Genomic DNA, 49784 nt, shown 5'->3' with positions numbered 1-49784 from the left:
ATGTTTTACCAAGATTCATTTGATGTCATTGTTGTCGGCGGTGGTCATGCCGGCACAGAAGCCGCAATGGCAGCTGCCCGTATGGGTCAACAGACTCTTCTGTTAACTCACAACATCGATACATTGGGCCAAATGTCCTGTAACCCGGCTATTGGTGGCATAGGAAAAGGCCATCTGGTGAAGGAAGTGGATGCGTTGGGTGGCTTAATGGCAACTGCCATCGACAAAGGCGGGATCCAATTTCGAACCCTCAATGCCTCGAAAGGTCCAGCAGTGCGTGCCACGCGCGCGCAAGCTGATCGTCTTCTCTACAAATCGGCGGTTCGTGAAGCACTAGAAAATCAACCCAACTTGATGCTATTTCAACAATCCGTTGACGATATTATCGTCGACAATGATCAAGTAACCGGTGTTGTCACTGAAATGGGACTTAAGTTTCATGCCAAAACGGTCGTATTAACCGTAGGTACGTTCTTGGGTGGCCGTATTCATATTGGCATGGAAAACTACAAAGGCGGACGAGCAGGGGATCCACCATCGATCGCCCTTGCCGATCGACTACGTGAGTTACCTTTCCGTGTTGATCGACTAAAAACAGGTACACCACCGCGTATTGATGCCCGGACTGTTGATTTTTCTCAGCTAGAAGTACAACACGGTGATAATCCAACACCAGTATTCTCCTTCATGGGCAGTCGTGCTGACCATCCACGCCAAGTACCTTGCTACATTACGCACACGAATGAAAAAACCCATGATGTGATTCGTAATAACCTCGATCGTAGCCCGATGTATGCGGGAGTGATTGAAGGAGTTGGCCCGCGATACTGTCCTTCAATTGAAGACAAAGTCATGCGTTTTGCTGACAAAAACAGCCATCAAATTTTCATTGAGCCAGAAGGGTTAACGACGCATGAGTTGTACCCGAATGGCATATCAACAAGTTTGCCGTTTGACGTACAAATGAAGATCGTTCAATCCATGAAAGGATTTGAAGACGCACGCATTATTCGCCCTGGCTATGCGATTGAGTATGATTTCTTTGATCCTCGTGATTTGAAGTCGACGTTTGAAACCAAATTTATCGCTGGCCTATTCTTTGCGGGGCAGATTAATGGCACGACCGGATACGAAGAAGCAGCAGCGCAAGGACTCTTAGCCGGCATGAACGCAGCACTTCAAGCTCAAGGTCTTGATGGTTGGTGTCCTCGTCGTGATCAAGCTTATATGGGTGTGCTCATTGACGATCTCTCGACTATGGGAACTAAAGAACCATACCGTATGTTTACTTCGCGTGCGGAGTATCGCCTGTTACTGCGTGAAGATAATGCCGACATTCGTTTGACGGAAAAAGGACGCGAGCTTGGTTTGGTTGATGATGCGCGATGGGCTCGTTTCAATGAAAAAATGGATAACATCGAAGAAGAGCGTCAGCGTTTGCGTGGCCTTTGGGCTGCCCCGACATCGACGAGCGTCGATGCGGTGAATGCGATTTTGAAATCGCCTTTGACGCGTGAAGCGAATGGCGAAGATCTCTTGCGTCGTCCTGAAGTTACTTATGATCAACTGACGGCACTTGATGCATTTGCGCCTCCCATCGAAGATCTTCAAGCGCGTGAGCAGATCGAGATCCAAGTAAAATATCAAGGTTACATCGATCGTCAGCAAGATGAAGTTGAAAAGTCATTGCGCCATGAAAAAACGAAGTTACCCCTTGATTTAGACTACAGTGTGGTGAAAGGGCTATCGAATGAAGTGGTTGTGAAACTCAATGATGCTCGTCCCGAAACTATTGGTATGGCGTCACGTATTTCCGGTATCACACCAGCAGCGATTTCTCTGCTTTTGGTATACCTCAAAAAGCAAGGCATGTTGAAAAAAGGCGCGTAAGTGAAACAACGTTTACAACAATTAGTCGACCAGGCTGGCCTGGTCGTCACTGAGCAGCAGTTAGAGCAGTTGACCGGCTATGTCGCTCTACTGCACAAATGGAACAAGGCATACAACCTCACATCGGTGCGCGATCCGAATGACATGTTAGTTAAACACATCATGGATAGTATCGTTGTTGCGCCACAACTGGATGGTCAGCAGTACATCGATGTCGGCACTGGGCCGGGACTTCCTGGGATCCCGCTTGCGATTATGTGCCCTGAAAAGTCATTTGTCTTGCTTGACAGCTTAGGCAAGCGTATAAGATTTATTCGTCAGGTCGCGCATGAACTTGGCATTAAAAATGTCACGCCAGTGCAAAGCCGTGTTGAAGAGTTCCAACCAGATCAAGGGTTTGACGGCGTATTGAGCCGAGCCTTTGCCTCGGTTTCCGACATGGTAAACTGGTGTAAACACCTTCCTGCAGAAACGCATGGACGATTTTTAGCATTAAAAGGACAGCTTAACCAAGATGAGTTAAGCGAACTGCCCGAATGGTGTCAGGTAGAAACTGTACATAGCTTAAACGTCCCTGAGTTGGAAGGAGAGCGCCATCTGGTGATACTGAAAAAATAACGGAGAGGTCTGTTTGTGGCAAAGATTATTGCAGTTGCAAACCAAAAAGGTGGTGTTGGTAAAACGACAACTACGGTTAATTTAGCGGCATCACTCGCCGCAACGAAACGGCGTGTCATGGTTATCGACCTTGATCCGCAAGGCAATGCCACAATGGCCAGTGGTGTCGATAAATATCAAGTTGATGCGACTGCCTATGACCTCTTAGTAGAAGAAACCCCGCCTGAACAGGTAGTGATTACCCAGACGGAAGGCGGGTACCACCTCATTGCTGCCAATGGCGATGTGACTGCCGCTGAAATCAAATTGATGGAAGTTTTCGCTCGGGAAGTGAGGCTGCGCAACGCCCTCGCGCCAATCCGCGATAACTATGATTTCATCTTTATTGATTGTCCTCCTGCGCTCAACCTTCTTACAATCAATGCGATGACTGCTGCCGATTCCGTACTGGTACCGATGCAATGTGAGTACTTTGCATTGGAAGGGTTAACGGCGTTAATGGACACCATCAGCAAGCTCACTGCCGTAGTTAACGCGGATCTGAAAATCGAAGGTTTGTTACGCACTATGTATGATCCGCGTAATCGACTGGCGAATGAAGTGTCGGAACAGCTTAAGAAGCATTTTGGTGACAAAGTGTTCCGCACCGTGATTCCGCGCAATGTCCGTCTTGCTGAAGCGCCAAGCCATGGCCAACCTGCAATGTATTACGACAAATACAGCAGCGGGGCAAAAGCCTATCTGGCTCTCGCTGGCGAAATGCTGCGACGCAACGATATAACCCAACCTGTACACGCTTAAGGTCTCGACATGAACAAAGTTAACCGCGGACTCGGCCGCGGTCTTGATGCGCTGCTTGCAACGAGCGCTCAGGCTCAATCCAAGCAACAGTCACCAGCCAGTGATGCTAACGCGACGCTCGCAAATAATGAAGCACTGCGAGAGATCGCGATTACGGATCTCGAGCCTGGTGAGTATCAGCCACGAAAAGATATGTCTGAAGAGGCATTGGCTGAGTTAGCAGACTCTATTCGGGCGCAAGGCGTGATTCAACCCATAGTGGTGCGTCCTGTTGGGCAGGGCCGATTTGAAATCATTGCCGGTGAACGCCGCTGGCGTGCATCGAAACTAGCAGGGTTGGCCAAAGTGCCTTGCTTAGTGAAAGAGGTGCATGACCGAGCTGCCGTGGCTATTGCGTTGATTGAGAACATTCAACGTGAGGACTTAAACGCCATTGAAGAGGCGCAAGCGTTAGAGCGATTGCAAAATGAGTTTAGTTTAACGCATCAGCAAGTCGCCGAAGCATTAGGCAAGTCTCGCACAGCGGTAAGCAATTTATTGCGCTTAAATCAGCTGGACGAAACCGTGAAGCAGTATGTCATTCAAAAGCAATTGGACATGGGGCACGCTCGAGCTCTGCTTGCTTTACCCGAAGATTTACAACCCGACACCGCACAGCAAGTGGTGGCTAAAGGCCTCACGGTGCGAGATACCGAAAAGTTGGTACGTAAGCTTCAACAGCCACCTAAACCGGCTGCAGTAAAAGCAGTAGATCAAGAAGTTGAACAATGGCAAGACAATCTGAGTGATAAGTTAGGCACTCAGGTTGCTATTAGTCGACAAAAAAACGGACGTGGCAAAATTGTTATCAATTTTGATGAGAGCGAAAAATTTAAGCAAATTCTTGCAATACTAAACGCAAATTAGTGATTTGTATCACTTCATTTTTGCATTCTTAGTTTGCATGGCGTGATCAAGTTATTGTGTTGTAAAATCATTGCCATTTTTTTGCTGCCAAATCATTGCATTCAACCCTGTTCATCGTATAATTTCGGTGTTTTCCCCACATAGTGTTTATGTGCAGTGGAATGGAATCGAGGAACAGATTACATGGAATCGACGCTAGCCCAACCCGGACGCCGTTTGGCGAAACGGTTATTGCTCTTGCAATCAGGCGTCGTGCTAGCAGCGGCACTACTGGCAACGGTAGCCGTCAGTGTTGATTGGGGAATCTCCGCATTGATTGGTGGTGGCATCTGCGTGATAGCCAACGCTGCGTTTGCAGCATGCGCATTCCTTTTTAGTGGGGCTCGTAAGGCTAAGCTGGTCATGGCTTCGTTCTACAGCGGTGAAGTTCTTAAGATCCTACTAACTGTCTTCCTGTTTGCCCTTGCATATCTGTATGTTGGGGTTGAACTCCTTCCCCTCAAACTAACCTATTTGCTGGCGCTCGGAGTGAATCTCTTTGCCCCAGTTTTATTTATCAACAACAACAAATAGGAAGCGTTATGGCTGCGTCAGGTGAAGCGCTAACACCGTCCGGTTATATCGATCACCACTTAACTCACTTATCGACGTATAAGCTGGGTCTAACTGGTGACGGTTTCTGGAACTTTCATATCGATAGTCTGGTTTTTGCTGTATTGACAGGGATGATATTCATTTGGGTATTTCGTTCTGTCGCTAAAAAAGCAACATCAGGCGTGCCAGGGAAATTACAGTGTTTTGTGGAACTGCTGGTTGAATTCGTTGATACCAACGTTAAGGATACCTTTCATGGCCGCAATCCGCTCATAGCTCCTTTGGCGCTTACCATCTTCTGTTGGATATTCTTGATGAACTTGATGGACCTTGTGCCTATCGATTTTATTCCTTATCCAGCGGAGCATTGGCTTGGTATCCCTTATCTGAAGATCGTACCAACAGCCGATGTCAACATCACCATGGCAATGTCACTGGGTGTGTTTTTCTTGATGATCTACTACAGCATTAAGATCAAAGGCACAGGTGGTTTTGTTAAAGAGCTGGCTCTTCATCCGTTCAATCATTGGTCTATGATACCGTTTAACCTCATGCTTGAAATTGTTTCGCTACTTGCGAAGCCTATCTCTCTTGGCATGCGTCTATTCGGTAACATGTTCGCCGGTGAGGTGGTGTTTATCTTGATCGCGGCACTAATGCCGTGGTGGGCACAGTGGTTGGGTTCCGTTCCTTGGGCCATCTTCCACATTCTGGTTATTACCATTCAAGCGTTTGTATTCATGATGCTGACAATCGTATATCTGTCTCAAGCACATGAAGACGCGGATCATTAATTTTTTCTGGCAACGAAGCCGACAACTATAAACTGGAGATAGTGATGGAAACTTTACTCAGCTTTTCTGCAATTGCCGTAGGTATTATCGTTGGATTAGCGTCACTGGGTACCGCGATCGGTTTTGCCCTGCTTGGCGGTAAATTCCTTGAAGGTGCTGCTCGTCAACCTGAAATGGCACCAATGCTACAGGTGAAAATGTTCATCATCGCAGGTCTGCTTGATGCGGTACCAATGATCGGTATCGTAATTGCACTACTGTTCACCTTTGCGAACCCATTTGTTGGACAACTCGGCTAAGCCGAAAACGGATCCCAGTTGTAAGTTTTTGAAGGAGATGCCGTTGTGAATATGAATGCAACCCTATTGGGTCAGGCGATTGCCTTCGCTCTGTTCGTAATCTTTTGTATGAAGTACGTTTGGCCACCACTCATGGAAGCCATTGAAGAACGTCAACAGAAGATTGCTGACGGTTTAGCGGCCGCAGATCGTGCCTCGAAAGACCTTGACCTAGCGAAAGCAAGCGCTTCTGAGTCGTTAAAAGAAGCTAAACAAGCTGCTGCTGAAATCATTGAACAGGCGAATAAGCGAAAAGCACTCATTTTAGAAGAAGCACGCGTCGAAGCAGATGCCGAGCGTGAGCGTATTCTTGCCCAAGGGCAAACTGAAATTGAAGCTGATCGTATTCGAGCCCGTGATGAGCTAAGAAAGCAAGTAGCGACATTAGCCGTGGCTGGTGCTGAGAAAATCCTTGAGCGTTCGATTGATAAAGACGCGCACAAAGATCTTCTTGATAAAGTCACTGCTGAATTGTAACGGGAGGGGCAGATTATGTCCGCCATGACAACCATCGCCCGCCCTTACGCCAAAGCTGCTTTTGATATTGCAGTAGAAAATCAGAGTTTGGCCGAGTGGGAAACCATGCTGGTCTTTGCGGCGGAGGTGGCAAAAAATGACACCATCGCCGAGCTATTGACCGGCGCTATGGCGCCAGACCAACTAGCAGAATTGATGATTTCTGTGTGTGGAGAGCAGCTTGATCAATATGGCCAGAATCTGGTCAGTGTGATGGCTGAAAATAAGCGACTTCAGGCCCTGCCTGACGTACTTACCCAATTCTTGATGTTGAAAGCACTTCATGAACAGACCATTGAAGCGCAAGTCATCTCTGCAGTCGAATTGGACGAAGCGCAATTATCAGAAATCAGCGCGAAGTTAGAGCAGCGTTTAGCGCGTAAAGTGAAGCTGAACTGTAGTGTAGACCCAAGTTTGATCGCAGGCGTTGTGATCCGTGCGGGCGATATGGTTATCGATAATTCTGCGCGAGGCCGCCTAGCGCGCCTTAACGATACATTACAGTCTTAATTGGGGAATTGGAGCATGCAACTTAATTCCACGGAAATTAGCGAACTGATCCGACAGCGAATAGAAAAATTCCACGTTGTCAGTGAAGCGCAAAACGAAGGTACTATCATCTCTGTGAGTGACGGTATTATTCGTATCCATGGCCTTGCTGAAATTATGCAAGGGGAAATGATTGAACTACCAGGTAATCGCTATGCATTGGCGTTGAACTTGGAGCGTGATTCTGTCGGTGCCGTTGTAATGGGCCCTTATGCTGATCTACAGGAAGGCATGAAGGTTAAAGGTACTGGTCGTATTCTAGAAGTACCTGTCGGTCCTGAACTGTTGGGCCGTGTTGTCAACACTCTTGGTGAGCCAATCGATGGTAAAGGGCCAATCAACTCTTCTGTTTCTTCTCCTGTAGAAGTGATTGCGCCGGGTGTTATCGATCGTAAATCGGTTGATGAGCCAGTACAAACGGGCTACAAAGCGGTTGACTCAATGATTCCGATCGGCCGTGGTCAGCGTGAGTTGATCATCGGTGACCGTCAAACCGGTAAAACGGCTCTGGCGATCGATGCCATCATTAACCAGAAAGATTCTGGTATCTATTCAATCTATGTCGCTATCGGCCAAAAAGCGTCAACTATCGCTAACGTAGTACGTAAGCTGGAAGAGCACGACGCATTAAAGAACACCATCGTTGTTGTAGCGTCGGCATCTGAATCTGCGGCATTGCAGTACCTTGCGCCTTATGCAGGTTGTGCAATGGGTGAATACTTCCGTGATCGCGGCGAAGATGCACTGATTGTTTATGATGACCTGTCTAAGCAGGCTGTTGCTTATCGTCAAATCTCACTATTGCTTCGTCGTCCGCCGGGCCGTGAAGCGTTCCCAGGTGATGTTTTCTATCTCCACTCTCGTTTGCTAGAGCGTGCAGCACGTGTCAGTGAAGAGTACGTAGAGCGTTTCACTGACGGTGCGGTGAAAGGCAAAACAGGTTCTTTGACTGCGCTACCTATCATTGAAACTCAAGCGGGTGACGTTTCTGCCTTCGTACCGACTAACGTAATCTCGATTACGGATGGTCAAATCTTCCTACAAACTGAGTTATTCAACGCCGGTATCCGTCCAGCCGTTGACCCAGGCATTTCTGTCTCTCGTGTAGGTGGTGCGGCGCAAACTAAGATCATCAAGAAGCTTTCTGGTGGTATCCGTACCGCGCTTGCACAGTATCGTGAGCTAGCAGCATTTGCACAGTTTGCCTCTGATCTTGATGAAGCAACCAAGAAGCAGCTTGATCATGGTCAGAAAGTGACTGAGTTGATGAAGCAGAAGCAATATGCACCGATGTCTGTATTCGATCAGGCTTTGGTCATCTTTGCGGCTGAGAAAGGCTACCTAAGCGATGTTGAAATCGCGGTACTAGGCAGCTTTGAGTCAGCACTGCTCTCTTATGCCAAGCTAAATCACGCGCCTTTGGTTAGCGAGATTAACGAAACGGGTAACTACAACGATGATGTAGAAGCACAGCTTCATAAGATCGTTGAAGACTTTAAGAAGACCCAAACTTGGTAATGGCGGGTGGCGGCAGCGCCACCTGAATTAATGGAGAGTAATGATGGCCGGCGCGAAAGAGATTCGTAATAAGATCGGAAGCGTTAAAAACACGCAAAAGATCACTAAAGCGATGGAAATGGTCGCGGCATCTAAAATGCGTCGCTCGCAAGATGCTATGGCCTCATCACGTCCTTATGCCGAAACAATGCGCAAAGTGATTGGTCACATCGCGATGGGGAACTTGGAATATCGTCATCCCTATCTCGAAGAGCGCGAAGCTAAGCGAGTTGGTTATATCATCGTCTCAACTGACCGCGGTCTATGTGGTGGTTTGAACATCAATATGTTTAAAGCTGCTATCAATGACATGCAGGAGTGGCGAGATAAAGGTGCTGAGATTGATTTAGCCCTGATCGGCGCGAAGGCGACAGCTTTCTTCCATAGCTACGGCGGTAATGTTATTGCACAAGCTTCAGGCCTTGGGGATAACCCTGAGTTGACCGAACTGATCGGTACTGTTGGTGCAATGCTTGAGCTGTACGACGAAGGTAAGTTGGACCGTCTTTACTTGGTGTACAACAAGTTTGTCAACACCATGTCGCAAGAACCAATTATTGACCAACTACTACCGCTACCAAAATCTGATGAAGAAGAGATGAAACGAAGCCATGCTTGGGATTATATCTACGAGCCTGAGCCGCAAGTGTTACTTGATACACTGCTCATTCGTTACATCGAGTCACAGGTTTACCAAGGCGTAGTGGAAAATCTGGCCTCAGAGCAGGCTGCTCGAATGGTTGCGATGAAAGCCGCAACTGACAATGCAGGTGATCTGATAGATGAACTGCAGCTGGTTTACAACAAAGCACGTCAAGCAGCGATCACCCAAGAACTATCTGAGATAGTTTCTGGTGCGGCGGCAGTATAAGCCAGATTGTTTAGGCATAGATAACAGAATAGAGGATTAACGATGGCTACAGGTAAGATCGTACAGATCATCGGTGCGGTAGTCGACGTAGAGTTTTCACAGGAAGCAGTGCCACAAGTTTATGATGCGCTGAACGTGAAACGTGAAGGAGATCGTCTGGTGCTGGAAGTTCAGCAGCAGCTTGGTGGTGGCATTGTACGTGCTATCGCAATGGGTTCTTCTGATGGTCTGCGTCGTGGTCTAGAAGTTGAAAATACAGGTCGTCCAATCACTGTACCTGTTGGTAATGCGACGTTGGGTCGTATTATGAACGTACTGGGTGACCCAATTGATGAGTGTGGTGAAATTGGCGAGGAAGATCGTTACGAAATTCACCGCGAAGCACCAAGCTATGAAGAGCAGTCGAATGCGACCGAGCTCTTAGAAACAGGTGTTAAGGTTATCGACCTTATCTGTCCGTTTGCTAAGGGTGGTAAGATCGGCTTGTTCGGTGGTGCGGGTGTTGGTAAGACCGTCAACATGATGGAGCTTATTAACAACATCGCCCTAAAACATTCAGGTCTTTCGGTATTTGCTGGTGTTGGTGAGCGTACTCGTGAGGGTAACGACTTCTACCATGAAATGCAGGAAGCCGGCGTTGTAAACTTAGAGAACCCTGAAGAGTCTAAGGTTGCGATGGTTTATGGCCAGATGAATGAGCCACCAGGAAACCGTCTACGTGTTGCCTTGACTGGCTTGACGATGGCTGAGCGTTTCCGTGACGAAGGCCGTGATGTACTGCTGTTCATCGATAACATCTACCGTTATACCCTAGCAGGTACTGAAGTATCAGCACTACTGGGTCGTATGCCTTCTGCGGTAGGTTACCAGCCAACATTGGCTGAAGAGATGGGTGTACTTCAAGAGCGTATTACTTCAACGAAGAAAGGCTCTATCACATCGGTTCAGGCGGTATACGTACCTGCGGATGACTTAACTGACCCATCGCCAGCAACCACGTTTGCGCACTTGGATGCAACGGTCGTACTTTCGCGTCAAATCGCGTCACTGGGTCTTTACCCAGCGATTGACCCGCTTGATTCAACCTCTCGTCAACTTGACCCATTAGTGGTTGGTCAAGAGCACTATGACATTGCCCGTGGTGTGCAGTCTGTTCTGCAACGCTACAAAGAGTTGAAAGATATCATTGCGATTCTTGGTATGGACGAGCTATCTGAAGAAGACAAGCAAACTGTCGCCCGTGCACGTAAGATTGAGCGTTTCTTGACGCAGCCTTACCACGTAGCAGAAGTCTTTACAGGTGACCCGGGTATCTACGTCACGCTTGCTGATACATTGCGTAGCTTTAAAGGCTTATTGTCGGGTGAATATGATGATATCCCTGAGCAGGCCTTCATGTACTGTGGTGCAATTGAAGAAGTTCTCGAAAAAGCGAAGAACTTTTAATTGACCTGAGGAGGACGCGATATGGCAGCGATAACCTTTAAACTTGATGTGGTAAGTGCAGAGAAACAGCTTTTTTCTGGCCTTGCAGAATCTGTTCAAGTGACAGGAAGCGAAGGTGAACTGGGTATTTTTGCAGGTCACACTCCGCTGCTGACGTCGATCATTCCTGGTATGGTTCGCATTGTGAAACAGCATGGCCATGAAGAGATTATTTATCTCTCAGGCGGTATGCTAGAAGTTCAACCTGGATCAGTCACTGTACTGGCTGATACAGCGATACGTGGTGAAGAGCTGGATAGTGCAAAAGCAGAAGATGCGAAGCGTCAAGCTGAAGAGCATATTCAGAACCCTCATGGTGATATCGACTTCGCACAAGCGGCGAGTGATCTGGCGAAAGCGATTGCCCAGCTGCGTGTTATTGAGTTGGTTAAACAGTCTCAGTAATTCGTATAGTGATGAAAAAGCGACCTACGGGTCGCTTTTTTTTTGAGGGTTACTTCACCGGCCCCCCTTACGAAGACTTTTGTTTAAACCGGAAATAAGGCTGATGAAAATTACCTAAGATCGCGTTTTTTAGGGTTAATCCGTCACTTAATTGCGAAAAACTGCCGTTTTGCGGTTACTTTTATATTAGTGAGCCGTTAATATTTGCGGATAAAGAGAAATTGTTAAAGTTTCGTCGTTTAGAAATTGCTAGGTAAATAAGGACGTCATTCATGGCATTTAGTGCAGTGATTCTTGCTGCGGGTAAAGGTACCCGCATGTACTCCAATATGCCCAAGGTACTACATACTTTGGCAGGTAAGCCGATGGCAAAGCATGTGATTGATACATGCCAAAGCTTGGGTGCTGAGAACATTCATTTGGTTTATGGCCACGGTGGCGATCAAATGCAGCAAACACTGGCAGAAGAACCGGTTAACTGGGTACTTCAAGCTGAGCAGCTTGGTACAGGTCATGCGGTAAACAGTGCTGCAGCCGATTTTCGAGATGACGAGCAGATTCTTGTGCTTTACGGTGATGTACCGCTAATCAGTGAAGAAACGTTAGAGAATTTATTAGACGCACAGCCTACCGGTGGTATTGCGCTTCTGACCGTGGTGCTTGATGACCCATCAGGCTATGGTCGTATTATTCGCCGCAATGGACCCGTAGTTGCGATTGTGGAGCAGAAAGATGCGACTGAGCAGCAGCAATTAATCAAAGAGATTAATACCGGTGTGCTTGTGGCGAATGGCGGCGATTTAAAGCGTTGGTTATCAATGCTGAAAAACGACAACGCGCAGCAGGAGTATTACCTTACCGATATTATTTCGATTGCGCATGGTGAAGGTCGTGCGGTTGAAGCTGTGCACCCAGTTCGTCCTATCGAAGTTGAAGGGGTGAATAACCGTATTCAACTTGCGCGCCTTGAGCGAGCCTATCAAGCTCAGCAAGCCGAACGTTTGTTAGAACAAGGTGTCATGCTTCGCGACCCCGCGCGTTTTGATTTACGTGGCGAACTACAATGTGGCACTGATGTAGAAATTGATGTCAATGTTGTTATCGAAGGGCAAGTGACCTTAGGGGATAACGTAATAATTGGCACTGGTGCAGTACTGATCGATTGTGAAATCGATGATAACACCGTGATCCGCCCGTATTCGATCATTGAAGGTGCAACCATCGGTGAAGATTGTACCGTGGGGCCATTCTCACGCCTTCGCCCAGAAGCAGAGTTGGTGGGGGATTCCCATGTAGGTAACTTTGTTGAAGTGAAGAAAACCCGTTTAGGCCGTGGCTCTAAAGCTAATCATCTGACCTATCTCGGTGACGCGCAAGTGGGTGATCGCGTTAATATCGGCGCAGGAACCATTACGTGTAATTATGATGGGGCGAATAAGTTTAAAACGGAAATTGCAGATGATGTTTTTGTCGGCTCTGATACTCAGCTCATTGCGCCAGTAAAAGTGGGGCAAGGAGCGACGATTGGCGCTGGCGCGACGATCAATAAAGATGTGGGTGAAGATGAACTTGTCATCACCCGAGCACCGGCAAGAACGATCCAAGGTTGGAAGCGACCTGTGAAAAAATCGTAATTTATTCCCAAAACGCATTAAAGAGGCACCTTAGGTGCCTCTTTTTTTATGCGCAATTTGCAATAAACATATTTGCAAATTGCATTTAGGGTATGAATTATTTGCAATAAACACAGGCAAGTTGTGGGTAATTTGTGATCCAAATCAGGCAGCAAGTATTCAAGTTGCTGATAGATTGTTACTTTTTTCTTGTTCGAAAAGTTGGCTCATCTTGTGCTACTTATCCGTCAATCGCACATGACATTGTTTGAGGAGTCAATGATGGCGGATATGAAGAAGAGCATTGCGGCACGAATCAAAGAAGCGCGTGAATGGAAAGGGTTAACGCAAGTTTATATGGCGAAAACACTGAATGTTGCTCGCCAGACTTACTTGGATCTCGAGACAGGAAAAACCGAACCTAAGGTGCGATTACTCTCTGAAATCGCCACGCTGACGGAACGCCCTCTCACTTGGTTTATCTATGGAGATCAAGGACTAGAGATCATCGAAAGTGAATATAAGCCAGAAATCGAGACATTACTCCGCCATTTTAGTCGTTTGCCTAATGTAGCAAGATCTGCAATATTGGAACAAAGCATACAAATGGCTGAGTTTATGGCTGATTACACATACACGCTAACCAAGAAGAACTAGTTAAGTTAACAGTACGTATTATTGCAGCGTTACATGTTGCATATCAGTGGAATGTACGTCACTTTATACACTTTTCATATTTTGTGTCTTTATAGTTTGCCAATTAATAATAGATATCACAAATTGTATCTGTTAACGATGCACTGTCCATATAAGTGGGCATAATCATGGCTTGAGCGAGATGCATAACCTATGCTGACATTATTGACTGATGTATTGATAGAGGTGATAAGGATATGGAAGTAACGCGCGCTGAAGTTGCCGCACGTATTCGTGATGCACGAGAGTGGCAAAATATTACACAAGTTGCTATGGCTAAAAGTTTGGATGTGGCGCGCCAAACCTACCTGGACCTGGAAACAGGTAAAACAGAGCCTCGAATTTCGGTGTTATTAAAGATCGCTGAATTGACACAGCGTCCGATATCGTGGTTCTTGTATGGAGACAATGAGCAAGGGTTAGATCAGGTAGAACGAGATGATATCCAGCGTATGCTGCAGCTACTCTCAGAGTTGCCTCGTGATATGCGTCAGACTTTGTTAAAGCAGAACATCCAGTTGTTCAACTACTTGAATGAGTACAATGAAGCGCGTCTTCCAACGCCTTTGTTTGAACATCAAAAGCTGGCTTAACTGATAGCAATTGAATTAAAAAGCGCCCAGTGGGCGCTTTTTTTGTTGGATTGGCAAGCTTATCAGTGGGCTAGGAAGAACTGGAAAGCTTGGTTGTCGGTCTCATCTTTCCAGTGGTATCCCAACTCTCTTAAGTGGCTGGTAAAGGACAATAAGTCATGATCATCCAGTTCGAAGCCACACAGTACGCGACCATAGTCGGCTCCATGGTTGCGGTAGTTGAACAAACTGATGTTCCAATGAGTGCCAAGCGTGTTGAGGAACTTGAGAAGCGCGCCTGGGTATTCCGGGAACTCGAAACTATAAAGACGTTCCTTCATTGCTTTAGAGGGGCGTCCACCGACCATATAACGAATATGTTGTTTGGCCATTTCGTCTTCACTCAGATCAACCACAGGGTAGCCTCCTTGTCGCAGCTCCTGAATAATCGCATCGAGATCCGATTGTCCCTGTTGCAGGCGAACACCAACGAAGATGTTGGCGAGAGAGTCATCACTATAGCGATAGTTAAACTCTGTGACGGCTCGGCCACCGATAAGTGTGCAGAAATCGAGGAAGGCACCAGGGCGTTCTGGAATGGTGACAGCTAGCAAACCCTCCCGCTTTTCACCTAGTTCACAGCGTTCTGAGACATAACGAAGACCGTGAAAGTTGAAATTTGCGCCTGAAAGAATAGCTGCGAGCTGTTTGTCTCGCAGTTGATGTTGCTCCGCGAATTTCTTTAATCCCGCCAACGACAATGCGCCAGAGGGCTCTGCGATGGCTCGGGTGTCCTCAAAAATATCTTTGACGGCCGCACATATCTCATCGCTACTGACCGTGATGGAGTCATCAAGGTACTGTTGGCAGACGCGGAAGGTTTCATCGCCAATGCGTTTCACCGCCACGCCGTCGGCAAACATGCCGACCTGACTGAGAGAGACGGGCTCACCAGCATCGAGTGCGGCTCGTAAACACGCCGAATCTTCAGCTTCAACGCCAATCACCTTGATATGTGGCATTAACTGTTTGATGAGGACGGCTACGCCAGCGGCCAAGCCACCACCACCCACAGGCAAGAATACATAGTCGAGATGACCATTTTGTTGGAGAAGCTCCATCCCTAAGGTTCCCTGACCTGCAATCACACTTGGGTGGTCGAAAGGAGGAACAAACATATAGTCATGCTGAGTCGCAAGTTGCTCTGCGTGGGCCTTGGCTTCATCAAAGTTATTACCATGCAGGATCACTTGACCACCAAACCCCTTCACGGCTTCGACCTTGATGGCTGGGGTAATTTTGGGCATGACAATCGTCGCTTTGACACCCAGCTTGGTGCCGGCTAGCGCAAGTCCTTGCGCATGGTTGCCCGCAGAGGCCGTGATAACGCCGACTTGCTTTTGCTCCGCAGTGAGTTGCGCCATCATGTTGTAGGCACCACGTAGCTTAAAGGAGTGCACAGGCTGGCGATCTTCGCGCTTTAATTGAACTTGATTGCCGATGCGTTGCGTGAGGCGATCCATTTCTTGCAGCGGAGAGACGACGGCCACTTCATAGACGGGTGCGCGAAGGATATCGCGCAGATAATCAGCCCCGCTGAGCGGGGCCTCTGTTGTTGGTTGGGCTTGGGACATAGTTACTCCTCAAGCAAGCGCTTATCACGAACGGCGCCCTTATCAGCACTCGTCGCCATGCTAGCGTAGGCTTTTAAGGCAAAAGAGACTTCACGTTGACGGTTCTTTGGTTTCCAGCCACGTGCTTCAGCAGCTGCGCGTCGGTCAGCAAGAGACTGCTCATCAACTTGCAGATCAATCGTACGTTCTGGAATGTCGATACAGATGATATCGCCGTCTTCGACTAAGCCAATCGTACCGCCATTGGCGGCTTCAGGTGATGCATGACCAATGGAAAGCCCTGACGTCCCGCCAGAGAAGCGGCCATCAGTTAATAAGGCACACTCTTTACCTAGGCCCATCGACTTGAGGTAGGTCGTTGGGTAGAGCATTTCTTGCATACCTGGACCACCTTTCGGGCCTTCGTAGCGAATAATAACCACATCGCCTGCTTTAACTTTGCCACCCAAGATGCCCTCTACGGCATCTTCTTGGCTTTCAAACACAACCGCAGGCCCAGTGAACTTCAGAATGCTCTCATCGACACCGGCTGTTTTAACGATACAGCCATCCAGCGCAATGTTGCCCGTTAGCACTGCAAGGCCACCATCCTGACTAAAGGCATTTTCTTTAGTGCGAATACAGCCATCGACGCGATCATCATCGAGGCGATCCCAACGGCAATCTTGCGAGAAGGCTTGGGTTGTTCGAATACCAGCAGGGCCTGCACGGTAAAACGTCAACACGTCAGCGTCTTCTGTTTGCATGATGTCGTATTGGGCAAGTTGCTCTTTCATTGAAAGGCCGAGGACGGTACGTGCGTCGTTGTGCAGCAAACCTGCACGGTCGAGTTCACCCAAAATCGCCATTACACCACCAGCACGGTGAACATCTTCCATATGGTACTTCTGGGTAGAGGGCGCGACTTTACAAAGATGCGGTACTTGACGGGAAAGACGGTCGATGTCTTCCATATCAAAGTCGACTTCACCTTCTTGCGCAGCAGCCAGTAGGTGGAGAATAGTGTTGGTTGAGCCGCCCATCGCGATATCGAGTGCCATCGCATTTTCAAATGCGTTGAACGTTGCGATATTGCGAGGCAGTGCGGATTCATCATCTTGCTCATAATAACGACGAGTCAACTCAACGATACGCTTACCAGCGTTGATAAATAGCGCTTCACGATCAGCATGGGTTGCCAGCATCGAGCCATTACCCGGCTGAGAGAGTCCAAGGGCTTCTGTTAGGCAGTTCATCGAGTTTGCAGTAAACATCCCCGAGCAGGATCCACATGTTGGGCAGGCACTGCGCTCAATTTGCTGGCTCTGCTCATCAGAAACTTTCGGATCAGCCCCTTGGATCATGGCGTCGACTAAATCGAGCTTAATGATCTGATCGGAGAGTTTTGTTTTCCCCGCTTCCATCGGGCCGCCAGAAACGAAGATCACCGGAATGTTTAGACGCATAGACGCCATCAGCATGCCCGGGGTGATTTTGTCGCAGTTTGAGATGCAGACCATGGCATCCGCGCAGTGAGCGTTAACCATATACTCGACAGAATCGGCGATCAGCTCTCTTGATGGGAGGGAATAGAGCATGCCACCATGCCCCATTGCAATGCCATCATCGACAGCGATGGTGTTAAACTCTTTCGCGATACCGCCGGCTTTCTCGATTTCACGCGCGACAAGTTGACCCATATCCTTGAGGTGGACGTGACCCGGAACGAATTGGGTAAAGGAGTTTACGACAGCAATAATAGGTTTGCCGAAATCTTCTTCTTTAACACCCGTTGCACGCCATAGCGCGCGGGCACCGGCCATATTACGGCCATGAGTCGTGGTTGCTGATCTATATTTTGGCATCTGAGTACTTCCTTATTTCGCCGCGTCTGCTGGGTACACGTAGTCTAACCAGCCCCACTTATCTTCTGTCGTACCATTGAACAGGCCAAAGTACGCTGCTTGCAGTTCCTTAGTGATAGGGCCACGTTTGCCTTCGCCCACTTCTATTTTGTCGATGGTGGCCACAGGAACAACCTCCGCCGCCGTACCTGTCATAAAGACTTCGTCAGCGAGGTAGAGAGCTTCACGGGCAATATTGGCTTCACGTACTTCATAGCCCTTATCGCGAGCAATGGTCATGATGGAGTCGCGGGTGATGCCCGGTAGGATGGCACTGGTTGCTGGTGGGGTCGTAATAACGCCATCTTTAATCACAAAGATATTCTCACCGGCACCTTCTGAAAGGTAGCCGTCAACGCTTAAAGCGATGCCTTCATCATAACCATGGCGACGTGCTTCACCGCCAACAAGGAGTGATGACAGGTAGTTACCGCCCGCTTTTGCCGCTGTCGGTATGGTATTGGGTGCTGCTCGATTCCAACTAGAAATCATCGCATCCACCCCTTTTTCAAGTGCTTCTTCACCTAAGTAAGAACCCCATGGGAATGCAGCGATGATGAGGTCCATTTCCGTATCGGCTGGTGGGCAAACCCCTAGGCCAACATTGCCAACGAACCCAAGCGGACGGATGTAAGCATTGTCCAGCTTGTTTTGGCGAAGCGTTTCACGCGTCGCTTCCATGATCTCTTCGACAGAGTATGGGATAGGAAAACGGTAAATTTTTGCAGAATCTTTCAATCGCTGCGCATGTTCGTGGTGGCGGAAGACAATCGGGCCCTTAGGCGTGTTGTAACAGCGGACACCTTCAAAGACTGAGGTACCATAGTGCATTGCGTGCGTAAGCACGTGAACGTTGGCGTCAGCCCAAGGTACCATTTCACCATTGAACCAGATGTAGTCTGCGGTTTTCGTTGCCATTATTGCCTTCCTTATGCGCAAATTTTTTGTTGTAGGTTGTTGTTGGGGAGCGAATCGCTGTCGATTTGCGTTACCTCAACTGTCCGTACGTCCCATAATTTTTCAATTTGATTGGTGAGAAATGAAATGGGACGATCACTATCGACGATGATTTCAACACTCGCAATTTTACTTTCATGATTTTGCGTACCAGCGACTTGTTTGATGACAAAGCCTCGGTGGCGAACAACTCGAAGAACACGCTCTAGTAAAACAGGCTTATCATCTGCCTTAATGTCGATTAAATATCTTTGCATCTTAGGTGTTCTCCAGCATTTCGTTATTCGAAGCACCCGGTGGTACGAGTGGCCATACATTTTCTTCTTCGTCGATTAACACATGAAGTAGATATGCCGTTTTACTGGCTAGCATCTCTTTTAAAGCGGGTTCTACTTCTTCTTTTTTTGTGATGGTTTTACCCGGGATATCAAATGCTTTCGCTAGCATGACAAAGTCAGGGTTGTCATCCAAAATCGTTTCGCTGTGGCGGCCATCAAAGAACAGTGACTGCCATTGGCGAACCATTCCTAGGCGTTGGTTATTCAGCAAGACCATCTTGACCGGAATTTGACGACGTTTTAACGTTCCCAGCTCTTGAATGTTCATCATAAATGACCCATCGCCTGTGATTAGGATAGATTGGTCATCCGGTCTTGCAACCGCCGCACCCATCGCAGCCGGTAAACCAAAGCCCATGGTGCCGAGGCCTGCGGAGGTGATGAAATTTTGAGGTTCACGGGGTTGGATATGCTGGGCGGCCCACATCTGGTGCTGTCCCACATCCGTTGAAACCATACTGGTGTCTGGCATCATGTCAGAGAGCTGTTTCAAGAGGCCCGGAGCATAAATTAACTCGCCCGGATGGTCATAGCGCCACTTAAAGCTGCTGCGCAGTGTTTCGCTGTGTGTCACCCATTCACTAATATCTTGGCTCAACTCAAGCTGAGACAGTGCGGCGGGAATTTCACTTCGGACAGGGGCATTCGCCGTGCGCAGTTTGTGGATTTCTGCCGCATCGATATCGATATGAATCACTTTGGCATTGGGTGCAAAGGTATCGAGCTTACCGGTGACGCGATCGTCAAATCGTGCACCCACAGCGATCAATAGGTCGCACTCTTGAACAATTAAGTTGGCCGCTTTCGTGCCGTGCATTCCCAGCATGCCCAAATAGTGAGGATCATGGCGCTCAATGGAACCAAGGCCTTTGAGTGTGCTGACAGAAGGCATTGGATTAAGGCGTAAAAACGTGCGAACGGCATTGGTTGCATGCCCCAACTGGACACCACCACCTACATACAGCACAGGTCGGCTGCTTGCGGATAACAGGGCTTGTGCTTTTGCGATCTCTTCAGCGCTGGCGACAGGCGAAGCTGGTGGAGTGAAGGGAGGTGCTAAATGAACAGGTGCTTGCGCAAGCTGAACATCCTTTGCGATATCCACAACAACAGGGCCAGGGCGGCCAGATTTTGCGACTTCAAAGGCTTCTGAGAGCGTTGGAGCTAACTCATTGATGTCAGTGACTAGGTAGCTATGCTTGGTACAAGAGAGTGACATGCCAATCACGTCCATCTCTTGGAAGGCATCGGTGCCAATGTGAGAGCTGGCCACCTGACCTGTAATGGCAACCAGCGGGATGGAGTCTAGGAATGCATCGGCAAGTCCAGTCACTAGGTTAGTTGCACCGGGACCGGAAGTCGCCATACAGACCGCAACGTCTTGTGTTGCGCGAGCCATCCCGATCGCTGCCATCGCCGCGCCTTGCTCATGACGGCATAAAATATGTTCAACGCCACCATCGTAGAGAGCATCATATATGGGCATGATTGCACCGCCTGGGTAGCCGAAAACTCTGCTAATCCCTTTTTTATGCAGTGTCTGTACCACCAACTCTGCGCCTGTCATGATTTTCTCCTTGCCTGTCCTAGTGTGTTATATCCGCATTTTAGTGAATAATTATTCTAAAAGTGTGTTGCGTTCTGATGATGTAAAAAAGCCCCCGGACTTTTCAGTGCGGGGGCTTTGCGTTTGCTGTGTCTGCCTTATTTTGCGCCTGCTCGCCCCCGTTGCGGTGATAGAATCACCACAATAATGTCGATAATGAGGACGAGAACGTTGGCAGTAAAGTGCATTGACTGTCTATCCAATAAATTTGGTTAAAAACGCTATTTTTATGTAGTTGTGTTGCTTGTCTTTAGGAGTAACACAGACATAGGTCACATGACAAGTAAAAAGTGAAAAAAACTTGTGCAGCTTGCTACTCAAAATCGTTAACTGTGTGTGTTCGAATTGTAGGATTCAGGGAGTGAATGACAGGATGTCATTAGCCATTGTGCATAGCCGCGCGAGTGTGGGAGTCAGTGCGCCTGCCGTGACGGTTGAAGTGCATATCAGTAATGGTATGCCTGCTTTTCAACTTGTTGGATTGCCTGAGACGACGGTGAAAGAAGCGAAAGATCGCGTACGCAGTGCGATCATTAACGCGAACTTTGAGTTTCCCTCAAGGCGAATCACGGTCAATCTCGCCCCTGCGGACCTCCCCAAAGAGGGAGGGCGTTTTGATCTTCCTATCGCACTTGGTATTCTCGCTGCATCGGCACAAATCCCAGATACGCTATTGGCAGAATGTGAATTTGTCGGTGAGTTGGCACTCTCTGGAGAGTTGCGTGGTGTGAAAGGCGTATTACCTGCTGCGGTCGCGGTGAAACAAGCGAAGCGCACCTTGGTTGTTCCCCATTGCAATGCAGGGCAAGCGGCGTTAGTCGGTAGTGAGTTCCATAAGTCGGCAGTGAGTTTGCTTGAAGTGTGTGGCTACCTGTCGGGACAACAGGCGCTGACGCTGCAGTCACCAGTGATTGAGCAGGCGCAAGCCGCAGCATCAGGGCGCGACTTACAGGATATTATTGGTCAGCAACAAGGTAAGCGCAGTTTAGAAATTGCCGCGGCTGGTGGCCATAATTTACTGTTTATGGGGCCGCCCGGCACAGGTAAAACGATGCTGGCCTCACGCCTTTGCGATTTATTGCCCACCATGACCATTGAGGAAGCGATGGAGACGGCGTCCGTCGCGTCTTTGACCCAACAAGATATCCATGAAGGCAACTGGCGGAATCGACCTTTTCGAGCCCCTCATCACTCCTCGTCGATGGCAGCACTGGTGGGAGGGGGTTCGACACCTCGCCCCGGAGAAATTTCATTGGCGCATAACGGTGTGCTTTTTTTAGACGAAATGCCCGAATTTGAACGGAAAGTGTTGGATTCATTACGTGAGCCGCTGGAATCTGGCGAGATCGTGATCTCTCGGGCGACGCAAAAAACCACCTTTCCAGCACGCTTTCAACTCCTTGGTGCCCTCAATCCAAGTCCGACAGGCTACTATGAAGGCAGTCAAACCCGTACTAATCCACAGGTGATCTTACGTTATTTGAGTCGCCTCTCAGGGCCCTTACTCGATCGCTTTGATATGTCATTAGAAATACCGCTATTACCACAAGGAACATTAGCGAATGGCGGCGACCGCGGCGAGCCGACTCAGGTCGTGAAAGCGCGTGTGTATCGTGCCCGAGAGATCATGCTGGCACGTGCGGGGAAAGTGAATGCGTTGTTGTCAAATCGCGAGCTTGACCGAGATTGTGCCTTACAAGCCGGTGATGCAGCCTTTCTTGAGAGCGCGCTGCATCAGTTAGGGTTATCAATTCGCGCCTATCACCGTATTATTAAAGTGGCGCGCACGATTGCCGATTTACAAGGTGAGGCAGAGATTCATCGCAGTCATCTCGCTGAAGCACTCGGCTATCGAGCCATGGACAGATTGCTCAAACAGCTCACCGCGCAGGCCGTGTGAATTTCATGTACAATGCGCGACTATTCAAACAGTAAGGAGAGGCAGTTCGCGTGTTGAGATGGGCAATCTTAGTGCTGAATGTGGCGTTAGTTTTGATTAATTCAGCGTTGGCGTCGACCACTATTTGTTTTCTCGCGTTGATCAAACTTCTCATTCCCTTTCCCGCTGCTAAATTGGCAATAACGCATAGCGCACACGCTGTGATGAAAGTGTGGAGCGCGGTGAACGCCGGCTTACTTAGCCTTATGAATCCGCAACTGGTATGGCAGATCGAAGGAATGGACAACGTACGGTCGGGTACGTGGTCACTGATGATATCGAATCATATTAGTTGGGCGGATATCGTCGTGTTGTTTTCTGTTTTCCGTCGTACCATGCCTATCCCAAAGTTTTTCTTGAAGAAAGAGTTGCTGTACGTGCCTTTTATCGGGGTGGCCTGTTGGGCGGTCGATATGCCCTTTATGAAACGCTACTCGCCCGCGTATTTGCTTAAACACCCAGAAAAACGCGGCAGTGATTTAGAAGCAACGCGCCGCAGTTGTGAAAAGTTTCGCGCCACGCCGACGACGGTTGTCAATTTTGTCGAAGGGACGCGTTTTACCGTCGATAAGCAGGCGAAAACAAAAAGCCCTTACCGGCATTTATTGCCACCTAAGCCCGCAGGCATAGCGTTTGCGTTGCAAGCGATGCAATCTCAAATGAAACAAGTGGTCGATGTTACCTTGTGCTATCCCGATAATGCGGAGAAGCCTTTTCGCGATCTGTTGCAGGGCAAGATGCAGCGCATCGTGGTCAACATTGAATGCATTACCATTGATGAAACGCTGCAAGGGGATTACTTCAACGATCCTGTTTATAAACGTCGTTTTCAACGTTGGTTGCAGGATCGTTGGTTACATAAAGATGCCTATCTTGACTCGATGACGGAGACAGCATCAGCCAAAGCATCTAACTCCTGATCTGAAAAGACTTGAATCCCGGCTTCTAGCAAGGCTTGCGTTGTCATGCCTTGTCCTGCCACTTTGACACCAGAGAAGGTGCCGTCATAGATTTGATGGCGGCCACAAGACGGGCTGTTTTCTTTTAGTACTGCAAAACGAATGTTGTGTTGTTTACACAGCATGAGCGCATGAAGTGCACCTCGATTGAAGGCTGCGCTGACATCTTCCCCTTCAATGGTAATGATATGGCCATCTTGCTGAAGCTCTGCGGGTGGTCTTGGGGTCGGTAAACCACCGCTGACTTCTGGGCAAACGGGCACCCAACGATCACGCCATGTGGTGATAAGGGGATGCGGGATTAAGTTGTCATTGCCGTCATACCTGACTTGCTCACCGAGTAGGCAACGGCTTATTAGAATTTTTTCCATGTTAATTATTGTTTTCCATGATATTTATACCTAGCAAAAAGGCCCTGTAGGGCCTTTTCAAATATCATTATGGAGCGGATTTTTTACTTTGTCAGTAGGTAATTGACGACATCGATAAAGTCTTGGTTAGACTGCAGTTCTTGGGTCAACACCTGGTACTGGTTGTTAACGACAATCGTTGGCACACCGCGTAGACCGCTATCTTGGAATGCTTTGTTGTAACGACGGGTCATTGAGTTGACCGCAAAGCCGTTATACGCACCATCAAACTTCGCCGCATCGACCCCTTCGTCGATGAAGATTTGACGCAGCTCTTCTTCGTTACGAGGCGCTTTGTCTTTGACATGAATACGGTCGAACAAGATAGGGACAATGGTGTCTTTAACGTTAAGTACAATGGCAGTGGCAAAGGCCTTACTCATTGGTTCACCCATGTTTCCACCCATAAAGCTGACATGGTATTTCTGGAACTTAGCGTTTTCAGGCAAACTCTCTTCCACTTGCTTCATCAAGGGCTCGAAACGAAAACAGTGTGGGCAGTAGAAAGAGAAAAATTCGGTGACAACCGGCGAAGAAGATTTATCGAGCTGCGATAGCACAGCGTAGTGCTTCCCTTCTTCAAATTTGGCAGCATGCACCGAAAGTGACATCAGTGTCGCTGCGGCAAATGCCAGTAGTTTCTTCAACATATAAGCTCCTTTTGAATGCGCTTTTATTCGTTTTAAAATTGTTATTACCACTGTGGTGACAAGCTCAAAGGTGGCTCTCGCAGCGCTGCGATTTGCTCTTTGAATGCTAGAACTTGCCCTTCCCAGTATTTTGCATCAGCAAACCACGGAAAGGCGAGTGGAAATGCAGGATCTTGCCAGCGTTTTGCCAACCAAGCCATAAAATACACCATACGTAGACCGCGCAATGGCTCAATTAGTTGCAACTGTTTTTTATCAAATTGGCAAAACTCTTCATACCCTTCCAAGATGGTATCGAGTTGAACAAGCTTTTCTTGTTTGTCACCGCTTAGCAGCATCCACAAGTCTTGGACGGCTGGTCCATTCCGCGCATCGTCTAAATCGACAAACAGGGGCTCATCGCGCCAAAGAATGTTACCGGGATGGCAGTCGCCATGAAGACGAATGGCTTGCCAATCGTTATGCCACTGTTGACTGATTTCAGCAATGAGGAGGTTGAGATCAGAGAAAAACGCTTTGCGAATATGCACTGGAATGAAGTCGCTGCCTTCGAGCAGTTGACGAGGCTGATGCAAGTACTCTTCCAAGCCGATAGTTGGTCTCGCTTGGAAAGGGGCTTGCTGGCCGACCTGATGAATGCGGCCCATATAGCGGCCAACCCACTCAAGCTGGTCGAGGTTATCGACTTCAAATTGACGTCCACCGACACTTGGGAAAAGCGTAAAACGCGCCTCATTGAAATGATGCAGAGTCTGTCCATCGATGGTCAGGGGCGCAACCAAAGGAATCTCATGTTCGGCTAATTGTTGCGCGAAGGCGTGTTCCTCGAGGATCTGTGCGTCACTCCAGCGTTCTGGGCGGTAGAACTTGACGACATAGCGCTTGCCATTTTCGGCACCAAATTGATAAACCCGGTTCTCATAACTGTTGAGCGCGAGGAGGCCAGTTTCAGCGCGAATGCCGATGCTGTCGAGTGCATCGAGTTGGCGGTCAGGGGTAAGCTCGGAAAAGCTAAAGGAAGACATAACAGAATCCAGTAAGGAATGATGGTCATATCTTAACGAGGTTCTCGCCAAGACTAAACTCTGAAGTGCTTTAGATGCATACCATTGGCTTTAAGAGCAGGCTTCAGAAATGAGTTAGAATGTGCGTGCAGAGTAAAGATGTTGGGCCTTTGGCGCGATAGCGCACCCAAGACCCTAGTCCGCGTTACATTTTGCTAATGAAACGACTCTCTGTTTCGATTGGAGTAATATCTGGCTGATCGAGATTCTCTATTTTGAAGCGGATGAACTGAATCGGTGTTGAAAGGTGTACTTCATCCACACCAAGACTAACAGGCACACTTTCAATCCCTCCCGGTGGTACCGTAATGGTTTGCTCGCCATACCAAACCACATCCGCGATGCCTTCTACACTGAGCGAGTAGCGCTGTGTCTGTTGGGTCTTATTGAGCACCTTTAAGGTATAGGTGTTTTCGGTCAAGCCAGCACTGTTGGTTTTAAACAGTTGGTTTCGGTCACGAATGACGTCTAACCCCATCGTTTGAACCGTGGTAAGGCTGAAGATAAACAGGCCGACCATCGCAAGCATAACCACCCCATAGCCGACGAGCTTAGGCCTGAGGATGTCCGTTTTGTGCCCTTGCAGTTTATGCTCCGTGGTATAGCTGATTAAGCCTTTTTCATATCCCATTCGCGACATGGTTTGGTCACAGGCATCGATACAAGCACCGCAGTTAATACATTCGTACTGCAACCCATCGCGGATATCGATGCCAGTGGGACAGACTTGGACACAGAGATCGCAATCTATGCAATCCCCTAGGCCCAATTGCGCCGGATCGGCTTTGCGGCTTCTGGGACCTCGTGTTTCACCCCGCTCATCATCGTAGCCGACGATAAAGGTATCTTTATCAAACATCGCCGATTGAAAACGGGCATAAGGGCACATGTGCAGGCAGACAATGGAGCGCATCCAGCCCGCATTGCCATAGGTGCAAAGCGTGAAAAAGAGTACCCAAAAGGTCACCGCAAAGCTGGTTTGGAAGGTGAAAAAATCAATGAGCAATAGGTGGATGGGAACAAAGTAGCCAACAAATGAAAGCGCGGTGAAGAGAGACACCGTCAGCCATGCGCTGTGCTTCAGTGTTTTACGCACTCGCAATTTGTGAGTTAGCGGCATACTGTCTTGCTTACGACGTTTATTGGCATTGCCTTCGAGCTTCTCTTCAAACCAGACGAAGATATAGGTCCAGACGGTTTGAGGGCAGAGATAGCCACACCAGACACGCCCAAAAAAAGTGGTCGCAAAGAAGAGTGCAAAGGCAGCGATCATGAAAACAAGTGCCAGTAGGGTGAGATCTTGAGGCCAGAGAGTGGTGCCGAAAAAGTGAAATTGTTGGCCTGCGATATCCAATAAAATGGCTTGGCGATCGCCATAGGGAATCCATGGTATGCCGATAAACAGCAGCATAAAAAACCAGCCCATGCGGTTTCTAAGACGTTGATATACGCCCTGCATGGCTCTGACATAAATGCGTTGTGAAGGATTGAATCTATCTTTGTTGGCTGACTTGTGGGCGCGCGGATTGAAGGTTTGCACCTCAATCGGCTTCGCCTCGTGTTTCTCTTTGCTCATGTTGCTCCCATGCTCAATGTGAGCTTATTGTTTTATTTTTATACTATTGGCTGGGTGGATTATACCCACACAAAGAGTATCAAAATGATAACAAATGCATAAAAATGAGCGAGCGCAACGATAAGTTAATCTTTGTGTACAGAGTTTTCGTGCGATGTCGATAAAGGCGTACAAAAAGGAAGGGTATAGCGTAGACAAGAAAAAGGCCAACGTGAGGATGCTGGCCTGAGGGTATTAGATAACACCGCGTGCTTTGAGGATGGCGGTTTTGAAGTCATCTTCACAATCTTTGGCCAGTCCCGGAATCATCTCTTCTTTCTGGCTGTTGCGCATTTTCAGGTGGTAGATGAGGACATCATCAGTAAGATCTTCCAGTTTTCCTTCATAACCGGCTTCTTCAGCTAGCTTGACTAAAAACTGTAATAGATTGAGTTCGCTATCTTTTTGCCATTCAGGATGAATGAGTTCGATCAATTCGTTAACGCGATGACACTTCATAATTTCTCTCTCAAAGTCTGACTTTAGGGCGCGTGGGCTTGCTTTTTAGCAGAGTAAAACGACTCGCACACGCGTGTTATTGTCGTAGTTTTAATGTGGTTAAAGTAGCAAACTTGGATGTTAAAGGTAATAGCCAGAAAGAAAAAAGCAGTGCTGAAGTGCACTGCTGAATAGGGTGTCATCGTATTACTGCGCTTTTGCTGGTTTTGGTGCCTCAAAACGAGGAGCAAAACTGCTAGGACGCGTGCGCGATGGACTGCGCGGGGTCGGCATATACCGAGCTGGCGTTGCGTGCATGGCTGTTGGGATCTCTACAGCGTGCAATCCTTGGCAAAGTGAGTAAAAACTGAACAAAATCTGTTTCTGGAACATACCTTCCGATCTGTTCAGTTGTGATACGGCGCGCAATTTATCAACAAATACAGATAAGATCGACAACTTTTGGTCAAATTTTTTTGTCATTTTGAATTCACAAATTTCAGCTAACACTTGTTCGCTGAGTTGTGTCATACTGATTTGACTATTTACTCTATCCGTAGGTGTTGTGGTGGTTGAAAAGAACAAGCGTGATTACTCGATACGTGAAGAGATAGCGAACAGTATTACCCATGGTGTTGGGATCATTTTTGGCATTGTGGCACTTGTGTTGCTGCTGTGGAAAGGGGTTGCGGCTGAGGGGGATGCGCTGACGATCACCAGCTTTGCGATTTACGGTGGCAGCATGATCTTGTTGTATCTTGCTTCGACACTCTACCATGCCATTCCCTTTGCTCGCGCAAAGCGCCTCCTTAAGACATTTGATCATTGTGCGATTTATCTGCTCATTGCGGGTACCTACACGCCATTTATGTTGATCAGTTTACGGACACCGCTATCTATCACCTTGATGGTGGTGATCTGGCTCATTGCCGTGGCGGGGGTCATCTTCAAAGTGGCGTTTGTGAACAAATTTAAGAAGCTGTCGTTAGCCACCTATCTCTTTATGGGCTGGCTCTCTCTCGTGGCGATTTACCCTTTAAGCCAATCTTTGTCGCTGGGTGGGATGGTCATGTTAGCTGCGGGTGGTTTAGCCTACTCTTTAGGGGTCATCTTCTACGTGACTAAGCGCATTCCTTTTAACCACGCCATTTGGCATGTTTTTGTATTGGCGGGAACGGTATGTCACTTTGTCGCGATTTACGGCTATGTTGAGGTGGTTTAATTGCGCCAGTATGCGGGGTAAAACAGTACCAGCACCGTAATGATTTCTAGCCTGCCCATTAGCATGGCAAGGCTAAGTATCCATTTCGCCATAGCGGGCAGAGATGCAAAGTTTCCACTAGGGCCGATGATATTGCCCATGCCCGGCCCGACGTTAGCGACGGCGGTAATGGCTCCCGATAAGCTGGTTGTTGCATCAAGCCCCAGCAGTGCGAGCAGTAAGGCTGTGACGATGACCGTCACAAAGAAGACTAGCGCGAATGCGATCACAGAGCGCACTATGCCTTCAGTCACTTTTTCACCGTTGTATCGCTGAATAAAAACGCCAGATGGATGAATGAGCTGCATCATGTGGCGATTGAAGAGGGCAGTGGCAATTTGAAAGCGGAATAGTTTGATCCCTCCCGAGGTAGAGCCTGAACAGGCGCCTGCCATCATTAGAAAAGCAAAAACGACACTCATGGCGGCGCCCCAGTGAGTAAAATCACCTAACCCAAACCCTGTCGTCGTCATCACTGAGATAACGTTAAATAGCCCAACTCGCACAGCGTCGAGCCAAGTGTAATGACTTTGATAATGAAGACTAAATGCGACGATGGCACCAACCAACAAGGTCAACTTCGCGAAGCCACGCACTTGCGCATCTTGTGTGATGGGGTGGTGGGTCTTTCGCTTGAGTGCGCGAATAAAGAGCAAAAAGGGTAAGCCGCCAGCAAACATGAATAGGATGGCATTCCAGTGTGCGAGCGATGAAAAGTGGTTCATTGAACCATCAGAAGTTGAATACCCGCCCGTTGAGAGCGTGGTTAAGGCATGGTTGATGGCTTCAAAAGGTGACATACCTGCAACGAGGTAGCCTAAGTAACAGAGAAAAGTTAAGACAATATAGACCTGCACAATATGCAGTGCGACTTGCTTGGTACGCGGAGCACTTTTTTCCGACCAATCAGAAGATTCGGTGTGGAATAGTCGCATCCCTCCCACATTCAACATCGGCAATATCGCCACGCCCATCACAATAAAGCCAATACCACCAAGCCATTGTAACAGTGACCGCCACAGTAAGATGCTGGGTGCCATCGAGTCGAGCCCGCTTAATACCGTTGAACCTGTCGTCGTGATGCCCGACATGGTTTCAAAGTAGGCGTCACTAAAACTGATATGGTTAATGAAAACAAACGGCAATGCTGCGAAGGCACTGGCGATGGTCCAGACTAACGTGGTGATGAGAAACATGTCTCGCACACCCAAGCGAAAAGTCCGCCGCCGCCCGAGTGCGAGTAGGGCAAACGCACAACTGTGAGTAATGAGTATCGCACTGCCAAACTCCCAAAAGCCTTGGGTGGCAGTGGAAAAAGCGACGATAGCGGGGATGTACATGAATAGGGCTATTTTGGATAGCACTAGCCCTATAACAAAAAGAATCGTGGCCAGATTGAGCATAGCGGCTTACAAGAAGAACGGGCTCGGTTGGAACAAGCGCTCAACATCAGGGATGTACTTTTTATCGACTAAAAACATCACTACATGGTCGTCTTGCTCTATCACGGTGTTGTCGTGGGCAATCAAGACTTCTTCATTGCGGACGATAGCACCAATCGTTGTACCCGGTGGCAATTTTATATCGCCGATCGCCCGACCCACCACCTTAGAGGTGTTCTCATCACCATGAGCGATTGCTTCAATGGCTTCTGCTGCGCCACGGCGGAGTGAGGAGACATTGACGATATCGGCTTTACGGACATGGGTAAGCAGCGCAGAGATGGTGGCTTGTTGCGGCGAAACGGCAATATCAATGGTACCGCCTTGTACCAAATCGACATAGGCACCACGCTGGATGAGTACCATCACCTTTTTTGCGCCCATGCGTTTCGCAAGCATGGCTGACATGATGTTGGCTTCATCATCATTGGTCACAGCAATAAAGACATCGACTTGGTCGATATGCTCTTCGCTCAGCAGCTCTTGATCCGAGGCGTCACCACAGAAGACGATGGACTTTTCTAGCATTTCAGACAGGCGTTCTGCACGGGCCTGATTCCGCTCAATCAGCTTGACGCTATAGTTCTGCTCAAGGCGTTTGGCAAGGCCGGCGCCAATGTTCCCCCCGCCAACAATCATTAAGCGTTTGTAGGGTTTCTCCAAACGTTGCAGCTCACTCATCACTGAGCGAATGTGGTGACTGGCGGCGACAAAAAAGACTTCATCATCGGCTTCGATGATGGTGGTGCCTTGCGGGCGAATTGGGCGACCTTGACGAAAAATAGCGGCAACACGAGTATCGATGTGCGGCATATGCTCACGCAGTGCGGATAAGGCGTTTCCAACCAGAGGCCCACCGTAATAAGCTTTGACGGCGACCAGCCCGACGCGGTTGTCTGCAAACTCGACGACTTGCAAGGCGCCCGGGTATTCGATCAATCGGTGGATGTAATCGGTGACCAGTTCTTCCGGGGCAATAAGGTGGTCAACAGGCACGGCGTCGGTCTGGAACAGGGTCTCTTTTTCTCGGAGGTATTCCGGTGAACGAATACGTGCAACACGGTTAGGGGTGTTAAACAGTGAAAAAGCAATCTGGCAGGCGATCATGTTGGTTTCATCAGAGTTGGTGACCGCAACGAGCATGTCAGCATCTTGCGCGCCTGCTTCTCTGAGGGTTTTAGGGTGGCTTGCAAATCCTTGTACGACACGCAGATCGTATTTATCTTGCAGATCACGAAGGTGTTCGCCGTCCTTGTCGACAATGGTGATGTCATTGTTTTCACCACAGAGGTTTTCCGCCAAGGAGCCACCGACTTGGCCGGCACCCAGAATAATAATCTTCATGGTTGTTCCCAAAAAGCGCACCTCTGTGCGCATTGACAATGAGGCCCAATGAACCACATCACTGGACCGATTCGTTATCTAAACCGTGGGCTGCTTATAGATAGCGGCGTAGTAAAAGCCATCCATATTGTCTTCACCCGGGGTGATCTGCCTGCCCGGTAGCGTACTGCTGCCGTTATCAACAGACAACTGTTCCGTATCGATTAATTCTGCATCCTTAGTTCTCGCTAAGAAAGCCAGTACTTGTTCGTGGTTCTCTTGCGGCGTAACTGAGCAGGTTGCATAGACTAATCTACCACCGGGCTTAAGTTGCGCCCACATGGCATCGATGATTTCTGATTGCAGCGTTGCAAGTGCGTCAATATCTTCTGCACGGCGAAGCCACTTGATATCGGGGTGGCGGCGGATAACACCGGTAGCAGAACAGGGGGCATCAAGCAAAATACGGTCGAACTGCTCGCCCTGCCACCATTGCTCTGGGTATCGCGCATCCCCACATTTCACTTCTGCATTGAGGTTTAAGCGCTGCAAGTTGTCATAGACGCGCTCGAGGCGTTTAGCATCGGCATCCACCGCGACAACACTGGCTTGTGGTTCGCGTTCAAGAATATGCACTGTTTTACCCCCCGGTGCGGCGCAGCAATCGAGAATGTGCTCACCCGGCTGTGGGTCAAGGTAATCGACGGACAGTTGTGCCGCAGCATCTTGTACAGAGACCCAGCCTTTCTCAAAGCCCGGTAGGGTAGAGACATCGCGCGGTGACAGCAGGCACAAGGCATCGGCCGCTTGTGGATGAACCTCGGTTTCAATGCCTTCAGCGTCTAGCAGGGCTCGGTAGTCGTCACGATTGTGATGGTGGCGATTCACCCTTAACCACATTGGTGCTTTGGTGTTGTTAGCATCTAAAATGGTTTGCCAGTGTGAGGGGTAGGCATTTTTTAGTAACTTGAGTATCCAACTCGGGTGGCCGTAGCGTCCAGCATCATGACTGATCGCTTGCTGGTCGAGTGCGTCTTGTTGACGTTGGTAATTTCGTAGTATCGCATTCACTAGCCCGCGAAGCTGAGGCTTTTTCAGTGCTTTGGTTGCATTGACTGTTTCAGCAACCGCTGCGTGTGCAGGCACACGCATTTGGCTCAACTGATAGATACCGACCAAAATGAGATGGTGGAAAACGCGTTGCTTACCTTTTAATGGCTTATCCATCAGCGTTTGGGTGACAGATTCAAGGCGGGGCAACCAACGCAGTACGCCGTAGCAGATTTCTTGCAGTAGGGCTTGGTCGCGCGGGGCGATATCTTGTTGCGCTTGTGGCAATACAGCTGAGAGAGATTGGCCCTGATCGACCACTTGATAGATCACTTTAGCAGCAGCGGCTCTAACATTCATTTTCTCTATCCTATAAATAAATCAGGCCAGTAATAAAACTGGCCTGAGACGTGTTCATGGCGCGGGATTAACTGAGTACCGAGCCGACCTCAAACCATTCGCGGCGTGAGTTAAGTAAATCGCTGACCACCATGGCTTTCTTACCGGGTGGTTGCAGTGAAATGAAGTTTATCTGCCCTTTGCCCGTTGCAACTCGAATGCCGTGCTTATCGGCAGCCAAAATTGTGCCAGGTGCTTGGTCGCTATGCGTATCAATGACCGTTGCTTTCCAAACTTTGATGTTTTTGCCATCAACGTCGAAATAGCTCATTGGCCAAGAGTTAAATGCGCGAATACAGCGTTCAATGGCAATGGCATCCATACTCCAATCAATACGCGCTTCTTCTTTACTGAGTTTCTTCGCGTAGTTCGCGAGGGCATCGTCTTGCTTGACCGGCGTCGCGGTCCCTGCAGCGAGCTCGCCCAAGCAATCGACTAAGGCTGTTGGTCCCACTGCGGCGAGTTTTTCATACAGACTTGCGCTGGTATCATCTGCGTCGATAGGGAGAGTGGCTATCTTGAGCATATCACCGGTATCGAGCCCAACATCCATCTGCATGATGGTCACGCCGGTCTCTTCATCACCTGCCCATACTGCACGTTGAATCGGTGCAGCGCCACGCCAACGCGGTAAGATAGAACCATGGACGTTGATACAACCTAAGCGAGGGATATCGAGAACTGCTTTAGGGAGTAGTAAGCCATAGGCAACGACCACCATTACATCGGCATTGAGCGCAGCCAGTTCCGCTTTCGACTCATCGGTTTTAAAGTTCTCTGGTTGGTAGACAGGAATATCATGTTCTAGCGCTAATGATTTCACGGCGCTTGGTACGAGCTTTTTCCCTCGACCGGCAGGGCGATCTGGTGGCGTGTAGGCAGCGATCACTTGGTGTTCAGAGTCGATGAGCGCCGCCATATGGCGCGCAGCAAAATCGGGCGTGCCCGCAAAAACAATGCGTAATGGTTTGGTCATGAATTATTGATTCTTCTCATTAAAACGTTTGATTTTCTCTAGCTTCTGTTTGATACGTTGGCGCTTTAGAGGCGACAGGTAATCAACAAACAGTTTGCCATCAAGATGATCGAGTTCGTGTTGGACACAGATAGCGAGTAGGTCATCAGCATCAAACTGGAATGTTTCGCCTTCTTTATTAAGGGCTTTAACGGTTACTTCCGCCGCGCGAGGCACAAGTGCTCGTGCACCAGGAACCGATAAACAGCCTTCCTCAATCCCATCTTCACCGCGCTTTTCGATAATTTCAGGGTTGATCAACACCATAGGCTGGTCACGCTCTTCTGAAATATCGATGACAACAATACGTTGGTGAATGTCGACTTGCGTAGCGGCAAGACCGATACCTTCTTCGTCGTACATGGTTTCAATCATGTCGTCGCAAATTTTCTGAATTTCCGGAGTAACGGCTTCTACAGGCTGGGCAACGGTGCGTAAACGCTCGTCGGGAAAGGTTAATACTTGTAATACTGACATACTGACTCAAAAAAAGATGAAGTGCGCCGAAACACACAAGACTTAGTTGGTTCAATTCTAGACATTTTCAAACCCAAATGACAGCATCAGCCAACAAAGACTGCGAAGGAAGGGGCAGAAAATGGCACGTAAAGTCGGATGGCGCCGTCGATTGATGGCGAAATTGCTATTGCTCGGATGTATTTCTTGGTCAGCAATGGGCTTGACGTTAAAAGAAGGACATCCGGATACGTATACGGTAAAGAAGGGCGATACCCTATGGGATATTTCTGCCTACTTTCTGGAGAGCCCTTGGTTGTGGCCGCAACTGTGGCAAAACAACCCTGCGATTGAAAATCCTCACCTTATATATCCCGGCGACGTGTTGCATCTTATTTGGGTGAATGGTCAGCCGCGTTTGAGTGCGAAGCGCTTGACGAAGCTTTCCCCTACCGCACGGGTAGATGAGTATAAAGAGCCGATCACTGTACTGGATGATCAATGGCTACTTCCTTTTATGGCGCAAGATCGTCTTCTTGACGATCAGGCAATATCTGAACTTCCTCGCGTGATCGGCACCACAGATGGGCGCAGCTATCTCACCGCATTTGATGACATCATGGTTGATCAAGCATTGAATGAGACCATTCGCTGGGGGATTTTCCGACCGCAAGCGCCGCTGACACGTCATGATGCAGAGGGTAAACCCAATATCTACCCACTGAAGCATGTTGCTATCGCCAAGGTTGAACGTGTTAAAGATGGTGTGTCGATCGTGAAATTGCATGCTGTTGGCCGTGAGGTTCAACAAAATGATGTGTTGCTGCCTATGCCAAACGAAGCTCGTGATGCGGGCAAGTTTACCGAGGCGATGACCTTTGCTCCCGCACCCGCACCTGAGGGAATGACGGGCATTATTTTAGCGGACTTGGAAGGTTTTCGTTATCAATCTCACCACCAAGTCGTTGTCATTGACCGTGGTACAGCAGATGGCGTACACGCTGGCTTTATGCTGCAAGTCACCGAACCTGGAGCCAAAGTGCTCAGTACCAATGATGGTTACAAATACCAATTTGATACTATGTATAATCGTGGCGGTAAGGCATTAGATAGCTATGGCATCGGTGAAGTGATGGTGATTCGCCCATACTCACAGTTCAGTTTAGCGGTGGTGACACATGCGAAGCAGCCATTGCAAACGGGTGCAAAACTTGCTTCACCACTTGTGAGTGAATGATAGACAACACCGAATTATGGGTTCGACTGGCACGAGTACCACGTCTGGGGGGGCAAGGTATTCAGAAGTTGTGTCAGCGAATCCCTTTCTCTTCCCTTTGGTCTTCTGACGATACTGCACTTCGCCTGTCTGGTCTTTCTGATAAACAACTCACTGCTTTTCGCGCCCCTTTAAACGCTTCTCAGCAACATGCTTTACGTTGGCTTGAGGCCGACAATCATCACCTTATCCATTGGGGACACCCCGATTATCCCTATCTTTTGAGCCAGATAGCTTCGCCACCACCAGTGTTGTTTGTAGCTGGCGAGGTGACGGCGCTTAGCAAGCCACAGTTGGCCATGGTGGGCAGCCGACAGGCCAGTATTGATGGTCGAGAAGCGGCTTATCAATTCGCAGCAGGATTAGTGATTGAAGGGTATACTGTCACCAGTGGCTTGGCACTAGGAATTGATGGTTGTGCCCATCAAGGGGCGTTGGAAAAAGGTGGGCAGACAATCGCGGTGCTGGGATCGGGCTTAAGTAAGATATATCCCGCCGCGCACCGCGAACTGGCAAAGCAAATTCAATCTCAGGGCGCGTTGGTCTCTGAGTTTTTTCCTGATACAGCACCAAGGCCAAGTCATTTCCCGCGGCGCAATCGCATTATAAGCGGGCTCTCTGTGGGGGTGTTTGTTGTGGAAGCGGCGGAGAAGAGTGGGTCGCTGATCACAGTGAAGTATGCATTAGAGCAAAACCGAGATGTATTTGCTTTACCTGGGTCTATTTATAACCCACAAAGCAAAGGCTGCAACCAGTTGATTAAAAGTGGTGCTAAACTGGTAGAGACCCCGGTCGACATTATAGAAGAGGTAGGAGTGTTGACTGATTGTACAATTCTACATCAGTCAGAGGAGCAGAGTCGCGGCGAAGATAATCAGCAATTGCCATTTGCGGCACTGTTAGATACCGTAGGTAGTGATGCAATACCTGTCGATGTGATTGCAGGTCGCTGTCAGCTACCTGTTCATGAAGTCATGATGCAGTTGTTAGAGTTGGAGTTACAAGGACAAGTAACCGCAGTTCCCGGTGGCTACGTCAGAACGAGGAGGGGCAAGTGATGATGGACATCCTTATGTACCTGTTTGAGACTTACATTCACAGTGAAGTTGAATTACAGGTTGACCAAGATACCTTATCTGATGAGCTGGTGCGTGCTGGCTTCCATCAATCGGATATTCACAAAGCACTTAACTGGCTCGAAAAACTGGCCGCATTGCAAGAGACGGCTGAACAGCAGCCAATGCAAAGTGGTGCATTGACCTCAATGCGTGTTTACACGCAGGATGAAGTATTAAGACTAGATACCCATTGCCGTGGCTTTTTATTATTCCTAGAGCAAATTCATGTTCTGAATACAGAAACCCGCGAGATGGTGATTGACCGAGTTATGGAGTTGGAGACAACAGAGTTCTTTTTGGATGATCTCAAGTGGGTGATTCTCATGGTACTGTTTAATGTGCCGGGTCATGAGAGTGCTTACCATCAAATGGAAGATCTGTTGTATGAAGCGGAAGAAGGATTGCTGCACTGATCTTCTAACTCCTTCAAATAAGTAGTAGGCGATGGTTTAACGGCCATCGCCCTGAGACACTATGACAACAAATTCCTCAGATCCTCTTTTTGAAGCTCACGAGCATGCGCTCGATGAGCCTTGTCCCAAGTGTGGCGGAAAGCTCGAGTTTCGCTTTGGCAAGCACGGCCCATTCATGGGGTGTACTCAATACCCCCAATGTGATTATATTCGCCCACTCCAGCAACATGATGGTCATATCGTAAAAGAGCTTGATATGCCTTGCCCTGAATGCGGTGAAGGTCTGGTCCTTCGCCAAGGACGTTACGGGATGTTCATTGGGTGTATCGATTGGCCGCAGTGCACGTATCAAGCCTCCCCGGATAAGAAAGCAGAAGAAACGACATTGCGATGTCCGCAGTGTCGAAAAGGTAAGCTGGTGGAGCGCCAATCACGGTATGGCAAAACCTTTTATGCCTGCGATTGTTACCCTAAGTGTAAGTTTGCGGTGAATGCGAAGCCAATTAAAGGAAGTTGTGAGCAATGTGGGTTTGGCTTACTGCTTGAAAAGAAAGTGGCGGCGGGGATAAAACGTGTGTGCGCAGATAAGCGATGTAATCACACGCAATCGTCGTAGGGCTGAGAGGTAAATGAAAAAAGCCGATCGTTAGATCGGCTTTCTATCATAGGCGCTTTAGCGAGGTAGTGCGGGAAACGCGCTTTCATCTAAATAAGCGGCAATGGTTTTGAGGCTCAGTGTCAATTGCTCAGTATTTTCTGCGCAAACATTGATATGTCCCATCTTACGGCCCGCGCGGCGTTCTTTGCCATACCAATGCACATGGGCGCCAGTCTGCTTGAGCACCGCATTATCAACACTATCTTCACCAAGAATGTTAATCATCGCTGTTGGGCGAAGTAGGTTCGTATTGCCAAGCGGCAAGCCGCAAACTGCTCGAAGGTGATTCTCAAATTGGCAAGTGTCCGCGCCTTGTTGTGTCCAGTGACCTGAGTTATGAACGCGTGGTGCGATTTCATTGACCAGTAATTTGCCATCGATATCGAAAAATTCAATGGCGAGCACACCAACGTAGCCAAGCGCATCAGCTATAGCGCTGAACATTTCGCTTGCTTGCTGTTGAACAGATTGGTTGCCTTCCACTGCGGTTGAAAGGTTGAGAACGCCATCAACATGCACGTTTTCAGTGATAGGGTAAACGGATACATTTCCCTTTTTGTCACGAGCACCGATAAGGGAAACTTCGCGATTAAAAGGCACAAACTCTTCCGCAACGATAGCTTGCCCTTCGGTTTCAGCGAGGAAAGCGGCCATTTCTTCCCAAACTGCATTCGCTTGGTCTTGGGTTTTTAGACGCCATTGACCTTTGCCGTCATAACCGCCTAGCGCACTCTTTAGTACCATAGGTAAACCGACATGGCGAATGGCTTCGTCTAAGTCTTGGCGACTACCCACTAGGCGGTATTTCGCGTTGGCGACACCGGCTCGATCCAGTAGGGCTTTTTCTAAACGGCGGTCACCGCCTGCTTTAATCGCATCTGTGGTAGGTAGAAACTTGCCACTTGCTTCGCAGACATCAAGCACATCGTGAGGGATATGTTCAAACTCAGCAGTGATTACGTCAACATCTTCTATAGCACTGGCCAAGGTGTGATCGTAGCTTTGTTGAGTCAGAGGATGAACCACGCTCTTTGAGCCAACATCATAAGCGATAACCTCAATGTTGAGCGGCGCGCCCGCCAACGCCATCATTCTTGCAAGTTGGCCTGCACCAAGCACAAGGACTTTCATGATTACGCGTCCTCAGCAGGATTTGGGTTTGCCAGTACGGTGTCTGTTTGCTCTTTGCGGAATGCATCCACTTTTTTCATTAACTCAGCATCATGTGTGGCAAGGATTTGTGCGGCTAGTAGGCCAGCATTGGCAGCTCCTGCATCGCCAATCGCCAAAGTCCCTACGGCAACCCCTTTTGGCATTTGCACGATGGAAAGGAGTGAATCCATGCCTTTTAGCGCACGTGATTGAACAGGGACACCAAGTACAGGCAAGCTAGTAAATGCAGCCGTCATACCGGGAAGATGTGCGGCACCGCCAGCACCTGCGATGATCACTTTGATGCCACGCTCAGCTGCGCTCTCTGCATACTCAGCCAGTAATTGAGGGGTACGGTGTGCTGAAACCACTTTGGTTTCATAAGGGACATTGAAGCGATCTAGCATTTCTGCAGCGTGCTGCATTGTAGGCCAGTCCGACTTTGACCCCATGATAATTCCAACTTTCATCCCGAACTCCTTAAATGTGTTAAGCGTGAAGATAATCTGCGCGCATTATACGGGGATTTTCGCGGAAGGAAAACGTTTGCGTCAAGGTGAGAGCAGCATGAGCATGGTGCCGAACAATGGAAATGGCTACACTACGAAACACGAATTTAACAAAGTAGGAATGGAACCTTGGATAATCTCTCTCAAGTAGTTGATGCGCTAAAGTCTGGCAACGTGATTGCCTATCCGACAGAAGCCGTTTTTGGTGTAGGGTGTGATCCGGATAGTGAGCTAGCGGTTCAGCGTTTATTAGCGCTCAAACAACGTCCAGTCGAAAAAGGCCTCATTCTTATCGCAGCGGATTATGCGCAGCTTCAAGACTATATTGATGATAGTCAGCTATCTGAATCGCAACGTGCGACGATTGCTGACACTTGGCCAGGTCCGGTCACCTGGGTGATGCCTGCTAAACCTACCGTCCCTCAGTTTTTAACCGGACAGTTTGATACTATTGCGGTTCGCGTGAGTGATCATCCCTTGGTTCAAGCACTATGCCGTGCTTATGGAAAACCGATTACATCTACGAGTGCTAATCTAACCGGAGAGCCACCTTGTCGCACGTCGGAAGAGGTTGTAGAACAGCTGGGCGATAAAGTTGTGCTGTTTTCAGGTGAGACAGGAGGGCGAGAGAACCCTTCAGAGATCCGAGATGCACAGACAGGAAAGGTTTTTCGTCAAGGCTAAGTAGCTCACCTCCACCAATAAGAACAGAGTGAAAAGAAGGCAATGTCAGAGCAAAAAATTGATAAACAGGCAGTAAAGACGTTCCTATTGGCGCTTCAAGATCAGATTTGTGATGCGCTCGCGATAGAAGACGGTAAACAAGCATTTGTTGAAGATGCTTGGCAGCGAGAGAGTACGGATGCTTTAGGCGGTGGCGGGCGAACACGAGTGCTGCGCCATGGGGAAGTATTCGAGCAAGCGGGCGTTAACTTTTCACATGTGTTTGGCTCTAAGATGCCTCCATCGGCGACGGCCCATCGCCCTGAGCTCGCCGGTCGTTCCTTCGAAGCGATGGGCGTCTCTCTTGTTGTCCATCCTAACAACCCCTATGTTCCAACCTCTCACGCAAACGTGCGCTTTTTCATTGCAGAAAAAGAGGGAGAAGCGCCTGTTTGGTGGTTTGGTGGTGGTTTTGATCTGACGCCTTTTTATCCTTTTGACGAAGATTGCCAACACTGGCATCAGGTCGCGAAAGAGCTCTGCACACCGTTTGGTGAGGGTGTGTACGCATCACACAAGAAATGGTGTGACGAATATTTCTATTTACCTCATCGGGATGAGACACGTGGTGTGGGTGGTCTTTTCTTTGATGATCTTAATGAGTGGGGCTTTCAGCCGAGTTTCGAGTACATTCAAGCGGTGGGAGAAGGTTACTTAGACGCTTACTTACCGATCGTAGCTGCGCGTAAGGCGATGCCGTATGGAGAAAGAGAGCGAGAGTTTCAACTCTACCGTCGTGGTCGTTATGTCGAGTTTAACTTGGTTTACGATCGTGGCACCTTGTTTGGGTTGCAGAGCAAAGGGCGTACGGAATCTATTTTGATGTCGATGCCTCCACTCGCTCGCTGGGAATACAGCTACACACCGGAGCCGGGCAGTCCGGAAGCACGTTTATATGATGAGTATTTGCAACCACGTGCGTGGTAAAGTGTGCTGAGAAAGGACGAGAAGGAATGATATATGGATAGATATCGCGTTTACGGCAACCCAATAGCCCAAAGTAAGTCACCGCTGATACATACGATGTTTGCTCGCCAAACGGCACAGTCAATTGAATACACGGCTCAGTTTGAAGAAGATGATCTTCAGTTTACTGATTCCGTCACGCACTTCTTTAAGGAAGGTGGTAAAGGATGCAACATTACCGCCCCTTTTAAAGAGGCGGCGTTTGAGTTTGCTACGCAGTTGACGGAACGCGCGCGCTTGGCTGGAGCGGTAAATACTCTGAAAAGACTCGATGATGGTGGGGTATTAGGGGATAACACCGATGGTGAAGGGCTCGTTCAAGATTTGCTTCGAAATCAAGTGACCTTGAAGGGGGCTCACCTCTTAGTACTTGGTGCAGGAGGGGCTGCGCGTGGTGTGGTGTTGCCACTCTTAGAGCAGCAACCAGCATCCATTACTATAGCAAACCGAACAGTAGCGAAGGCGCGCCAGTTAGCGGAGATGTTTGCTGAGCATGGTGATGTCAAAGCGATCAGCTTGGCAGAAGTTGGCAACTGTGCCGTCGATGTGGTGATTAACTCAACCTCTGCTGGGCTTTCCGGCAATATTCCGGCGATTAGCGCAAGTGTTATTGGCCCAAATGTCGTTTGCTATGACATGGTTTACCGTGCTGAAACAACAGCGTTTAATCAGTGGGCGCTGAATAATGGCGCTAAGCAGGTGATTGATGGCCTAGGTATGCTGGTTGGTCAGGCTGCTGAGAGTTTTATGCTTTGGCGTGGCCTTCGTCCAGGTACAAACCAAGTGTTGCGAGAGTTACGTCGTCAACTTCAACAATAAATAGTGAATGAATGAACCAGTCTATACTCTTTCCAGATATACAAACCTATGATGCGGTCAACGCTGGCGTGATTTTTCCAGCGCAACAGTCTGGTGCGCTCATTGAGTGTTTTGTCTCAACTCACTGGCTAGTTATGACGGCGGGGAAGCCGCTAAGCAATGAACAAGAGATATTGGCACAGTTTAGTGACTCGCGCTTTGACCTAGAGGAAATTGCTGAAGAGCGGATTGAAGATGAAGATTTTGATACCGACGGGCGTGTCGTGATCAAGTAGTTCTTAATTCGGGTCGATAACAAGCCGCGCATTTCACCTGCGCGGCTTTGTGCTTTATGATCTCGATTAGGCTAAATACTCGTTTTTTAGCCGGACGTAGTTGTCTGCGGATGCAGGGAGAAAGGATAACTCTGCTTCTTTCAGTGGTCGTGCCGCTTTAACAGGGCTGCCAACATAAAGGTAGCCACTTTCTAATCGCTTGCCAGGGGGAACTAAACTCCCTGCACCAATAATGACATCATCTTCGATCACTGCGCCGTCAAGTATGATAGCGCCCATCCCGATGAGAATGCGATTTCCGACAGTACAGCCATGCAGCATGGCTTTATGACCCACTGTCACATCATCTCCAATAATAAGTGGGTAGCCCTTTGGGTTTTGTTCACTCACACGGGTAACATGCAAGACGCTACCATCTTGAATGTTAGTGCGTTCACCGATACGAATATGGTTAACATCACCTCTCGCTGCAACCAGAGGCCAAACACTGCTATCTATACCTAAATGAATATCGCCGACAATTACCGCGCTGCTATCGACAAAGACACTTTGGTCAAAGATAGGAGATATGTTTTTATAAGGTCTAATGTGGGAATTCATTCAACAGGCTCCATTAATGACATTTACCTATGGCTAAAATAGCCTATTTTGCTGCTAAAACTAGCGATTCGTTGGAATAGTAACCTGTTGGTAAGCTTTTTTAAAAAAACTTCAAAAAAGGGGTTGTCAGTGTGATTTAGATCTCTATAATGCCGCCTCACCGACACGGAGAGCGGCTCGGAAGAGAGCTAGCCAAGCGGTAAAAATTAGGCTGTTTAGAAAATTAAATCGATAAAGTGTTTGACACACTTTGTTAATTAGCTAAAATGCCAACCCTGCTTAAGATTATGAGCGAAAGCCTTAAAAATTAAGATTAAGCAGTATGTTCTTTAACAATATGACCATGCAATCTGTGTGGGCACTCGTTGAATAGATAGTCTAAAGATTTATCAATGATACTAGTGACCAAATTAAGACTTCGGTCTTAGCACAGTCAATTCATTACTTAGCAATAAGTAATATCAGTATTCATTGAGCCGGTCGAAAGACCAACAAAACTTTAATTGAAGAGTTTGATCATGGCTCAGATTGAACGCTGGCGGCAGGCCTAACACATGCAAGTCGAGCGGAAACGACTTAACTGACCCTTCGGGTGACGTTAAGGGCGTCGAGCGGCGGACGGGTGAGTAATGGCTGGGAACCTGCCCTAACGAGGGGGATAACCATTGGAAACGATGGCTAATACCGCATAATCTCTACGGAGCAAAGAGGAGGACCTTCGGGCTTCTCGCGTTAGGATGGGCCCAGTTGGGATTAGCTAGTAGGTGAGGTAACGGCTCACCTAGGCGACGATCCCTAGCTGGTTTGAGAGGATGATCAGCCACACTGGAACTGAGACACGGTCCAGACTCCTACGGGAGGCAGCAGTGGGGAATATTGCACAATGGGGGAAACCCTGATGCAGCCATGCCGCGTGTATGAAGAAGGCCTTCGGGTTGTAAAGTACTTTCAGCAGTGAGGAAGGTTTAGTAGTTAATACCTGCTAGATTTGACGTTAGCTGCAGAAGAAGCACCGGCTAACTCCGTGCCAGCAGCCGCGGTAATACGGAGGGTGCGAGCGTTAATCGGAATTACTGGGCGTAAAGCGCATGCAGGCGGTCTGTTAAGTCAGATGTGAAAGCCCGGGGCTTAACCTCGGAACCGCATTTGAAACTGGCAGGCTAGAGTCTTGTAGAGGGGGGTAGAATTTCAGGTGTAGCGGTGAAATGCGTAGAGATCTGAAGGAATACCGGTGGCGAAGGCGGCCCCCTGGACAAAGACTGACGCTCAGATGCGAAAGCGTGGGGAGCAAACAGGATTAGATACCCTGGTAGTCCACGCCGTAAACGATGTCTACTTGGAGGTTGGAATCTTGAATTCTGGCTTTCGGAGCTAACGCGTTAAGTAGACCGCCTGGGGAGTACGGTCGCAAGATTAAAACTCAAATGAATTGACGGGGGCCCGCACAAGCGGTGGAGCATGTGGTTTAATTCGATGCAACGCGAAGAACCTTACCTACTCTTGACATCTACAGAAGCTTGAAGAGATTCGAGTGTGCCTTCGGGAACTGTAAGACAGGTGCTGCATGGCTGTCGTCAGCTCGTGTTGTGAAATGTTGGGTTAAGTCCCGCAACGAGCGCAACCCTTATCCTTGTTTGCCAGCACTTCGGGTGGGAACTCCAGGGAGACTGCCGGTGATAAACCGGAGGAAGGTGGGGACGACGTCAAGTCATCATGGCCCTTACGAGTAGGGCTACACACGTGCTACAATGGCGCATACAGAGGGCGGCCAACTTGCGAAAGTGAGCGAATCCCAAAAAGTGCGTCGTAGTCCGGATTGGAGTCTGCAACTCGACTCCATGAAGTCGGAATCGCTAGTAATCGTAGATCAGAATGCTACGGTGAATACGTTCCCGGGCCTTGTACACACCGCCCGTCACACCATGGGAGTGGGCTGCACCAGAAGTAGATAGCTTAACCTTCGGGAGGGCGTTTACCACGGTGTGGTTCATGACTGGGGTGAAGTCGTAACAAGGTAGCCCTAGGGGAACCTGGGGCTGGATCACCTCCTTAACGATAAGGCTGCTGTTAAATGCAGTGTCCACACAGATTGCTTGGTAATAATGTAAGAACAAAGCAGAAAGCCTTAATGAATAGCAAGTGCTATTGATTAAAGCTGTTTGCTTTAATGCTCTTTAACAAACTGGAAAGCTGACTAGTAAATTCAATCGAATAGATTGAATCGTTCATTGAAAAATGAACAAGTTCTCAAATCGTATTTACGCAAGTAAATACAACAAACACATTCAAGTGTCTTGTATTGAGTCCGGCGAAAACATGTAAACCTTGGTTGTTTGCTATACGCCTATGTGTCTTCACTTTTCTAAAGTGAAATAAAGACGCCTTGGGGTTGTATGGTTAAGTGACTAAGCGTACACGGTGGATGCCTTGGCAGTCAGAGGCGATGAAGGACGTGCTAACCTGCGATAAGCCATGAGAAGACGGTAAGAGTCACTATACTCATGGATTTCCGAATGGGGAAACCCGGCCGCATAAGCGGTCATCATAACGTGAATACATAGCGTTATGAGGCGAACTCGGGGAACTGAAACATCTAAGTACCCGAAGGAAAAGACATCAACAGAGATTCCGAAAGTAGCGGCGAGCGAAATCGGAGTAGCCCTTAAGCTGGCTTGGGATTAGGTGAAGGCTCTGGAAAGTGCCGCGATACAGGGTGATAGCCCCGTAACCGACAATCCCTTATCAGTGAAATCGAGTAGGACGGCGCACGTGAAACGTTGTCTGAATATGGGGGGACCATCCTCCAAGGCTAAATACTCCTGACTGACCGATAGTGAACCAGTACCGTGAGGGAAAGGCGAAAAGAACCCTGTGAGGGGAGTGAAATAGAACCTGAAACCGTGTACGTACAAGCAGTGGGAGCCCTTCGGGGTGACTGCGTACCTTTGTATAATGGGTCAGCGACTTACATTCTGTAGCAAGGTTAACCGCATAGGGGAGCCGTAGGGAAACCGAGTCTTAACTGGGCGTACAGTTGCAGGGTGTAGACCCAGAAACCAGGTGATCTAGCCATGGGCAGGTTGAAGGTGAGGTAACACTTACTGGAGGACCGAACCGACTAATGTTGAAAAATTAGCGGATGACTTGTGGCTGGGGGTGAAAGGCCAATCAAACCTGGAGATAGCTGGTTCTCCCCGAAAGCTATTTAGGTAGCGCCTCGGACGAATACTACTGGGGGTAGAGCACTGTTAAGGCTAGGGGGTCATCCCGACTTACCAACCCTTTGCAAACTCCGAATACCAGTAAGTACTATCCGGGAGACACACGGCGGGTGCTAACGTCCGTCGTGGAGAGGGAAACAACCCAGACCGCCAGCTAAGGTCCCAAATTACTACTAAGTGGGAAACGATGTGGGAAGGCTCAGACAGCCAGGATGTTGGCTTAGAAGCAGCCATCATTTAAAGAAAGCGTAATAGCTCACTGGTCGAGTCGGCCTGCGCGGAAGATGTAACGGGGCTAAGTAGTAAACCGAAGCTGCGGCAATGCGCTTATGCGTATTGGGTAGGGGAGCGTTCTGTAAGCTGTTGAAGGTGTGCTGTAAGGCATGCTGGAGGTATCAGAAGTGCGAATGCTGACATGAGTAACGATAAAGGGGGTGAAAAACCCCCTCGCCGGAAGACCAAGGGTTCCTGTCCAACGTTAATCGGGGCAGGGTAAGTCGACCCTAAGGCGAGGCTGAAGAGCGTAGTCGATGGGAAACGGGTTAATATTCCCGTACTTCTTACAATTGCGATGGAGGGACGGAGAAGGCTAGGTGGGCCTGGCGACGGTTGTCCAGGTTCAAGTATGTAGGTTGGGTGTTTAGGCAAATCCGGACACCTAAGACTGAGATACGACGTCGAGCTGCTACGGCAGTGAAGTCATTGATGCCATGCTTCCGGGAAAAGCTTCTAAGCTTCAGATTGTAAGGAATCGTACCCCAAACCGACACAGGTGGTCGGGTAGAGAATACCAAGGCGCTTGAGAGAACTCGGGTGAAGGAACTAGGCAAAATGGTACCGTAACTTCGGGAGAAGGTACGCTCCTGTCGGTGAAGTCCCTTGCGGATGGAGCTAACGGGAGTCGCAGATACCAGGTGGCTGCAACTGTTTATTAAAAACACAGCACTGTGCAAAATCGAAAGATGACGTATACGGTGTGACGCCTGCCCGGTGCCGGAAGGTTAATTGATGGGGTTAGACTTCGGTCGAAGCTCTTGATCGAAGCCCCGGTAAACGGCGGCCGTAACTATAACGGTCCTAAGGTAGCGAAATTCCTTGTCGGGTAAGTTCCGACCTGCACGAATGGCGTAATGATGGCCACGCTGTCTCCACCCGAGACTCAGTGAAATTGAAATCGCAGTGAAGATGCTGTGTACCCGCGGCTAGACGGAAAGACCCCGTGAACCTTTACTACAGCTTGGCACTGAACATTGAGCCTACATGTGTAGGATAGGTGGGAGACTTTGAAGCGTTGTCGCCAGATAGCGTGGAGTCATCCTTGAAATACCACCCTTGTATGTTTGATGTTCTAACTTGGCCCCGTTATCCGGGGTGAGGACAGTGCCTGGTGGGTAGTTTGACTGGGGCGGTCTCCTCCCAAAGCGTAACGGAGGAGCACGAAGGTGGGCTAATCACGGTCGGACATCGTGAGGTTAGTGCAATGGCATAAGCCCGCTTGACTGCAGAGACTGACAAGTCGAGCAGGTGCGAAAGCAGGTCATAGTGATCCGGTGGTTCTGAATGGAAGGGCCATCGCTCAACGGATAAAAGGTACTCCGGGGATAACAGGCTGATACCGCCCAAGAGTTCATATCGACGGCGGTGTTTGGCACCTCGATGTCGGCTCATCACATCCTGGGGCTGAAGTCGGTCCCAAGGGTATGGCTGTTCGCCATTTAAAGTGGTACGCGAGCTGGGTTTAGAACGTCGTGAGACAGTTCGGTCCCCTATCTGCCGTGGGCGTTGGAGAATTGAAAGGGGCTGCTCCTAGTACGAGAGGACCGGAGTGGACGAACCTCTGGTGTTCGGGTTGTGTCGCCAGACGCATTGCCCGGTAGCTAAGTTCGGAATCGATAACCGCTGAAAGCATCTAAGCGGGAAGCGAGCCTTGAGATGAGTTCTCCCTGGCAGTTTAACTGTCCTAAAGGGTTGTCGTAGACTACGACGTTGATAGGCAGGGTGTGTAAGCGTTGTGAGGCGTTGAGCTAACCTGTACTAATTGCCCGTGAGGCTTAACCATACAACACCCAAGGTGTTTTATCGGACTTAATCGTGCTTGAGTGTGTTGAGAGCAAGACGAATCAGCTTTCCTAGTTTGAACAAATTTTGCTTGGCGACCATAGCATTGTGGACCCACCTGACTCCATGCCGAACTCAGTAGTGAAACGCAATAGCGCCGATGGTAGTGTGGGGTCTCCCCATGTGAGAGTAGGACATCGCCAGGCTTTGAATTTTCTTTCTTTTTATCTAAGAAGAAAGTGATTTCGCTTGCGAGCGGAGTCAACATAAGATTTTCAAAAAATCGAGAATCTTATCTTGACTTAAAATCAGAGCAGCGTATTATACGCCTCCTGACTTGCTGAAGCCAACAAGGCTAACGCATTGAAAGTCAACGTTCTTTAACAATATGACCATGCAATCTGTGTGGGCACTCGTTGAATAGATAGTCAAAACTGTTTGTCTTCACTTTTAAAAAGTGAAAGCAAATATGGCATCGATGATACTAGTGACCAAATTAAGACTTCGGTCTTAGCACAGTCAATTCGTTCATTACTTCGGTAGTGAATATCAGTATTCATTGAGCCCAAATCAAAAATCTTTAATTGAAGAGTTTGATCATGGCTCAGATTGAACGCTGGCGGCAGGCCTAACACATGCAAGTCGAGCGGAAACGACTTAACTGAGCCTTCGGGTGACGTTAAGGGCGTCGAGCGGCGGACGGGTGAGTAATGGCTGGGAACCTGCCCTAACGAGGGGGATAACCATTGGAAACGATGGCTAATACCGCATAATCTCTACGGAGCAAAGAGGAGGACCTTCGGGCTTCTCGCGTTAGGATGGGCCCAGTTGGGATTAGCTAGTAGGTGAGGTAACGGCTCACCTAGGCGACGATCCCTAGCTGGTTTGAGAGGATGATCAGCCACACTGGAACTGAGACACGGTCCAGACTCCTACGGGAGGCAGCAGTGGGGAATATTGCACAATGGGGGAAACCCTGATGCAGCCATGCCGCGTGTATGAAGAAGGCCTTCGGGTTGTAAAGTACTTTCAGCAGTGAGGAAGGTTTAGTAGTTAATACCTGCTAGATTTGACGTTAGCTGCAGAAGAAGCACCGGCTAACTCCGTGCCAGCAGCCGCGGTAATACGGAGGGTGCGAGCGTTAATCGGAATTACTGGGCGTAAAGCGCATGCAGGCGGTCTGTTAAGTCAGATGTGAAAGCCCGGGGCTTAACCTCGGAACCGCATTTGAAACTGGTAGGCTAGAGTCTTGTAGAGGGGGGTAGAATTTCAGGTGTAGCGGTGAAATGCGTAGAGATCTGAAGGAATACCGGTGGCGAAGGCGGCCCCCTGGACAAAGACTGACGCTCAGA

Annotated in this window: 46 protein-coding genes and 4 rRNA genes (1 of these 50 only partly in view); 31 read left to right on the top strand and 19 right to left on the bottom strand. The window is 48.8% G+C overall.

Annotated features, from left to right (window positions below; genetic code table 11):
• The 16 genes from mnmG (at window position 1) to TSUB_RS16230 (ending at window position 14226) form a co-directional block, all read left to right on the top strand.
• Window positions 1–1890, top strand: a complete 1890-nt coding sequence (gene mnmG, locus TSUB_RS16305; RefSeq protein WP_087023649.1) for a tRNA uridine-5-carboxymethylaminomethyl(34) synthesis enzyme MnmG — start codon at window positions 1–3, stop codon at window positions 1888–1890.
• Complete coding sequence (gene rsmG / locus TSUB_RS16300; RefSeq protein WP_087023647.1) at window positions 1891–2508, top strand: 16S rRNA (guanine(527)-N(7))-methyltransferase RsmG; 618 nt, start codon at window positions 1891–1893, stop codon at window positions 2506–2508.
• A gap of 15 nt (window positions 2509–2523) precedes the next feature.
• Window positions 2524–3309: a ParA family protein gene (locus TSUB_RS16295; RefSeq protein WP_087023645.1), complete on the top strand. Its 786-nt coding sequence runs from the start codon at window positions 2524–2526 to the stop codon at window positions 3307–3309.
• Between the two features lie 9 nt (window positions 3310–3318).
• Complete coding sequence (locus TSUB_RS16290; protein WP_087023643.1) at window positions 3319–4215, top strand: ParB/RepB/Spo0J family partition protein; 897 nt, start codon at window positions 3319–3321, stop codon at window positions 4213–4215.
• A 183-nt stretch (window positions 4216–4398) separates the two neighbouring features.
• On the top strand, window positions 4399–4788 hold the full coding sequence (locus TSUB_RS16285) for a F0F1 ATP synthase subunit I (RefSeq protein WP_087023641.1): 390 nt from the start codon (window positions 4399–4401) through the stop codon (window positions 4786–4788).
• Between the two features lie 8 nt (window positions 4789–4796).
• Window positions 4797–5603 carry a F0F1 ATP synthase subunit A gene (atpB, locus tag TSUB_RS16280; RefSeq protein ID WP_087023639.1) on the top strand — a complete coding sequence of 269 codons (807 nt, stop codon included), beginning with the start codon at window positions 4797–4799 and terminating at the stop codon, window positions 5601–5603.
• Between the two features lie 44 nt (window positions 5604–5647).
• Window positions 5648–5902 carry a F0F1 ATP synthase subunit C gene (gene atpE, locus TSUB_RS16275; protein ID WP_002540812.1) on the top strand — a complete coding sequence of 85 codons (255 nt, stop codon included), beginning with the start codon at window positions 5648–5650 and terminating at the stop codon, window positions 5900–5902.
• Window positions 5903–5947: 45 nt separating this feature from the next.
• The gene (gene atpF / locus TSUB_RS16270) at window positions 5948–6418 is read left to right on the top strand and encodes a F0F1 ATP synthase subunit B (RefSeq protein WP_087023637.1); all 471 of its coding nucleotides are present in this window, start codon (window positions 5948–5950) and stop codon (window positions 6416–6418) included.
• A 15-nt stretch (window positions 6419–6433) separates the two neighbouring features.
• The gene (gene atpH / locus TSUB_RS16265) at window positions 6434–6967 is read left to right on the top strand and encodes a F0F1 ATP synthase subunit delta (RefSeq protein WP_087023635.1); all 534 of its coding nucleotides are present in this window, start codon (window positions 6434–6436) and stop codon (window positions 6965–6967) included.
• 15 nt (window positions 6968–6982) lie between these two features.
• On the top strand, window positions 6983–8524 hold the full coding sequence (gene atpA, locus TSUB_RS16260; protein WP_087023633.1) for a F0F1 ATP synthase subunit alpha: 1542 nt from the start codon (window positions 6983–6985) through the stop codon (window positions 8522–8524).
• A 43-nt stretch (window positions 8525–8567) separates the two neighbouring features.
• Entirely contained in the window at window positions 8568–9434 is an 867-nt protein-coding gene (gene atpG, locus TSUB_RS16255; RefSeq protein ID WP_087023631.1) for a F0F1 ATP synthase subunit gamma, read from the top strand.
• Between the two features lie 42 nt (window positions 9435–9476).
• Complete coding sequence (atpD, locus tag TSUB_RS16250) at window positions 9477–10880, top strand: F0F1 ATP synthase subunit beta (protein ID WP_087023629.1); 1404 nt, start codon at window positions 9477–9479, stop codon at window positions 10878–10880.
• A 21-nt stretch (window positions 10881–10901) separates the two neighbouring features.
• On the top strand, window positions 10902–11324 hold the full coding sequence (locus TSUB_RS16245) for a F0F1 ATP synthase subunit epsilon (RefSeq protein ID WP_087023627.1): 423 nt from the start codon (window positions 10902–10904) through the stop codon (window positions 11322–11324).
• 272 nt (window positions 11325–11596) lie between these two features.
• Window positions 11597–12958, top strand: a complete 1362-nt coding sequence (gene glmU / locus TSUB_RS16240; protein ID WP_087023625.1) for a bifunctional UDP-N-acetylglucosamine diphosphorylase/glucosamine-1-phosphate N-acetyltransferase GlmU — start codon at window positions 11597–11599, stop codon at window positions 12956–12958.
• 261 nt (window positions 12959–13219) lie between these two features.
• Window positions 13220–13594, top strand: a complete 375-nt coding sequence (locus TSUB_RS16235; RefSeq protein WP_087023624.1) for a helix-turn-helix transcriptional regulator — start codon at window positions 13220–13222, stop codon at window positions 13592–13594.
• Window positions 13595–13830: 236 nt separating this feature from the next.
• Window positions 13831–14226 carry a helix-turn-helix transcriptional regulator gene (locus tag TSUB_RS16230; protein WP_087023622.1) on the top strand — a complete coding sequence of 132 codons (396 nt, stop codon included), beginning with the start codon at window positions 13831–13833 and terminating at the stop codon, window positions 14224–14226.
• 62 nt (window positions 14227–14288) lie between these two features.
• On the opposite strand, the gene ilvA is transcribed toward TSUB_RS16230, so the two are convergent.
• From ilvA to ilvG, 5 genes are read right to left on the bottom strand one after another with little or no spacing between them, the layout of a single operon-like run.
• Entirely contained in the window at window positions 14289–15839 is a 1551-nt protein-coding gene (gene ilvA, locus TSUB_RS16225) for a threonine ammonia-lyase, biosynthetic (RefSeq protein ID WP_087023619.1), read from the bottom strand.
• Window positions 15840–15841: 2 nt separating this feature from the next.
• Window positions 15842–17683, bottom strand: a complete 1842-nt coding sequence (gene ilvD / locus TSUB_RS16220; protein ID WP_087023617.1) for a dihydroxy-acid dehydratase — start codon at window positions 17681–17683, stop codon at window positions 15842–15844.
• A 12-nt stretch (window positions 17684–17695) separates the two neighbouring features.
• Window positions 17696–18640 (bottom strand): branched-chain-amino-acid transaminase, encoded by a 945-nt coding sequence (ilvE, locus tag TSUB_RS16215; RefSeq protein ID WP_087023615.1) that lies wholly within the window; start codon window positions 18638–18640, stop codon window positions 17696–17698.
• A gap of 11 nt (window positions 18641–18651) precedes the next feature.
• Complete coding sequence (gene ilvM, locus TSUB_RS16210) at window positions 18652–18936, bottom strand: acetolactate synthase 2 small subunit (protein WP_087023613.1); 285 nt, start codon at window positions 18934–18936, stop codon at window positions 18652–18654.
• A gap of 1 nt (window position 18937) precedes the next feature.
• Window positions 18938–20584, bottom strand: coding sequence for an acetolactate synthase 2 catalytic subunit (gene ilvG, locus TSUB_RS16205; protein ID WP_087023611.1), 1647 nt, complete (start codon window positions 20582–20584; stop codon window positions 18938–18940).
• Window positions 20585–20996: 412 nt separating this feature from the next.
• Here ilvG and TSUB_RS16200 point away from each other — a divergent pair, with 412 nt between their 5' ends.
• Both TSUB_RS16200 and TSUB_RS16195 read left to right on the top strand, forming a co-directional pair.
• Window positions 20997–22523, top strand: a complete 1527-nt coding sequence (locus TSUB_RS16200; RefSeq protein ID WP_087023609.1) for a YifB family Mg chelatase-like AAA ATPase — start codon at window positions 20997–20999, stop codon at window positions 22521–22523.
• 50 nt (window positions 22524–22573) lie between these two features.
• Entirely contained in the window at window positions 22574–23482 is a 909-nt protein-coding gene (locus tag TSUB_RS16195; RefSeq protein WP_087023607.1) for an acyltransferase, read from the top strand.
• Here TSUB_RS16195 and TSUB_RS16190 read toward each other — a convergent pair.
• The 6 genes from TSUB_RS16190 to TSUB_RS16165 all read right to left on the bottom strand — a co-directional run bounded on the left by TSUB_RS16190 (window position 23431) and on the right by TSUB_RS16165 (window position 28229).
• A complete protein-coding gene (locus tag TSUB_RS16190) occupies window positions 23431–23892 on the bottom strand; it encodes a 2-thiouracil desulfurase family protein (protein ID WP_087023605.1) in 462 nt (153 codons plus the stop codon). The two genes, TSUB_RS16195 and TSUB_RS16190, sit on opposite strands and share 52 nt — an antisense overlap.
• An 83-nt stretch (window positions 23893–23975) precedes the next feature.
• Window positions 23976–24578, bottom strand: coding sequence for a thiol:disulfide interchange protein DsbA/DsbL (locus TSUB_RS16185; protein ID WP_192867866.1), 603 nt, complete (start codon window positions 24576–24578; stop codon window positions 23976–23978).
• Between the two features lie 47 nt (window positions 24579–24625).
• Window positions 24626–25606 (bottom strand): serine/threonine protein kinase, encoded by a 981-nt coding sequence (locus tag TSUB_RS16180; RefSeq protein ID WP_087023601.1) that lies wholly within the window; start codon window positions 25604–25606, stop codon window positions 24626–24628.
• Window positions 25607–25790: 184 nt separating this feature from the next.
• Window positions 25791–27221, bottom strand: a complete 1431-nt coding sequence (gene ccoG / locus TSUB_RS16175; RefSeq protein WP_087023599.1) for a cytochrome c oxidase accessory protein CcoG — start codon at window positions 27219–27221, stop codon at window positions 25791–25793.
• Window positions 27222–27455: 234 nt separating this feature from the next.
• On the bottom strand, window positions 27456–27719 hold the full coding sequence (locus TSUB_RS16170; RefSeq protein ID WP_087023597.1) for a YihD family protein: 264 nt from the start codon (window positions 27717–27719) through the stop codon (window positions 27456–27458).
• A gap of 186 nt (window positions 27720–27905) precedes the next feature.
• On the bottom strand, window positions 27906–28229 hold the full coding sequence (locus TSUB_RS16165) for a hypothetical protein (RefSeq protein ID WP_087023595.1): 324 nt from the start codon (window positions 28227–28229) through the stop codon (window positions 27906–27908).
• Window positions 28230–28266: 37 nt separating this feature from the next.
• Between TSUB_RS16165 and trhA the strand changes: the two genes are divergently transcribed.
• Window positions 28267–28920 carry a PAQR family membrane homeostasis protein TrhA gene (trhA, locus tag TSUB_RS16160; RefSeq protein WP_087023593.1) on the top strand — a complete coding sequence of 218 codons (654 nt, stop codon included), beginning with the start codon at window positions 28267–28269 and terminating at the stop codon, window positions 28918–28920.
• On the opposite strand, the gene TSUB_RS16155 is transcribed toward trhA, so the two are convergent.
• The 5 genes from TSUB_RS16155 to def form a co-directional block, all read right to left on the bottom strand.
• Complete coding sequence (locus TSUB_RS16155) at window positions 28917–30362, bottom strand: TrkH family potassium uptake protein (protein ID WP_087023591.1); 1446 nt, start codon at window positions 30360–30362, stop codon at window positions 28917–28919. The genes trhA and TSUB_RS16155 overlap by 4 nt on opposite strands.
• Before the next feature lie 6 nt (window positions 30363–30368).
• Entirely contained in the window at window positions 30369–31745 is a 1377-nt protein-coding gene (gene trkA, locus TSUB_RS16150; protein WP_087023589.1) for a Trk system potassium transporter TrkA, read from the bottom strand.
• A gap of 78 nt (window positions 31746–31823) precedes the next feature.
• Complete coding sequence (gene rsmB / locus TSUB_RS16145) at window positions 31824–33134, bottom strand: 16S rRNA (cytosine(967)-C(5))-methyltransferase RsmB (RefSeq protein ID WP_087023587.1); 1311 nt, start codon at window positions 33132–33134, stop codon at window positions 31824–31826.
• Between the two features lie 67 nt (window positions 33135–33201).
• Entirely contained in the window at window positions 33202–34149 is a 948-nt protein-coding gene (gene fmt, locus TSUB_RS16140; RefSeq protein ID WP_087023585.1) for a methionyl-tRNA formyltransferase, read from the bottom strand.
• A gap of 3 nt (window positions 34150–34152) precedes the next feature.
• Window positions 34153–34665 carry a peptide deformylase gene (gene def, locus TSUB_RS16135; RefSeq protein ID WP_087023583.1) on the bottom strand — a complete coding sequence of 171 codons (513 nt, stop codon included), beginning with the start codon at window positions 34663–34665 and terminating at the stop codon, window positions 34153–34155.
• A gap of 121 nt (window positions 34666–34786) precedes the next feature.
• Here def and TSUB_RS16130 point away from each other — a divergent pair, with 121 nt between their 5' ends.
• From TSUB_RS16130 to TSUB_RS16115, 4 genes are all read left to right on the top strand, one after another.
• Window positions 34787–35881, top strand: a complete 1095-nt coding sequence (locus TSUB_RS16130) for a LysM peptidoglycan-binding domain-containing protein (RefSeq protein ID WP_087023579.1) — start codon at window positions 34787–34789, stop codon at window positions 35879–35881.
• A complete protein-coding gene (gene dprA, locus TSUB_RS16125) occupies window positions 35878–36978 on the top strand; it encodes a DNA-processing protein DprA (protein WP_087023577.1) in 1101 nt (366 codons plus the stop codon). Before TSUB_RS16130 ends, dprA begins: the two co-directional genes overlap by 4 nt.
• Window positions 36978–37451, top strand: a complete 474-nt coding sequence (locus TSUB_RS16120; protein ID WP_087023575.1) for a DUF494 family protein — start codon at window positions 36978–36980, stop codon at window positions 37449–37451. Before dprA ends, TSUB_RS16120 begins: the two co-directional genes overlap by 1 nt.
• 61 nt (window positions 37452–37512) lie before the next feature.
• On the top strand, window positions 37513–38067 hold the full coding sequence (locus tag TSUB_RS16115; RefSeq protein WP_087023573.1) for a DNA topoisomerase family protein: 555 nt from the start codon (window positions 37513–37515) through the stop codon (window positions 38065–38067).
• 57 nt (window positions 38068–38124) lie between these two features.
• Here the strand turns inward: TSUB_RS16115 and TSUB_RS16110 are convergent, their stop codons facing one another.
• Both TSUB_RS16110 and purE read right to left on the bottom strand, forming a co-directional pair.
• Window positions 38125–39240: a 5-(carboxyamino)imidazole ribonucleotide synthase gene (locus TSUB_RS16110; protein WP_087023571.1), complete on the bottom strand. Its 1116-nt coding sequence runs from the start codon at window positions 39238–39240 to the stop codon at window positions 38125–38127.
• Between the two features lie 2 nt (window positions 39241–39242).
• The gene (gene purE / locus TSUB_RS16105; RefSeq protein WP_087023569.1) at window positions 39243–39731 is read right to left on the bottom strand and encodes a 5-(carboxyamino)imidazole ribonucleotide mutase; all 489 of its coding nucleotides are present in this window, start codon (window positions 39729–39731) and stop codon (window positions 39243–39245) included.
• Window positions 39732–39899: 168 nt separating this feature from the next.
• Here purE and tsaC point away from each other — a divergent pair, with 168 nt between their 5' ends.
• From tsaC to TSUB_RS16085, 4 genes are read left to right on the top strand one after another with little or no spacing between them, the layout of a single operon-like run.
• Window positions 39900–40454: an L-threonylcarbamoyladenylate synthase type 1 TsaC gene (tsaC, locus tag TSUB_RS16100; RefSeq protein WP_087023567.1), complete on the top strand. Its 555-nt coding sequence runs from the start codon at window positions 39900–39902 to the stop codon at window positions 40452–40454.
• A 42-nt stretch (window positions 40455–40496) separates the two neighbouring features.
• A complete protein-coding gene (gene hemF, locus TSUB_RS16095; RefSeq protein WP_087023565.1) occupies window positions 40497–41420 on the top strand; it encodes an oxygen-dependent coproporphyrinogen oxidase in 924 nt (307 codons plus the stop codon).
• A 33-nt stretch (window positions 41421–41453) separates the two neighbouring features.
• Complete coding sequence (aroE, locus tag TSUB_RS16090) at window positions 41454–42278, top strand: shikimate dehydrogenase (RefSeq protein WP_087023563.1); 825 nt, start codon at window positions 41454–41456, stop codon at window positions 42276–42278.
• 11 nt (window positions 42279–42289) lie between these two features.
• Window positions 42290–42553: a DUF1488 family protein gene (locus tag TSUB_RS16085; RefSeq protein ID WP_087023561.1), complete on the top strand. Its 264-nt coding sequence runs from the start codon at window positions 42290–42292 to the stop codon at window positions 42551–42553.
• Window positions 42554–42619: 66 nt separating this feature from the next.
• On the opposite strand, the gene TSUB_RS16080 is transcribed toward TSUB_RS16085, so the two are convergent.
• Entirely contained in the window at window positions 42620–43153 is a 534-nt protein-coding gene (locus TSUB_RS16080) for a gamma carbonic anhydrase family protein (protein ID WP_087023559.1), read from the bottom strand.
• 500 nt (window positions 43154–43653) lie between these two features.
• Here TSUB_RS16080 and TSUB_RS16075 point away from each other — a divergent pair.
• The 4 genes from TSUB_RS16075 to TSUB_RS16060 form a co-directional block, all read left to right on the top strand.
• Window positions 43654–45205, top strand: a 16S ribosomal RNA gene (locus TSUB_RS16075).
• 343 nt (window positions 45206–45548) lie between these two features.
• Window positions 45549–48433, top strand: a 23S ribosomal RNA gene (locus TSUB_RS16070).
• Window positions 48434–48522: 89 nt separating this feature from the next.
• Window positions 48523–48638, top strand: a 5S ribosomal RNA gene (rrf, locus tag TSUB_RS16065).
• Window positions 48639–49013: 375 nt separating this feature from the next.
• Window positions 49014–49784 (top strand): 16S ribosomal RNA (locus TSUB_RS16060) (it continues 781 nt past the right edge of the window).
• The 16S, 23S and 5S rRNA genes sit together here, the layout of an rRNA operon.

It is taken from the genome of Thaumasiovibrio subtropicus (assembly GCF_019703835.1).
GTDB classification, from domain to species: domain Bacteria; phylum Pseudomonadota; class Gammaproteobacteria; order Enterobacterales; family Vibrionaceae; genus Thaumasiovibrio; species Thaumasiovibrio subtropicus.
The sequence above is the reverse complement of the archived record's forward strand: the minus strand, read 5'-3'. Positions and strand labels throughout refer to the sequence as shown.

Coding starts and splice junctions, on each gene's coding strand:
- mnmG (WP_087023649.1), top strand. CDS start 1: ATGTTTTACCAAGATTCATTTGATGTCATTGTTGTCGGCGGTGGTCAT.
- TSUB_RS16290 (WP_087023643.1), top strand. CDS start 3,319: ATGAACAAAGTTAACCGCGGACTCGGCCGCGGTCTTGATGCGCTGCTT.
- TSUB_RS16285 (WP_087023641.1), top strand. CDS start 4,399: ATGGAATCGACGCTAGCCCAACCCGGACGCCGTTTGGCGAAACGGTTA.
- atpB (WP_087023639.1), top strand. CDS start 4,797: ATGGCTGCGTCAGGTGAAGCGCTAACACCGTCCGGTTATATCGATCAC.
- atpE (WP_002540812.1), top strand. CDS start 5,648: ATGGAAACTTTACTCAGCTTTTCTGCAATTGCCGTAGGTATTATCGTT.
- atpH (WP_087023635.1), top strand. CDS start 6,434: ATGTCCGCCATGACAACCATCGCCCGCCCTTACGCCAAAGCTGCTTTT.
- atpA (WP_087023633.1), top strand. CDS start 6,983: ATGCAACTTAATTCCACGGAAATTAGCGAACTGATCCGACAGCGAATA.
- atpG (WP_087023631.1), top strand. CDS start 8,568: ATGGCCGGCGCGAAAGAGATTCGTAATAAGATCGGAAGCGTTAAAAAC.
- atpD (WP_087023629.1), top strand. CDS start 9,477: ATGGCTACAGGTAAGATCGTACAGATCATCGGTGCGGTAGTCGACGTA.
- TSUB_RS16245 (WP_087023627.1), top strand. CDS start 10,902: ATGGCAGCGATAACCTTTAAACTTGATGTGGTAAGTGCAGAGAAACAG.
- glmU (WP_087023625.1), top strand. CDS start 11,597: ATGGCATTTAGTGCAGTGATTCTTGCTGCGGGTAAAGGTACCCGCATG.
- TSUB_RS16235 (WP_087023624.1), top strand. CDS start 13,220: ATGGCGGATATGAAGAAGAGCATTGCGGCACGAATCAAAGAAGCGCGT.
- TSUB_RS16230 (WP_087023622.1), top strand. CDS start 13,831: ATGGAAGTAACGCGCGCTGAAGTTGCCGCACGTATTCGTGATGCACGA.
- ilvA (WP_087023619.1), bottom strand. CDS start 15,839: ATGTCCCAAGCCCAACCAACAACAGAGGCCCCGCTCAGCGGGGCTGAT.
- ilvD (WP_087023617.1), bottom strand. CDS start 17,683: ATGCCAAAATATAGATCAGCAACCACGACTCATGGCCGTAATATGGCC.
- ilvE (WP_087023615.1), bottom strand. CDS start 18,640: ATGGCAACGAAAACCGCAGACTACATCTGGTTCAATGGTGAAATGGTA.
- ilvM (WP_087023613.1), bottom strand. CDS start 18,936: ATGCAAAGATATTTAATCGACATTAAGGCAGATGATAAGCCTGTTTTA.
- ilvG (WP_087023611.1), bottom strand. CDS start 20,584: ATGACAGGCGCAGAGTTGGTGGTACAGACACTGCATAAAAAAGGGATT.
- TSUB_RS16200 (WP_087023609.1), top strand. CDS start 20,997: ATGTCATTAGCCATTGTGCATAGCCGCGCGAGTGTGGGAGTCAGTGCG.
- TSUB_RS16190 (WP_087023605.1), bottom strand. CDS start 23,892: ATGGAAAAAATTCTAATAAGCCGTTGCCTACTCGGTGAGCAAGTCAGG.
- TSUB_RS16180 (WP_087023601.1), bottom strand. CDS start 25,606: ATGTCTTCCTTTAGCTTTTCCGAGCTTACCCCTGACCGCCAACTCGAT.
- ccoG (WP_087023599.1), bottom strand. CDS start 27,221: ATGAGCAAAGAGAAACACGAGGCGAAGCCGATTGAGGTGCAAACCTTC.
- TSUB_RS16170 (WP_087023597.1), bottom strand. CDS start 27,719: ATGAAGTGTCATCGCGTTAACGAATTGATCGAACTCATTCATCCTGAA.
- TSUB_RS16165 (WP_087023595.1), bottom strand. CDS start 28,229: ATGACACAACTCAGCGAACAAGTGTTAGCTGAAATTTGTGAATTCAAA.
- TSUB_RS16155 (WP_087023591.1), bottom strand. CDS start 30,362: ATGCTCAATCTGGCCACGATTCTTTTTGTTATAGGGCTAGTGCTATCC.
- trkA (WP_087023589.1), bottom strand. CDS start 31,745: ATGAAGATTATTATTCTGGGTGCCGGCCAAGTCGGTGGCTCCTTGGCG.
- rsmB (WP_087023587.1), bottom strand. CDS start 33,134: ATGAATGTTAGAGCCGCTGCTGCTAAAGTGATCTATCAAGTGGTCGAT.
- fmt (WP_087023585.1), bottom strand. CDS start 34,149: ATGACCAAACCATTACGCATTGTTTTTGCGGGCACGCCCGATTTTGCT.
- def (WP_087023583.1), bottom strand. CDS start 34,665: ATGTCAGTATTACAAGTATTAACCTTTCCCGACGAGCGTTTACGCACC.
- TSUB_RS16130 (WP_087023579.1), top strand. CDS start 34,787: ATGGCACGTAAAGTCGGATGGCGCCGTCGATTGATGGCGAAATTGCTA.
- dprA (WP_087023577.1), top strand. CDS start 35,878: ATGATAGACAACACCGAATTATGGGTTCGACTGGCACGAGTACCACGT.
- TSUB_RS16120 (WP_087023575.1), top strand. CDS start 36,978: ATGATGGACATCCTTATGTACCTGTTTGAGACTTACATTCACAGTGAA.
- TSUB_RS16115 (WP_087023573.1), top strand. CDS start 37,513: ATGACAACAAATTCCTCAGATCCTCTTTTTGAAGCTCACGAGCATGCG.
- TSUB_RS16110 (WP_087023571.1), bottom strand. CDS start 39,240: ATGAAAGTCCTTGTGCTTGGTGCAGGCCAACTTGCAAGAATGATGGCG.
- purE (WP_087023569.1), bottom strand. CDS start 39,731: ATGAAAGTTGGAATTATCATGGGGTCAAAGTCGGACTGGCCTACAATG.
- hemF (WP_087023565.1), top strand. CDS start 40,497: ATGTCAGAGCAAAAAATTGATAAACAGGCAGTAAAGACGTTCCTATTG.
- aroE (WP_087023563.1), top strand. CDS start 41,454: ATGGATAGATATCGCGTTTACGGCAACCCAATAGCCCAAAGTAAGTCA.
- TSUB_RS16085 (WP_087023561.1), top strand. CDS start 42,290: ATGAACCAGTCTATACTCTTTCCAGATATACAAACCTATGATGCGGTC.
- TSUB_RS16080 (WP_087023559.1), bottom strand. CDS start 43,153: ATGAATTCCCACATTAGACCTTATAAAAACATATCTCCTATCTTTGAC.